The sequence below is a fragment of the Paraburkholderia sp. BL27I4N3 genome, assembly GCF_003386115.1.
Classification (GTDB): domain Bacteria; phylum Pseudomonadota; class Gammaproteobacteria; order Burkholderiales; family Burkholderiaceae; genus Paraburkholderia.
Genome location: NZ_QREJ01000001.1, coordinates 1,150,659 through 1,208,329, shown reverse-complemented (window position 1 = coordinate 1,208,329; position 57,671 = coordinate 1,150,659). Strand labels below are relative to the sequence as shown.

Below are 57,671 nucleotides of genomic sequence, written 5' to 3'. Positions count from 1 at the left end.
GGATTTGATGTGGAAGGGAAAGGACCGCCGTGAACCATCGCGTGGCAGACTTCTACACCTGTCGGGAAACCATTCGCGAGGATTCGACCGGCCTTGCGCTCAAGCACTGGCAGCAGCCGCTGTGCATCGGTATAGTCAGCGGCGTCGATCTGAAGAGTGACCGTGAGCTGCCCTTCCACGTGTTCGGCGACCGAAAGCAATTCCTCGAAGTCGCGGGCACGAATCACAACAGATGCCGGGCCAAACATTTCTGTTTCGAGCTCAGGTGCAGCCAACAGCCGCTGTGCATCAGTCAAATACAACGCGGCCTGCGCGGCATTCGGCAGTTCGCCCGCCAACACGCCCTCTGCCACTTTTGTGACACCTTGGACCGCGTTGACCTTCTCCGATTCGCTGATGAAAGCTTTGAAGATTCCGGATGTCAACATTGTCTGGGCCGGCTTGGTCGCAAGCGCGTCACCGGCCGCCTTCACGAAACGGTCGAGGTCCGGGCCGTCAATTGCGAGGACGAGCCCCGGGTTCGTGCAAAATTGTCCAGCACCTAAGGTCAGCGAATCTGCGAAAGCCTTACCGATCGCTTCAGCGCGGCTAGCGAGCGCACCCGGAAAAAGGAACACCGGATTGATACTGCTCATTTCGGCGTAGACGGGAATCGGCTCGGGTCGAGCATTTGCGATCCGGACTAGCGCGAGGCCACCTTGACGGGAACCCGTGAAGCCAACCGCCTTGATAATTGGATGGGCGACCAACGCTTCGCCGAGGTTGCGACCAGCTCCGAAAAGCAGTGAGAACACGCCCTCTGGCAAGCCCTGCTCCTTGACCGCTTTCAGGATTGCACGACCTACCAGCTCTGACGTTCCAAGATGCGCCCCGTGTGCCTTCACAATAACCGGTGCACCTGCTGCAAATGCCGACGCAGTGTCACCTCCGGCAACCGAGAAGGCCAGCGGAAAGTTACTCGCGCCGAACACCGCGACCGGTCCGACTGGTACTTTCGCAAGGCGAATGTCCGCACGTGGCAGCGGCTGCCGCTCTGGCTGAGCATGATCAATCGTCGAACTGAGAAAGTGCCCGTCCCGCGCAACCTTCGCAAAAAGACGCAGCTGACCGACAGTCCGGCCGCGCTCGCCCTGCAGACGCAGAACCGGAAGGCCCGTCTCCGCGTGTGCCCGCTCAATCAACTCATCGCCGATGCCGACGATGTTGTCAGCGATTGATTCCAGAAACGCCGCACGTGTCTCAAGCGGGACATTCCGGAAAACGTCAAAAGCTTGCGCAGCCAGAAAAGCCGCGCGCTCGACCTCCGCGGCCCCGCCCATACCAAAGGACGGCTCCGGGATCTCGGAGTCGGTGGCAGGATTGAATGCATGCTGGCTGCCTTCGTTGCCACGCACCGCGGAAAAGCCTATAAGCATTTCGCCAGTAATGGTCATGTCGATGTCCTTCAAAAAGGGGTGAAATGGCGCGGGCTACGACGAAGTAGTGGTCCCTACGCGAACGGGAAGCGGCTCCGCCAGCAGCGTCGGCGGAGCCAGTGCGTCGTCATCGGTCCCGTGAGTCCAGCAGACCGTGTTGGGAATGCCGAGCTTGACCGGATCGAACACGGGATCGAGACCCGCCTGCTTCTGCACGTAGAAGTCCTTGAGCGACAACAAAGCGGGCTTTGCCAGAAGTACAAGGCAAAACATGTTGATCCAGGCGAGGCTCGCATAGCCAAAGTCGCCAATTGCCCAGATGAGTGCGGAAGGCTCGATTGCACCGTGCAGGACCGTCACGCAGGTCACGACACGCAGCACGAACACCGCCCATTTCCTGCGTCCACCGAGCAGATAGGACAGGTTCGTTTCCGCGATGTAGTAGAAAGCGATCAGCGTCGTGAAAGCGAATGACGCAATCGATGTCGCGACAAAAGGTGCTCCAAACCCGTGGAAAACCGAGTTCACAGCCGCCTGCGCAAACGCAGGACCTGCCTCGATGCCCGGAAGATGGACTGTTAAAGGAGCGCCGGAATCTCCCATCACGTTGTATTGCCCCGTGATGACGATCATGATGCCTGTAGCCATGCAGACGAACAGGGTATCAATGTAAATGGAAAAACACTGAACAAGCCCCTGTTTAACCGGATGGGAAACGTCAGCGGCTGCGGATCCGAAGGTGCCTTCGCCCACGCCGGCTACATTCGCGAACAGCGCGCGTCTCACTCCCCATGTGATGGCTGAGCCCACGATGCCGCCATATACTGCATTGAACCCGAATGCGCTTGAGAGGATAAGGTGCAACGCGCCGGGCAGCCGGTCAAAATTAGCGATGACGATGCCGACAGCCATCAGGATGTAGGCCCCTGCCATAAACGGCACCATATATTCGACAAAGTGAATCAGGCGAGCACGTCGTCCGAATATGATGAAGGCAAGCAGACAAACAAGAATACTTCCCGTGTAAACCGGGGGAATACCAAATGCTGACTTGAACCCAAGGCCGATATTATTGGACTGGATTCCAGGCGCGAATAACGCGTACAGACACATTGCGGCGAAGGCCGCCAAGCAGGCTAGCGACTTCAGGCCCAATCCACGCTCGATGTAGTAGGGGATGCCGCCGGAATAGACGCCATTCACCTTCGACTTGTAGATCTGCGCGAGAGTGGACTCCACGTAGGCCGTTGCACCGCCAAGCATCGCCATCGTCGCCATCCAGAAGAGCGCGCCGGGACCGCCCGCTGCGATGGCCGTCGCAACTCCTGCGATACTGCCGACACCCACACGGCTCGACAGGGTTAGCGCGAGCGCCTGAAAAGAAGAGATGCCCTCCTCTCCGCTTTGCCGTTGCGTGATGAGCCGCAGCATTTCGGGTAGACCACGAATCTGAAGGCATCCTGTTTTTACAGTCAGGTAGAGTCCGAACCCGAGCACGAAAAAGACCAGCGGGCTCCAGAGATACTCATTCACTGTCGTCAGCAACTCCAACCTTGTCTCCCGATAATTTGAAATTGAACTGGCGGTGAAGCCGCAATATAACTGAGGCACCTGCTTAGGCCGCTGCCGTCTGTCGAGTCAACCGGGACTCGAAGACCCGGTCCGGCTTTCATTAAAACGGGGTCACCGCCAAGCGACCGTCTATGTCGACAGGCCGGAATAAAAGAAGGGGTGCCGCCACTCGTCTTCGACGAAAACGGCACCTACATGAGGCGATAGCGCATGGAGCCGCGCCCAACACAGTTTTCGCACGACAACATCGTCGTCGTTGACCGGAACTGTCAGGCAGCTCCGGTCAGGTGCGCTCGTTAGTAACCAAGCACCTTGAGGTCTTCCAGCGTTTTGCGCGTGATAGCGATCGTGATCTCGCGCTCTTCGCCAACCAGATCCAGGCGCGGGGGCTTTACGGTTTCGGCCGAACCCGTGATGATGTGCTCGGCGAGCTTGATGTGCTGGACCAGTTTCACCACCGTGTCGAGATGGAACAGCGGCGTCAGGGCGGCATACAGTTTCCGAGCCGTCGCGAAATCACCTTTGACAGCCAGCTTTAGAAGAGTGACCGATTCCTTGGGCAGCGCGTTCGCCATGCCCGAGACCCACACTTTCACGCCTAGGGCAGCGCTTTCAAGAATCAGATCGTCCACACCGCACACTACTGCGAGACGTCCGTCAAAACGGCTGATGAGGTCGGTAACGCGGGTGGTCTCGTAGGACTCCTCCTTGATTGCCACGATGGTAGGTTCTTCGAGCAACTGCTCGACGACATCAGGCGTCAGGTCGACCCCGTAACCGCGCGGATTGTTGTACAGCAGGATCTCGAGACTGGATGCCTTAGCGACCGTCTTGTAAAACGCGACCGTTTCACGGACATCTGACTTGTAAGTCAGACCCGGGAAGACCATCAAGCCATCAATGCCGATTTTCTCAGCTTCCTTGGCATACGCCACGGCCTTCTCGGTGTTCGTTTCTGCGAGGCCGGAGATGATGGGCACACGGTCGTTGATCACCTCTTTGGCTGTACGCAGGACCGTCAACTTTTCTTCCGGTGTGAGCTGTGCGTTTTCGCCCACCATGCCCATCATGACGACGCCGCTGACGCCATTCGCGATCAGGCGATCAAGCCCCGCGCAGATAGCCTCGGTGTCGAGCGTGAAATCGGACTTCAGTTTGGTCGTGACTGCGGGGAAAACGCCTTGCCAATTGATTGCCATGATCCATTCCTTCTCTAAAGTCGAGGGCCAGTAAGGCCTCGTGCAAAGTATGTATATTGGATCCAGAAGAAACGCCAAAAAAATGACAGCGCCTGCAGCCTTCGAGAGAAGAGAATCAGTATCCTGGATCCAATATTCAGATTAGAGCACGAAATAATTCATGGTGTTCTAGATGTTTACCCTAAGCTTGCCCCCCGACGCAACATCGCTTGTCCGGAACTGCTCTACTGCCTCTGCAAGCTCGAACGCCTGGGTCTGCAATGCGGATGCTGCTGCCGCCGACTCTTCAACGGTTTGAAAAGCGATACTGTCGATAGCACCGATGATGTCGCTGATCTTCCCGGAGGCTCCTTCGATCTCGCGCATGGTTGACACGACGTCCGTCACCACATGGCCCCACGGGATGCGGCACTAGCCGCGGCTACCGCCGTCTGATTCGCTTGCCTCGCTGCGCCAGCGGCCTGTGTTACCGTCGACGTATCTCTTCCATTGATGCTGCCGTCTGCTGCAAGCTGGCAGCCGCTGATTCTGTGCGACGCGATAGGTCGTGATTCCCTGAAGCTATTTCGTGCGCGGCGTGCCGTACCGATTCACTAGTATCGCGAATGCGACGGATCACGCTGTTTAGTTTTTCGACAAACTGATTGAACGAATGTGCAATCTGCACGACCTCGTCGTTGCCCGCTACTGGCAGACGATGCGTGAGGTCGCCAGTCCCCGAGGCTACTCGCTTCATCGCATTCCGCACTTCCCCAAGTCTGCGAAACGAACTCGACGTCCATAGGACTGCAATGCCGATGGCCGCCAGCGTCAAGGCGATCATCGCGATGACCATCGCACGAATTATGTTACGTAGCCCGACGGTCGCTTCGCTCTTGTCCAGAGCAATGACAAGGTACCGATCAGTGCCGACGACGGGCCTGATCTTGAGCAACTTTGCTGCTCCCCCTATGGTCACTGCAAACGGCGTCTGTCCATCGGAGATCCGGTTGAGCGTATCCGGGGTAGGGTCCCCGGAAACATCAGTCGCATTTTTAAAAGCAAGCGTCGTGTCCGGGTGCGCCACCAACTGTCCGTCCCGGGCAACCACGGACGCCAAACTTGAGGGGGTCGGGTGTACCGCATTCACAACGTCGCGAATTCCACTGAGCGTCACCGCACCGCTCACGACGCAACGGCTTGCCCGTCCCGCACCATCGGTGCTGCAAATGCCACGTACGACTGACCAGTCATTGACTCCAGGGATGGCCTCGTGACGATTAGCTTCCCCGCTGCCATCGCGGCTTTGTACCAAGGCCTGACAGTCGGATCGTAGTCCGGCGGCGTCTTCACCGTCGAAAAGAATGTTCTGTCTGACCAGCCAGCTGTTACAACCAGCCCGTCGTTGCGTGACATCTGCCCGAACATCCCTTGCGGATCACCGTGCTCAGCCACTGCAGCAGTCTCGCTGACGGCACGTTCCTTACCCTCTATCCACTGGCTGATGGTCGTTGTGTTGCTGCTCGCAATCGAGCTAAGATTCTCGTTGATTGCATCGATCATGTTTGTCCGGATAATTGTATAGGTCACTGCACCAGATAGCACGAGCGCCCCGACCACGGTGACGCAAGTGGTGACAAGAATTTTACTTCGCAGCGTAAGTGTAATATCGAGATCCCGGTTTCTTTGATGTTCGAGCGGCACTGAGAGTTCGCTGATTGATACTGCCCAGCTTCCCCAGTCATCAGACGCTTGTCTGACATGCCTCGTTTACTGCGCCATGACTTCAAAACGTAAACCCTCTATGCCAAATAATTTAGGATAACTAACTATTATTGGCGCAAGTAAAGCCGGAATGGATATGCTACGACAACAGACACCGCTCACCTCCGCCAATCACTGAACAGCGTTGATGGCGGCCTTTGTCGGGGAATAGGGAAGAGACAATCGACGTGCAATTTCAGCTGAACTGATACACGACAGACTCCGCTTGCGGGGTTGCAGCAATGTGCGGCAAACCTGGAGCGCTCCTGAAAACAGGTGCGCTCCGGTTTGCGAAAAAGATCGAATCGGGAACTAAAGATCGAGCGACTGATGGACTCAGCGCGTCACAACTGCCTCAACAACCGACATGATCTGCTGTGCGGCCGTCTTGACATGCTGCTCCAACAGCTTGGCCCCGAGCTTTGCGTCGCGGTTTCTGCATGCCTCAACCAACGCCATGTGCTCGTCATGAGACTGTTGGCGGATCGGCACTTGCACGGCCTGAAAACGGAAATATCGATCACAGCGGTCATGGAGCACCCGCAACATCTGAAGGGTAATGTCTCGTTGCGCGGGCAGGTAGAGCGTCTCGTGCAAACGCCAGTTTAACTGCCCCCAGACGCCGGAGTCTGCTTTGTCCATTTCCTTGACGATCCGCTCAGCCTTGCCCATTTCGGCTTCTGTAATCCGCGGAATCGCCTCGGAAAAGATCCATGGCTCCAGACGCAGCCTGATCTCGAATGTCTCCTTCACCTCGTCTTTCGACAGCTCAGCGACATATGCCCCCTTGTGCGGGACGTTAGTCAGCAGCCCCTCCGCCGTTAGCCGAGTAATAGCCTCACGGATAGGAACGCGGCTGACGCCGAGTTCCTCCGCAAGCGCCTCCTGCCGCAACACCTCGCCCGGAGCCAATTCGCCACTCAAGATTCGCTGCCGAACCGCCGTGGTGACAAGTTCAACTGTAGTCGGCCGGACGATTTTTCGCGTGCTTTCATCCACGATAACTTCACTCATCGTGGACGCCTCTTTGGTACGACGTTTAGCGGCAACCGGGGGCATGATCAGGTTCGTAAAGGATTCTGGATATAGCTCATATGCTATCACGGCAACGGCTTTCGGATACAAAATCCAATGACCGGCACCGCATCACCGCAATGCTTCACGTACCCAAACACCGTTTTTCATCACTCCGGCGATGCGCTCGCCCTGACCGGTAAGGACGCTGATGTCAGTCAGGGGATCACCGTCGACGACCAGCAGGTCAGCGAAGGCACCGGGCGACACGACGCCCAGACGGCCCTGCTGTCCGACGATCTCGGCACCCACGGCCGTGGCCTGACAGATCGTCTCGAACGCACCCAGAATGGCTGAACGGATCGTCAGTTCATCGCTTTGATACTCGTGCATATCGCCCAGAAGGTCGGTGCCAAGACCCATCTTCACGCCGTTGCGTTTGAGCAGCTCAAGTGCTTTCAGGCCCTGAATACGAACGTTCTCGTTTTTCGCGAGAGCACTCTCCGACACGCCAGCCTTTGCGCCGACCTTGCTCATCGCGTCGTAAGTAACGAGCGTCGGGACCGCAAACGCTCCCAACTCGGCCATGACCGCTGCCGCTTCGTCATCAATCAAATTGCCGTGCTCGATCGTCCGCACACCGAGCTTCACGACGCGAGAGATCGCCTTGCCTGTATAGGCATGCGCCATGACATAGGTCTGGTGGGACGTGGCTTCCTCGACGATGGCCTTGACCTCATCAACGGAAAACTGGAGGTTGCCAATCGGATCCGTTGGCGACGCAACGCCGCCCGACGCCATGATCTTAACGTGGTGCGCGCCCGCACGCATCTCTTCGCGTACAGCCTTGCGCACATCATCCACGCCGTCGACGATACGTCCGATTGCCCCGAGATTGCGGTGGCAGCCGCAGGGGTCGGGATCCGAATTGTCGAAGCGCTCGCGAAAGTCGCCGTGACCTCCCGTCTGTGACAACGCCTTACCGGCCACGAATAACCGCGGACCGGCGATCACCCCTTCCTCGACTGCACGCGAAAGCGCATAGTCGGCACCGCCGGCATCTCGCACCGTTGTGAAGCCCCGATTAAGCATACCGCTCAGGATTGGCACTGCCCGCAAGACAGCAAAAGTGTTCGGCAAACGGCCATTATTTCCAAGGTGCGCCACCGATGCAATGACGTGCGCATGGCAGTCAATCATACCAGGCATGACCGTCTTTCCCCCGACGTCAATAACCTGCGCGCCATCTATCGATACTGGTTCGCGGGTGACGTCCTTGATGACCTCGCCGTCCACGACAATCGAATAACGTGCAGTGTCATTTTCGTGATTTACGTCCAGGACGCGTGCGTTTTTCAGGATCAACATTTCGATTCCTCAACTGACTTTCGAGCGGCCCACATGCCGCGGTAAATCACTTCAGCAAAAAGCCCTTGGCGAGCGGATCACGGTCATCAACAAAGATCGTGTTGTGTCCTGTGACCCGCGCCCAGCCTTCGATACTCGGAATGATCGCGTCGAATTCACCCACTTTCGTGGCTTCTTCCGGTACTCCAGTAAAGAGTGTTCCGATAATGCTTTCGTGAACAAAACTTTCGCCGATATTGAGTCGACCCTTGCCAACCAGATGCGCCATACGGGCGGAAGTCCCGGTACCGCAAGGTGATCGGTCGATTGCCTTGTCACCGTAGAACACGGCATTGCGCGCGCTCGCGCCTTCGACCGTTGGTTCGCCCGTCCACATCACGTGACTTAGACCACGGATTTCTGCTTTTTCGGGGTGAACGAACTGATACTTCTCATTCGCTTTCTGGCGCAGGATCGGGCTCAGGCGCTGGATATCCAACGGTTTGAGCGTATGGAGGCCACCGAAGTTTTGCTGCGGTTCGATGATTGCGTAGAAATTACCGCCGTAGGCGACATCAAAGCGGATTTCGCCGAGTCCCGCAACATCGACTGTCAGGTCCGTCGAATGTAGGAATGATGGAACATTGATGAGCTGCACGGAATCGACGTTGTCTCCGTCCATCTTGTAGCGCGCAACCACTAGACCGGCTGGCGTGTCCAGATGTAGGACACCAGGTTCACGCGGACGCACCAGACCGTGCTCGATGGCTGTCGTTACTGTCCCGATGGTGCCGTGGCCACACATCGGCAAACAGCCGCTGACCTCGATAAACAGGATGGCAACGTCACAGTCGGAGCGCGTCGGCGGATAGAGAACGGTGCCCGACATCACTTCATGGCCCCGAGGTTCAAACATCAGCGATGTCCGGATCCAGTCGAACTCGCGCTCGAAATGCGCACGGCGCTCAATCATGTTCGCTCCTTCCAGCTGTGGTGCGCCCCCGGCGACGACTCGGACCGGATTGCCACACGTATGTCCATCGATGCAAAAGAATGTCGATTTCATTACCCTGCTCCATCCAAAACTACATACCAAAAGAGTGGACTCTTGAACACCCACTGTTCTTATTCACAAAGCTTACTCGCCGAGATACGCCGCCCGAACTTTCGGATCGTCGAGCATCCGCTTCGCGTCGCCAGACATCGTGACCAGCCCCGAGTCCATCACGTAGCCGCGGTTCGCCGCCTGCAACGCGAGACGCGCGTTCTGCTCGACCAGCAGCACGGTCATGCCTTCAGCCGAAATCGACCGCACCACTTCGAAGATCTTCTCGACCATGATCGGCGACAGACCCATCGACGGTTCGTCCAGCAGCAACAGCTTGGGGCGCGAGATGATCGCGCGCGCCATGGCCAGCATCTGCTGTTCGCCGCCCGAGAGCGTGCCCGCGTATTGCGTGGCGCGTTCCTTCAATCGCGGAAAGAAGCCGAACATACGATCGACGTCCGCCTTGATGGCGTCCGTGTCGTTACGCAGATAAGCGCCCATCTGCATGTTCTCGACGATCGACATGCGCGCGAAGATACCGCGCCCTTCCGGCACCATTGCCAGACCGCGCTTGAGCAGCTCGTGCGCCGGGATGCCCTTGATCGACTGGCCCATGTACTCGATGTCGCCCGCCGAATACGGCTTCAGACCCGTGATCGCCTTCATCGTCGTGGTCTTGCCCGCGCCGTTCGCGCCGATCAGCGTGACCAGTTCGCCCTGCGCCACTTCGAGGTCGATGCCCTTGACCGCCTGAATGCCGCCGTAATTGACCTGAAGGCCCTTGATTTTCAACATTGCCGTAGCCATCAGTGGACCCCCGCACCCAGATAAGCCTCGATCACCTTCGGGTCCTTCTGCACGTCATGCGGCAGCCCCTGGGCGATCACCTTGCCATAGTCGAGCACTGTCATCTGATTGCACAGGCCCATCACCAGTTTCACGTCGTGCTCGATCAGCAGGATCGTCTTGCCGTCGCTGCGGATCTTGTCGAGCAGCTTGGTCAGCTCGACCTTCTCGGTCGCGTTCATGCCGGCGGCCGGCTCATCGAGTGCGAGCAGCTTCGGATCGGTTGCCAGTGCGCGTGCGATCTCCAGACGGCGCTGGTGACCATACGACAGATTGCGCGACGTGTAGTCCGCGTACTGCGCAATGCCGACGTACTCCAGCAGTTCGACCGCGCGCTCCTTGATCTCGCGCTCTTCCTTGCGCTCGGCCGGCGTCTGGAACACCGCGCCCAGCAGGCCGTGCTTGGTACGCACGTGGCGCCCGACCATCACGTTTTCCAGCGCGGTCATGCCGCCGAACAGACGGATGTTCTGAAACGTCCGCGCAATACCCGCCTTCGCCACCTGATAGACGGCGGTCGGCGTGTATTCGGTGCCGTCGAGCTTGAACTCGCCCGAATCCGGCGTGTACAGGCCCGTGATCACATTGAAGAAGGTCGTCTTGCCGGCGCCGTTCGGGCCGATCAGGCCGTAAATCTGGCCCGCCTTGATCTGCAGACCAACGTCGGACAGCGCCTGCAGGCCGCCGAAGCGCTTGTTGACGCCTTTCACCGACAGGCGGATCTGATCGCTACCCGCGCCGTTGCCCACGTTGCTGCTTGCGTTATCGCTCATGTAATTTCTCCCCTGGGCCTCAGGCACGCACCGGCTTCTTGCCAGCGCGCTTCGCCAGTTTCGCAATCTTGTCTTCGTGCTTCGGCGACGGCCACAAGCCTTCCGAGCGGTACAGCATGATCACGACCATCGCGAGGCCGTACAGCAACTGACGGATCACTTCGGTATCGACGATTTCATGGCCGAAGATCATGTTCTGCAGCGGACCCATGGTCGAGCGCAGGAATTCCGGGAACACGGCGAGCAGCACCGCGCCGAGAATCACGCCCGGAATATGGCCCATGCCGCCCAGCACCACGCACGCCAGCACCACGACCGATTCCCAGAACGTGAACGATTCCGGCGACACGAAGCCCTGGAACGAGCCGAACATCGCGCCCGACAGGCCGCCGAACGACGCACCCATCGCGAAGGCCAGCAGCTTCACGTTACGGGTGTTGATGCCCATCGCCTTGGCGGCAATTTCGTCTTCGCGGATCGCGGCCCACGCACGGCCGATACGCGAGTGCTGCAAACGCGTACACGTCCAGATCACGAACAGCGCGCACAGCACGAACAGGTAGTAGTACATGTACACCGACGGGAACTGCAGGCCGAACAGCGAATGTGTCTGCGCGAGGCTGAAGCCGCCCACCGATACCGGATCGATCCCCGTGATCCCCTTCGGGCCGTTGGTGATGTTCACCGGACGGTCGAGGTTGTTCATGAAGATCCGCACGATTTCCCCGAAGCCCAGGGTCACGATCGCGAGGTAGTCGCCACGCAGACGCAAGGTCGGCGCGCCGAGCACAATCCCAAAGAACGCGGCAAACGACATCGCGATCGGCACGATGAGCCAGATCGGCACATGGAGCCCATTCGGCGCCAGATGCGCGATCCACTCGAACTGTGAGCTCAGGTGCGGCGAAGACAGCAGTGCAGCGGTATAGGCGCCGATCGCGTAGAACGCGATGTAGCCCAAATCCAGCAGGCCGGCGAAGCCGACCACCACATTGAGGCCAAGCGCGAGCATCACATACAGCATCGCGAAGTCGAGCACGCGGACCCAGTAGTTGCCGCCGGCCGCGCCGATGATCATCGGCGCCGCGATTACGAAGATCGCAGTGATGATGCCGACGGTCAGCGTCTTCGTCAGGTTCTTCTCGGGGATGAGCGTCGTGGACGGCTCGATCGGTTGAATTGAGGTCATGTCTGTTTTCTCCCAGGATCAGGCGCGATCCGCGACACGTTCGCCGAGCAGGCCCGACGGACGGAACACCAGCACGATGATCAGCACGATGAAGGCGAACACGTCCTGATAGTTACTGCCGAATACACCGCCCGTGAGGTTGCCGATGTAGCCCGCGCCCAGCTGTTCGATCAAGCCGAGAATCACGCCGCCCACCATCGCGCCGCCCAGGTTGCCGATGCCGCCGAGCACCGCCGCGGTAAAGGCCTTCAAACCGGGGATGAAACCCATGTAGAAGTGAGCGTTGCCGTATTCGGAGGCGATCATCACGCCGGCCAGTGCGGCGAGCGCCGAGCCGATCATGAAGGTGGCCGAGATCACGAAGTTCGGGTTCACGCCCATCAGACTCGCGACGCCCGGATTCTCGGCGATGGCGCGCATGGCGCGGCCGAGCCTGGTCTTGTGCACCAGCAGCAGCAGACCGCCCATCACGAGGAACGCCACCACGATGATCACGATTTCAGTCATCGAGATCACGGCGCCAGGCGTCGTGTCGGTGGCCTTGATCACGTTGATCGGGTCGGTGGGCAACAACTGCGGGAACGGCAGCGGGTTGCGCGACCAGATCATCATGGCCAGCGTCTGCAGCAGGATCGACACGCCGATCGCGGTGATCAGCGGGGCGAGACGCGGCGCTTTACGCAATGGCCGGTAAGCCACGCGCTCGATCGTGTAGCCGACCAGCGAGCAAACCACTGCTGCGATGATCAACGCGATGATCAGTGTCGGCACGTTGCCGAGGCCGGGGAAGTGGTTCTGCAGCACGCCTATGGCGGAGAGCGCAACCATCGCGCCCACCATCAACACATCGCCGTGAGCGAAGTTGATGATGCCCAGAATGCCGTAAACCATCGTATAGCCCAGTGCGATGATGGCATAAACGCTGCCAAGCACCAGCCCATTGAGAATCTGCTGAACGAAAATATCCACTACCTGCTCCTGAAACGCTGCACCTTTCAATGGTTTTTTTGTCGTGTGTCGGCCGCCCAGCGGCTCCCCCGACACGGATCGCGCGCGTTTAATTCGGCCCTGAAAGCCTTGACGCGATGACGAAACGGCAGGCGATTCGTCATCGGGAAAATGAGATTCTTATGTCGCGTGGAATAGGCCTGCCCACCCTTGGCGGCAGGATTCAGGCCCAGCCGCGTTACTTCGACAAGGCACGCACGTTGGCGAGCGTCTTTTCGACGATTTCAATGACCTTCTGGCGTTCTTCGCCTTCGAGCTTCAGTCGCGGTGCCTTCACGGTTTCCGAATAGCCGGCGGTGATGTTCTCGGCCAGCTTGATGTACTGAACGAGCTTCACGTGCGTATCCAGATGGAACAGGTCGATCAGTGCGCGGTACAGCTTGCGGGCCCATTCATAGTCGCCAGCAACCGCCAGATTCAGCAGTTCGACCGATTCCTTTGGAACAGCGTTAGCCATGCCAGAGACCCAGCACGTCACGCCAAGTGCAACCGACTCGAGCACCAGATCGTCGACACCGCAAACGACAGCAAGGCGGTCGCCAAAGCGGCTGGTCAAATCCGTGACACGGGTTGTGTCATACGATTCTTCCTTGAGGGCTTCGATCGTCGACTCTTCCAGCAGTTGCGCCACTATATCGGGCGTCAGGTCCACGCCATATCCGCGCGGGTTGTTATAGAGCAGGATCGCGAGTTTGGACGCCTGGGCGACGGTCTTGTAGAAGGCGATCGTTTCACGGGCGTCGGACTTGTACGTGAGACCAGGAAAAACCATTAGGCCCTGAACGCCCAGTTCTTCCGCGTCCTTCGCGTACTGGACCGCGTTTGCCGTATTGGTTTCCGCGAGACCCGCAATTACCGGCACGCGTCCGTTCACAGTGTCGACGGCAAGCTTGATTACCGTGCGCTTCTCTTCCGGCGTGAGCTGGGCGCTCTCACCGACCATACCCATCATGACGACCCCACCGACCCCGCTCTCGATGAGGCGGTTCAGACCTGCCTTGATCGCTTCGTGATCCAGCGAACCATCATCTTTCAGCTTCGTCGTGACAGCAGGGAACACACCTTTCCAGTTAACTAGCATGGTTATATCTCTCCAAAAAATGATAATCAGAAACGGGATTTCCCGCGGGTCGATTGAGGTCGCAAGTGCCTCGTTAAGTCCGGAAGCGACTGATCGAATACGGCTCGAGACCGATTCCGGGTGTCCGATTGGCAAGGAGGTCGGCGACAAGCGCACCCGTCGTTGCCGATTGCGTGAGCCCAAGATGACCGTGGCCAAACGCATAGATGACGGATGGCGTGCGCGGCGACCTGCCGATGACGGGCAACGAATCCGGCGTGGCCGGGCGGTGCCCCATCCACTTCACAGCGCCCTGATCATTGATGCCGGGCAGGAACCGCTTTCCGAGCGTAAGCAGTGCGTCACTACGTTTGTAGTTCGGTGGCGCCTTCAGGCCGGCGAACTCGGCGGCACCGCCAATGCGCACCCCAATATCAAGTGGAGTAGCGACGAATTTGCGTTCGGCAAAGATCACTTCGCGCGACAGACTGATGCCATGCGCAGGAAGCGTCGTGTTGTAACCACGCTCACTGTCCAACAGGACGCGGTCGCCGATGGATCCGGCAAGCGATGCGGACCATGCACCCGTCGCTACTACGAGGCGGCGCCCCTTTACTCGGTCGCCTGTCTCGGTCACTGCTGCTGGCGCAAGCGCGTCAGCGAGATCCAGTGCCTTCACGGTGCCGACGAAAAACGTGGCGCCGAGCTGCTTCACTCGCTCTCGCAACTGCGTCACGAGACGCTTCGGGTCACCGATGTGTGACCAGTCATCGAGAAACACGCCATGTCGGAAAACCGGCGCAAGGGAGGGTTCGCAATCGCGAACCTCGTCAGCAGACATGGCGTGCCAGCGCACGCCCAGATCCCGTTTAAATTCCCATTCATGCTGATCCACGGCGAAGGCCTCGTCGGTCTCATAGACCGTCAATGCCCCACGGCGATAAAAACTGTCCATCGCACCGATGTCCTCGAACATCGGAACGATGTCGCTATAAACACGATTATTCAGGCTAGCCAAAGCCAGCGAGATTTCGCGGAAGCGGTCCTTGTTGGCCGAACGTTGAAACTCCATGAACCATGGCAAGGCGGTCGGCACATGTTTCCAGTCAAGTGCCAACGGCCCCAAAGGATCGAACAACCACTTCAGCGCCTTCATGTACAACCCGCTCACTGAAATTGGGGTGCTCTCAGTCACCGCGATACCGCCGGCGTTTCCATGCGACGTGCGGTCGCCTTCGAAGTCACGGTCGATGACGGTGACGGTGGCGCCATCGCGCAGCGCAGACCAAGCACATGCGAGACCAACGATTCCACTACCGATAACCACAACGTCGGTGGTTGTCCGAGAGTTTTGAGCTTGCTGAGTCATTTCCGTGAGTCGAGGTATTGGCTGGGTGGACGGCAGACCTGCCGTCCACGGTGGCAGCAATTACTTGGATCCGAGTACCGTCATCGGCTTCCACTGGCCGTTTTCGCACTTGTAGACGGTGATGATTGCGTCGCGCAAATCACCGTACTGGTCGTACGCAAAATGGTCGCTGGTGACACCCTTCATGTCGGTCTTCGCCAGCACCGGCAGATAGACGGCCGGGTCAGACGAATTGGCCTTCTGCATCGCCTGCATCATCGCCATGGCGCCGTCGTACGTATACGGCGCATAGGTCGTCGGTTCAGAACCAAACTTGGCTTTGTAGCGCTGCGTGAAGCCAGCGCCACCCGGCATCTTGTCCAGCGGCAGTCCCGCGAGCGAGACGATCGTGCCGTCCGCGGCCGGTCCCGCAATCTTGATGAAGTCTTCCGTCTTCGACATTTCACCCGAGGCAAACGTGGCCTTCATTGCCAGCGAGCGCGCCTGCTTAACCATTGGTGCGGACTGCGCATCAGCTCCTGCGTAGTAGATGAAATCAGGGTTTTTCGACTTGATGCCGGTCAGGATCGCCTTGAAATCGACCGCCTTGTCGGACGTGAACTGATGGTCAATGATGCTGCCGCCGGAAGCCTTCACCGCGGTCTCGAACTGCTCCGCAAGACCCTGGCCGTATGCCGTGCGGTCATCGATGATTGCAATCCGCTTCGCATGGAGCGTATCGACCACGTACTTGCCCATCACACTGCCCTGCTGCGTATCCGACGTCATCATCCGGAACGTAGTCTTGAAGCCCTGACGCGTATAGGCCGGGGCGGTTGCCGTCGAAATCTGCGGAATGCCTGCGTGCGAATAGATCGCCGAAGCGGGGATTGTCACACCGGAGTTGAAGTGACCGAGCATACCTTTGATGCCATCATCGACCAGCTTCTGGGCGACGACCGTGCCCGTCTTCGGGTCCGCCTGGTCGTCGAGCGCCTCCAGCACGAATTTCGTTTCCTTGCCGTCGATCTTGGGCTTCGTGGCATTGAAGTCGTCAATGGCGAGCTGCACGCCCGATTCAAAGTCCTTGCCGTACTGCGCCTGCGCGCCCGTCATCGGAGCAGCCAAACCCAGCTTGACCGTTTGCGTTTCGGCGGCCTGTGCGGCTCCGAGGGACAGGACGAGGAATCCTGAAGCAGCGGCTGCAAAAGCGGTGGTGCGAACTTTCATATCAGTCTCCTTACTACCCATGAAAACCGCCTAAGCCAGCGCAAAAACATTATCTTGGATCCAATATCCAAACGTTTCACGTATGATGCGCCGCTTCAGCGGGTCTGTCAAATGCGTTCGAAAAAATTGGCGGAGCGCGGTTACTGCCGCCCCGCCCCAAGTCCTACACCTGTTCCATGAAATCAGGATCCTCAAGCCCACGCAGCCTTTGAACCTGATCTTCGAGCGGCGAAACCGCCAATTGTGCAAACACCAGCGCCAGCCCGATATCGGCATCGTCATACAAGCCAGCTTTACCAAGCAGATTCATCGTGCCCAGCGTGACGCCGTTTTTGCGCACCGGAATGTTCAGCACGCTTTCACATCCAATCGACCACAGCACCTCATACTCCGAAAACACCCCCTTGATGTCTTCGCGCGTTGAACCCACAAAGACTTCACCGCGTCGAAGAACATGATCCGACCAGCGACTTTGCGTCACCCGCTTGAGTCCGCCTATTGGATTAATGTCCAGCCGATTGCTATGCAGACGTCCTAGGCGGCTCGACGCCTCGTCATACGCCAACACAGTAAAGAGCTGCTGCCCGAATACCTCCGTGAGGGAACGCTCGAACTGGGCCCACACGAGGTCGGTGTTGCCAACTTCCTGCAGCATCCTGGCTACACGCTCGACTGCCCCAGAGATGAGTACATGCTTCGTGCTTGTCACAAAGACCCCTTATTTCGCGGTTCGGAACGCTGCACTCTGCGTTTCGGGATTTATGGAGCCGTACTCAGCCTCGGATATTTCTTCAAGGGTTTTCCCTTTCGTCGAGACGCCCAGAATAATCACGGCGAGAGCACCGATTACCAAGATGACGGTCGTCATGCCGAACACACCGGCGAAACCCCATATCGGGTAGATATAACCCACTAGCATCGGCGAACAGATTGCGCCAATCCGGCCAAACGCCGATGCCGTTCCCATCCCAGTTGCGCGAAGATGCGTCGGGAACACTTCAGGTGTGTAGGCGTACTCACCCGCGTTCACCCCATTCATCGCGAAGGACATGAAGATCGAAGCAAGGACGATCGACGTGTCGCTGCCCGCATTGGCAAGCCAAATACCTGCGACGCAAGCCAATGCCATGTATGTAACGATCGTTGTCTTGCGTCCCAGCTTCTCGCAGAAGTAGGCCGATGAGTAGTAGCCTGGAATCTGCGCGAGGTAGATCAGGATCGAGACGGAGAAACTCTTCGTGATGGTCATGCCATGCTGAACGAGCAAGCCAGGGATCCAGACAAAGAATGCGTACGAGCAGAACGTCACCGACAGCCACAAACACCATGTCATCAGCGTTGTCTTGGCGAGCGGCGGTTTCCAGAGCAGCCGCAGGTTTCCGAAGAAAGAACCCGACTGCTCGTAACTAGCCGCACCGCCAGCCACTGGCACCACCGGAGGCAATTTCACTCCCGAGCGCTCGATCTGACGTTCGATGTCCGCTACAACTGCTTCAGCTTCCGCATGACGGCCGTGGAGTTCCAGCCAGCGCGGCGATTCATGCAGCGAACGCCGCCACCAGAGTAGTACAACGACGGGGACAGACACGATGACCAGTGCGATGCGCCAGCCTTCAGGGCTGAGCGGGATCACGAAATAACCGATTAGTGCCGCAGCCACGAACCCGAACGAGAAGAAACCGGCCAGCGCACCGGTGAAAGCACCCCGATAACGATTGCTGACAAATTCAACCAGGAACGGTGCAATGATTGCGCCTTCAGCGCCCATACCGATACCCGCTATCGCCCGCAGCAGCGCAAAGGTATGCCAGTCGTTCACGAATGCGTTAGCGAATGTCAGTACGCAGAAAAATGTCAGCGCCCACATCATCACAACGCGGCGACCGAAGCGATCCCCCAGAAGGCCGGCGAACAGCGCACCGACCAGAAAACCGACATATGTACTGCTGCCAAGAAGGCCCGTCTCGAAGCTCGTCAGGTGCCACTTGGTACGAGCAACGGGCAGGATAAACGCAATGATAGCTGCGTCAATGGCTTCGAACATGAAGCCCAACCCGCCCATGACGAGCAGCTTGAAGTGGAAACGGCTGAACGGAAGGCGTTCGAGCCGGGCTGCAATCGGTGACATTTGGTTGCTCCCGAAATTAGGGATCGATAGGTCCGGAATTTCTCCGGGATCGGCGTGTGATAACAATATCCTGTATCCAAAATCCAGAGTCAAGCGCGGGTAAACCTTTGCGCGCCCTTCCGTCTGCCCGGAAGGAGGCAGACGGATTCGGGACCTGAAAGCGTTAAAACGTATGCCGGATGCCCACACGGACGGCGATCTGATTATTTGTGGACGACGGTGTGAGGAAAGCCAACGCCGCGACGGCTTGCTTACCTGTCGAATCAACACCCGATGCGCGTAGCCAGGAAGTTGTCGCATACAGCAGCGTGCGTTTCGAAAGGCTGTACTGCGTGCCAACATTGAGCTGGAAATATTTCGCCGTTTCAGCTTTCGTGTAGTCGTACGACGCGCCTACTAACGCGGCCGGCGTGACATTGTAAGTAGCGAGCGCTTCGTAGTTGTTGAAGGTTGCGGTGCCCGAGAATGGCGTCGACGAGGTACGCACCACATCGTCAAATCGGGTATTGGTGTAGGTGAAGCCGAGCAATGCCGCGCCGATGCGATAGTTGACGCCTGCCCCCGCGACCTGTAAAGCATGGGCCGACGTGTACCCGCTGAAGATCGGATTCGTGATGGGGTTTACGAACGTTCCGCCTGTCACAGGGTTTGCCGTCGCATCATAGATGGATGTCGCGGGGTTATCGATTCGCGAAAACACTGCACTGGCGCTGAGCGCGCTGTTCGCGTAACTGAGACTGACCGACTCCTTTTTGCCGTTAGAGAAGTCCCCTGCCACTCCACCGAGGCTGAAAAGCCCCGACAGCGTGAAACCGGCGTACGTTGGCGAGATGTACTTGATCGAATTACTCAACGAGTAGTCGCCCCAGACGTTATCCACGTCCGCTGCGTGCGTAGCCAGAATTCCATTGAACCGGCCAGAGGCCGAAAGACCAATCAGTGAATCGAGCACCAGATCGTACTGGCGGCCCATCAACATGGTACCGAAGGGCGAGGCAAGGCCGACGTAGGCCTGACGGCCGAAAAGGCGGCCGCCGTTGTTCATCGTGCCCTTGTTGATATCGAAACCGTTCTCGAGGCGAGCAACGGTGCTGTATCCACCGCCCAGATCCTCCTTGATCAGGAAGCCCCATTTGCTGCTGCCTAGTGCGCCGTTTGAGGCCTGAATGTTGTAATGGCCACCCTGGTTGTTTGTATAAGTGATCCCATCGTCCACTGCGCCGTACAACGTGACGGAACTCTGCGCATGGCACACTACCGCGGTGGACATGATCGCCGCCGCCATACCTGCCTTTTTCATCTTAACCCCCTCTTTAATAAGTAATACTACGGATTTCAAATGGAATTTTCTGCCAGAATTTCTTTATAGACCTTCGCTCTTGCGGCTTATGAGTGGGCCGACAAGGCGCCGCCCGTCATCGACAACGCACGGTGCCTTGAGTCGTGGTGAAACAGGCACGCTTGGTTCCTACTGTTTTTCGTGGCGGCATGGCAGACGAAACAGGCGTTCGCGATCCTCACCACCAACCGGCTTATTTGACCGTCATGGCAGCTTCTGAGGCACCCGGTTGCCGTGCTACGGCAAAGAATGAAATTCCGGCACAGATGGCAATATAGACGGCGACTGAAAGCCAGTTTCCGCCTGACTGGCGCAGCAACCACGTCGCGATGAGGGGAGCCGTACCGCCGGCAAGTGCGGCACCGATCTGGGAGCCGAGTGTGATTCCGGTGAATCGAACCTGGATTGAGAAGATCCTCGCCATGATCGTGCCTAGTGTCGCTACGATCGGCGCCCAGATGAGCCCGACAGAAACGACGGTCGCCAGCGTAATCGACCACTTCTGCCCCACATCGAGCAGCATGAAATAGGGACCAGCAAACACAGCCATCAGCACTGTCCCGCCGAGGTAGACGACGCGACTGCCGACGCGGTCTGCGAGCCAACCCATAAACGGAACAGCGATACAGGTAACCATGGCAGCGAGCGTGATCGCGTTGAGCACGGTGACGCGACTATAGGTGAGCGTACCCGTGGCATAACTCACCACGAAGGTTGTGAAAACATAGAAGGGAGCTGTTTCGACAATTTTGGCACCCGTCGCTACAAGCACACCTTTCCAGTGATGTCGCAAGGTTTCGACGATGGGTGCGCGTTCGACCCTACCCGTTCGCTTGACCTCGGCGAACTCCGGAGTCTCGCCAATGCCACGGCGTATCCACAGCCCGAGAAAAACGAGGCCTGCACTCATGATAAAAGGCACGCGCCAGCCCCACGCCAGAAAATCCGAGTCTGGCAGGAGGCTCATCAGTGACATCGCCAGAGTCGCCAGCAACATGCCGAGTGGGACACCCAGTTGCGGGACGCACGCGTAAAGAGCCTTCCGGTGTTCCGGCGCGTACTCGTAGGCCAGCAGCAGCGCCCCACCCCATTCCCCGGAGATACCAACGCCTTGAACGACCCGTAGCAGGACAAGCAGAGCGGGCGCCCAGAATCCGATCATGTTGTATGTCGGCAGACATCCGATTAACACTGTTCCGCCCCCCATGAGGGAGAGCGTCAGAACGAGTGTTTTCTTTCTGCCAATCCGGTCACCAATATGTGCAAGGAAAACCCCGCCGAACGGCCGGACAAAGAAAGTAAGCGAAAACGAAAGGTAGGAAAGAAGTAGTCCAACGATCGGGTCAAAGTTAGGAAAGAACAATCTGTTGAAAACGAGCGCTGCGACCGTTCCATAAAGGAAGTAGTCGAACCACTCGATAGCACTGCCAGCAAGGCTCGCAGCAAGAACACGTATATGAAGCGTCTTGCGCGGTGCGGTTGCGGTGTCCATAAAGCTCTCCAGAATATTCTAGGCACGCCCTGATTTCGACGCCAATATCCTGGATCCAATATAATAGGTCAAGGAGTTCCGCAGCTTTTCCGTTAATGTTGCAAGGCTCGGGCGTGCGCCTATGGCGGGAACCGCCGAAATATGCTGGATGCAGTCAAGGGACCGCGGCTAGTCGTGGATGAGCGCCTTGACGTCGGCGTAGAGCTGGGTACTGACCTCGACGCCATTTGCTTCGCTGCGAACTCTGGCCTCGAATCGCCGCTGCGAAGGCAGCCGCGCGCCTTGCCCGGCAATAGCGTCGAACATCGCTTCTGCGTACTTGTCGCCTCCTGCACGGTTCCCGGCTGCGAACACGTCTGGATTGAATGCGAGAACGAGCTCACCATGGCAGGGCGTGGCCCCCACACCTTCGTCGAATTTCTGCGATTCGAGGCTGGTCATGTCCCCAAGCAGAGGGCCGGCAAGCAGCTCGACCATCGCCGACAGGGCAGACCCTTTATGGCCGCCGAAGGTGAGCATTGCGCCCTTCATTGCGGCAGCCGGATCCGTCGTTGGCTGCCCTGCCTCGTCAACGGCCCAGCCGAGCGGGATTTCCTTCCCTGTCCTTCTATGCAATTCAATGTCACCACGGGCAATCGCACTTGTCGCGAAATCGAACACGAACGGAAACTTGCCCGGTCGAGGCCACGCAAACGCGATCGGATTGGTCCCAAACACCGGCTTTGTGCCGCCCGCCGGTGCGACCCAACTATGACTGGGAGTCATCGCTATCGCGGCAAACCCCTCGCTCGCGATAGCCTCAACCTCCGGCCAGAGAGCGGAAAAATGAAAGCAGTTGTTGATCGAGAGTGCCGCGATGCCCACCTCCCGTGCCTTTTCAACGAGAACCTTGCTGCCGAGTTCAAAGGCCAGCTGTGAGTATCCAAACCCGGCATCCACGCGAACGATCGCGGGCGAGAGTTCAGTGACCTGTGGTCTCGCATCGCCTACGAGCTTGCCCTCCCGAAGAGACCTGACACAGACGAGCAGACGATAAATTCCGTGGGAATGGCACTCATCCCGTTGTCCGGCTGTAATCACGCGAGCGATGGCGCGAGCGTGATCTTCTGCCATGCCATTGGACGTAAGCACACGCATGGACAACGTACTCACCTCTTCGAGAGACAGACAAACCTTTTCCATTGAAAAGCCTTATTTGGATACAATATTCAATTTGCAAGGATAGTCGGTGTGGTTGTCGCCGTCAAACGGAAGCACTTTGCAAGTGCCAAGGACCAGAGTATGAACACAGTATGGATTGTCGACGGAACCTATTTGAGAACCGCCCTACGAGAACGCACGTGCGTCCAGCTAATAGCGAATATGGAACGGGAGTTGGTAGCAGCACAAGGCGCACCCATGAAATGCTCACTATATTTCGATCTTTCGAGCGACATCGATAAGGATATGGCAAGCGCTTTCATCAATGGTTTGCGATCGAACATTCTGCGCACGCCATTCGGCGTGCGTCTGATACCGCTGCCTGCGGCGGCAAACGAAGATGCCTACCACGACACTCATAGACTGCTTGCAGTTGAGGCGGCAGTCGAGTCCATACGACTGGCGTCAGGAGATGACTGTGATCGCCTTGTCCTCACCTCAGCAGATGCGGCGTTGGAACCGGCAATTTCAACGGTCCGACGCCAGTTTTCTAGAGAATTCTGGCTCAATGGTGCGCGCAGTCACCGTGCACCGGTACTGGAAGCATTCGCGGACCGAATAATATGGTTCGACACTTGAGATAGTTTGCTCTGCACACAAGGCGTCCGCAGGAAAACTGCGCGCAATTCCCGTAGGGATGCGGTTCAACGAACCGGACCGAATCTGCGGGCCAACTACTCACTGTTCGACCGCGACACCGGCCGTCCAGTCTGCGTGGGTGGGCAATAGTAAAAGTTGCAAACGCGTGACGGACGGCGGCATCACCGCGTGGGCTGTCCTACACCGGACGGCTGTGCGTTCGGTCAGAACTTCTGCAAGCCCTACGCCACTGCAACAGCCGGCCAATCGAACTCGCGTGTTTGTCGCGTCGGCACTTATTTCAGCCTAGCGCAGCCAGCGCGCTTACCAATACAGCCTGCTTGAATAATTTCGGCCGCCTCGGCAGCGACGAAAACGGGCTCAGCACATGGCTATACGCGACGGTTTTGCTGATGCCGTTGACCAGCAGCATGAACATGATTTCGGGATCCTGCTGCGGCACCTCACCCGTGTCAATCGCGTCAGCAAGCAACGGCACAAACACGTCATGAAACGGGCTAACCACCCTTTCAATCAGGACGTCAAGGCGCTCCCCGGTTTCCGTTGCGGCCGTCGAAAAGAACATGCCTACATCCGGTGTCAGAAACACTTGGTCGATCAGGATCGACACCGCTCTTTCGACGCGCGCTCGCGGCCTCAACTCGAACATTGCCCGCAGCGCGGTGGTCTTTGCGATCATCGGCGCTGCTTCTTCAGCGATCTGCTCCACCACAGCGATCCACAATGCTTCCTTCGAACCGAAATGATGCGCAACAAGCGCGGGGTCGACGCCCGACGCCCTAGCAATTTCGCGCACGCTAGTTGCCTCGTAGCCGCTCTTCGCAAACGCCCTGCGCGCGCTGTGAAGCAACGCATCAGCGCCGCCCGCTTCGCTGCCGGCCGGGCGACCGCGAGCCCGACGCGGCATGGCGGTCGTCGTGAGAGGCTCGACGTTGTCGTTCGGATGTTTCATCAGCAACGGTGATCGTGTTCAAGGAAAGTCTGGAAGTCTAACCGGTGTGCAGCCGCCCATAACAGCGGCGCCACGTTTGACATGAACTCATTCACGTCGTAGTATCGCATTTATTCATCACTCGTAGAATTATTTGGCAATGAGTCAGGCCACTCGGATCGTCATCGTCGGCGGCGGCATTGCTGGACTTCTGCTCGCGACCAGGCTGGGCAACACGCTTGGGCGTAGTGGTCGCGCCAAGGTCACGTTGATCGACAAAAGCGCAACGCATATCTGGAAACCCATGCTGCACACCATCGCGGCCGGTACACGCGATGTCCAGCAGCAGCAGGTCATCTATCTTGCCCACGCCCGGGATCACGGCTTCGACTATCAGCCCGGCGAAATGGAAGGCTTGGACCGCTGTGCGCGCCTCGTCGAGCTGACCGAACTCCGAGCGCCGTCGGGCGAAGTCGTCATCGGTGCACGCACGATCGAATACGATGTGCTGATCCTTGCGCTGGGCAGTCGCGCTAACGATTTCGGCACACCTGGCGTACTTGAGCATTGCCATTTCATCGATAGCCAGGCGCAAGCTGAAGTTTTCAATGAAGCCTTGCGCATTAGCATATTCCGGAGTGTCGTGACGAATGACCGGTTGCGTGTGTCGATAGTCGGCGCAGGGGCGACCGGGGTCGAACTGGCTGCGGAATTGAGCCGTTTGCTTGAAGTGGCCGCGAGTTATGGCGACCCAGGCATCCGCTCACGCCTAAACCTCACGCTGTATGAAAGCGCACAGCGCGTACTGGCGGCATTTCCTCCTGCGGTGTCGGAATCCAGCGAAGCGCAGTTGCGGCATATCGGCTTCACAGTACGAACGGGCACGCGCGTGACCGCAGCCGAGCCGGATGGGCTCCGGCTCGGCGACGGCAGCAAGCAGTCGGCGGATTTGATGGTATGGGCGGCGGGCGTCAAGGCGCCTGATTTCCTGGGCAAAGTGGATGGGATCGCGGCGAATCGTTCCAATCAGATCAGCGTCAGACCAACACTACAGGCGCTGGGCGACGACAAAATATTCGTTCTCGGCGATTGCTCGACGCTGACACTCGTTGGCAATGAGCGCCCTCTCGCACCAACCGCACAGGTCGCCACGCAACAGGCACAGTTTCTCGCGAAGCACTTGCCGGACTGGCTTGCTGGAGGCTCGTTACCCGAGTTTGCGTTTCGCGACTTCGGCGCGCTCGTATCGCTGAGCGACTACAACGCTTTCGGGACACTCGGCCAGTTCGGGTTCTTCCGTGGCGGGTTTATCAAAGGCCGATTCGCGCAACTGAGCCACGCCATGCTCTACCGGCAACATCAGCAAGCGTTGCACGGTTTCGGCAAAGCCACGCTGCTGTGGGCAGCAGAGCAGATCAACAGCTGCGTGCAGCCGAAGATCCGACTGAGCTGAGGGCCACACCACTTTTGACAGGAGTACCGGCATGGATCAGTACGTGACGGACAACATCGCGTGGCAGCGTACTGTCGGCCAACTTGATGCCGGTTGCGCAGATCAATTTGCGGATCACGTCAAGGGGATAGTCAGTTCACAGGGATCTAAACGTGTGTCGAATATCAATCGATCTGTTTCGGTAGCCCTGCTTGATCGAATCAGTCCGCGGACGGCAACTGTCTCGTGGAGCGATCCCCAAGGCTGCAAATACGGTGAGCAGGTCTGGCGCCTTGCTGCAGCCAAACGATCGGGGATATGCGCATTGAGCGGACAACCAATCGCCACGGGCGATACGATCTACCGCCCCACAAAGGTTGATCCACCTCCGGCCAATGCCGCTGCCATGATGCTTGCGATCGCAATTGACCGTGCCTTCGCTGATCGATGCTGCACTTTGAAGGAAGACGGCGAATCCGCCTCATTGGATGAATTTGGTCAGTTCGCAAGCCAGACCCATGCATACGAGCGCGCTGAGTGAGCGAGCACTCTTGCGGACGGTGTACCGATGCCTGGCTCCCATTTTATATATAGAAATCCTAGACGGGGGAGCAAGCAAATAGCTAACGACGCGCAGCTGCATCCATCAGACGTCCCTGAGGCAGTGCACGACTACCTCCTGACCAGATAGCATCGCAGTGCATAGGCCAAAACAAGGCGCACCGACTGGCCCAGGATTCGATCCAGAAACGACCGTTTGACTGTACGTTCGTACATGAGCGCGGCAGCAACCAAGCAAAGGAGCCTTTCCCAGTGCGCCCGCTGTGTCCCGCGCCTCCAAGGAACTGGAATCCCGCCTGAGCACCCGACTGCTCAACCGGACAACGCGGCGCGTCTTCCTCACGGAGGCCGGCAGACACTATCTGCAACACTGCGAACAGACTCTTGCGCATGTCGATCTGGCTGAGGCCGAAGCAACCGGCGCACATATCGTCGCCGATTTGCGCGTCGGCGACTGAAATACGTTCCTTCAACGCAGCAATCTGGCTTTTAATGGTGGCGCGTTTGCTTGGTGGCTCCGACGTTAGGCCTTATATCTGGTTTCTGTTCGTCAGGTGTGGTTTGCTACGCGCTTCTTTCGGACCCCGCCTCACGACGACGCCCGTGCGCTTCACTAATCCTTTGCCATCATCAGGCTGGGTAAGGGACTTGCACCCTAGCTCTTGAGCATGCTCGACACAAAAGACAAAGGCCCTGTCCACCGAAATGGACAGGGCCTTTTTTCTTTACTGCGCCACCCTTCGACACATGGGTAGAAACGTGGGTACTGCATGTTCCGCCTTAGAAAGCACCTTAAAATCAAGCACTTGCAGATCACATTGGCGGAGACGGAGGGATTCGAACCCTCGATCCAGGTTTTGGCCCAGATGCTCCCTTAGCAGGGGAGTGCCTTCGACCTCTCGGCCACGTCTCCCAAACTTTCAGTCGCGCAGGGAGTCAGCGCGACGAAGCCAAGATAATAGCGGGCCGAACCGCGAAGGTCAATGTCTGGCGGACAGTTTTTGTGCCAGTTTCGTCACTGACGACGCAATTTATTCACCTGGGCCACCGCGGCCGCGCAAAACAAACGGGGCGCTCTTGCACGCCCCGCCTATTCAAAACTACTTACGCCTGATCCAGCTCGAACGCTTTATGCAGCGCGCGCACAGCGAGCTCCATATACTTCTCGTCGATCAGCACCGAGATCTTGATTTCGGAGGTCGAGATCATCTGGATGTTGATGCCCTCTTCCGACAGCGTGCGGAACATCGTGCTCGCGATACCCACATGCGAGCGCATGCCGACGCCCACCACCGAGACCTTCGACACCTTCGGATCGCCCAGCACCTGCTCGGCCTGCACGTGACCCTTCACCTGGTTCGTGAGGATGTCCATGGCGCGTTGATAGTCGCCACGGCCGACCGTGAACGTGAACGCCGTTTTGCCTTCCACGCTCTGGTTCTGGATGATCATGTCGACGTCGATATTCGCGTCCGCCACCGGGCCGAGAATCTGATACGCGATGCCCGGCTTGTCGGGCACACCCATCACGGCGATACGAGCTTCGTCGCGCTGAAACGCGATGCCCGAGATGACTGCTTTTTCCATGGTCTCGTCTTCTTCAAAAGTAATCAGGGTGCCCGACTTCATTTCAGCGTCGAGCGGTATCAGCGGATCGGTCAGGCTCGACAACACACGTGTCTTCACCTGATATTTGCCGGCGAATTCCACCGAGCGGATCTGCAGCACCTTCGAACCCAGGCTTGCCATTTCCAGCATTTCTTCGAACGTCACGCGATCGAGCCGGCGCGCCTCTTCCACCACGCGCGGGTCGGTCGTGTAGACCCCGTCGACGTCGGTGTAGATCAGGCATTCATCGGCTTTCAACGCGGCCGCGACCGCGACCGCCGACGTATCCGAACCGCCGCGGCCGAGCGTGGTGATGTTGCCGTCAGGATCGATGCCCTGGAAGCCGGTGATCACCACCACCTTGCCCGCGTCGAGATCGCGCAGCACGCGCTCGCCGTCGATTTCGCTAATGCGCGCTTTCGTGAACGCGCTATCCGTTTTGACCGGCACTTGCCAGCCGGCGTAGCTGACCGCGTCGACGCCGGCTTCCTGCAGCGCGATGGCGAGCAGACCCGAGCTGACCTGCTCGCCCGTGGCGGCAATCATGTCGAGTTCGCGCGGGCTCGGCTGACCCGTGATTTCCTTCGCGAGACCGAGTAAGCGGTTGGTTTCGCCGGACATCGCCGACGGCACGACGACCATCTTGTGGCCAGCCTTGTGCCATTTCGCGACGCGCTTGGCGACGTTCTTGATGCGCTCGACCGAGCCCATCGAGGTGCCGCCGTATTTGTGTACGATGAGTGCCATTGTCGTTCTGAACTGGAGGAGAAACCGCGCTGGCGCGCTGGAGACGACCGCACAAAAGCACAGAAGCGCAACGTCTTGTGAACGACGGCAGAGTGTGTGGCGGCGTAAATGCAGCACGCGTGCAGCACGCGCGGATTTGCCCGGGAATGATCGCTGATGGCTTACCGGAAACGACGGATCACGATCGCAAACCGACTAATTCAACAAAAGCGAAGGCGAAATCGGGTCGGGCAAACAAGTTAACGTACCCGATCGAGCGCAAAAAGACAAGCCGGAAAGGCCATCGGATCACGCTGAATATGCGCTGCAAAGGCCTGTTTCATGCGGATTTGCGCCCTATTTCCGGATTCGCCGCATGGACAATCGAGGTGTCCGACCGGCCGGTCAGGCGATCAGCAGATCCACGCGCCAGACGATCCTGACGCGCGATTCGGCCTCGTCGATCGGCTGCGGCAACGTAGCGCGATTGATCCCGAGCCCGGGCACGAACAGCAGTTCATCGCCGATGTAAAGCAGCGGCACATCGCGCTTCCATGCGGGAATGCCGCGCTCCTGGAACAGATTCTTCAACGTGCGGCTCGGTGCGCCGGGCGCGTCGCTCGTGCGCATGCGTTCGCCGCCGCTGCGCGGACGCGCGCTCAACACCGCACGCTGCAAAACGCTCACGGGAATCGTCGCGTCGGCATCACCAACCGCGGCGTGGGCGAATACAAACGTGCCGCGCCATTGCGGCAATCGCCAGATCGACTCGCCCTGCCACGCGAGCTCGCTGACCGCGCGCGCGACGAGCGCGGTTTCGTCGGCGGGCTCGCTACTGTCTCCCGGTTCCCAATAGATCACGCCGCGATAGCTGCGCAACGCATGTCCCGCGTGATCGATACGCAGACCATGGCCCTCGCCCGCCGCGCCGATCTCACGCAACTGACGCAGCGCATCGCCAAGACGCGCGTTCGATGCGGCGACGAAGCCCAATGTGCGCATCCAGTAACGCAGAAGATTGAGCGCGCGGTCGTCGTCAAGCGCGAGCAATGCATCGTGCGATAGCGCGCGCCCTTCGTCGCGTGACGCTTCTTCCATATCGATGCGCGCAAGCGTATCGAGCAAACGCTGCGCCGACGCCGCATGCGCCGCCGTGCGCGCAAGCGCGTCGCGAAAGCCCGGAAAGTGCACGGCCAGCGCGGGCGTCACTTCGTGGCGCAACGCATTGCGGGCGTAGCGTGTATCGGCATTCGATTCATCGTCGATCCAACGCAACGCACGCTCGCCAGCGTATTGCTCGAGCTGTGCGCGCAACAGGTGAAGCAAAGGCCGCACGCGCGTTGCCGACGCATTCGCCGGCAAATACTCGGGCGCCATCGCGGCAAGACCGGCGAGACCAGCGCCGCGCAGCAATTGCAACAACACGGTCTCAGCCTGATCGTCCGCATGCTGTGCGAGCCACAGCGTGGCGACGCCGCGCGACGCGCACATCTCGTCCAGCGCGCGATAACGCGCATCGCGTGCGGCGGCTTCGACGCTTACGCCCGCATCACGCGACACCTCGACGCGCTCTGCCGCGAACTCGACGCCACGCTCCAGCGCAAACGCCTCGCAGTGCGCGAGCCATGCATCGGCATGCGCGCTCAGTCCATGATGCACATGCAGCGCGATGCAACGCGACGCGCCCGCGACACGCGCCGCGGCATCGAGCAGCACACTCGAATCCACCCCGCCGCTGAAGGCAATCGCAATACGCGCGCTAGCGGGAAGCGCAGACAAAGAAAAGCCGACCGCCTCGAGAACGAGGCGGTCGGCGGGTGTTTCGGCGGTGGAAGTCACGTCGCTAGCGCATCAAGCGCTGAAGGACGAAAGAAAACGCGCGCGGGCTTAGGCACCCGGCGTCGTTTCCTTGAATTTGCCGTACGACATCAACCGTTCGAAACGGCGTTGACGCAGGTCGTTGATGCTCATGCCCTGGAACTGGCGCAGCGAATCGGCGAGCGCACGCCGCAGCATCGCGGCCATGCCTTTCGGATCGCGATGCGCGCCGCCCAGCGGCTCGTTCACGATCTTGTCGATCAGGCCGAGCGCCTTCAGACGATGCGCGGTCAAGCCGAGCGCTTCCGCCGCTTCCGGCGCTTTCGCGGCGCTCTTCCACAGAATCGACGCGCAGCCTTCCGGCGAGATCACCGAATAGGTCGAGAATTGCAGCATCAGCACGCTGTCGCCGACTGCAATGGCCAACGCGCCGCCCGAACCGCCCTCGCCGATGATCGTCGCGATCAACGGCGTCTTCAGTTCGGCCATGACGTAAAGATTGCGGCCGATCGCTTCCGACTGCCCGCGCTCTTCCGCGCCGATGCCCGGATACGCGCCCGGCGTGTCGATGAACGTGAAAATCGGCAAGCCGAATTTTTCGGCGAGACGCATCAAACGTTCGGCCTTGCGATAGCCTTCCGGACGCGGCATGCCGAAGTTGCGCAGCGCGCGCTCCTTGGTATCGCGGCCCTTCTGATGGCCGATCACCATACACGCCTGGCCGTTGAAACGCGCGAGGCCGCCGACGATCGACAGGTCGTCCGCATAGTTGCGGTCGCCGTGCAATTCGTGGAAGTCGGTGAACAACTCGCTCACGTAGTCGAACGTGTACGGGCGTTGCGGATGACGGGCGATTTGCGAAACCTGCCACGGCGTGAGGTTCGCGTACAGATCTTTGGTGAGCTGTTGACTCTTCTTGGACAGCCGCTCGATCTCTTCCGAAATATCGACGGCCGAATCGTCCTGCACGAAGCGCAATTCTTCGATCTTCGCTTCGAGTTCAGCGATCGGCTGTTCGAAATCCAGAAACGTGGTCTTCATTGTTTGTAATCCTTGGACTTACCGGCAGCGCGTATTCTAACCGCGCGCGCCGATGTCAAAACCATCTCGCAACTATCAATTTTTAACCTTTGATAGCTTTTGAAATAGTCCCGTTTCTTCTTTTTCAGTAGTCGACCGGCAACGGGTCAAGACTACGCCACATATACCAGGTGGCGACGGTGCGCCACGGCTCCCAGTTGGCGGCGACTTCGCGCGCTTCGCTGCGTGTGACCGGTTCGCCACTGAAGTAGTTGACGCTGATCGCACGAATCAGGCCCAGGTCGTCGAGCGGCAGGACGTCGGGGCGCGACAGGTTGAAGATCAGGAACATCTCCGCGGTCCAGCGACCGATGCCGCGAATCTGCGTGAGTTCGGCGATCACGGCCTCGTCTTCCATCGACGTCCATTTGCCGACGTGCAGCGCGCCCGAAACGAAATGCTGCGCGAGATCGAGCACGTATTCGGCTTTGCGCCTGGACAGCCCGCACGTGGTCAGCTTTTCCAGACCGAGCTTGATGAACTGCTGCGGCACGAGCTTGGGACACGCGGCCTCGACCTTCGCCCAGGCGGCCTGCGCGGACGCGACCGAAATCTGCTGCCCGACCACCGAACGCGCGAGCGTGACGAACGGATCGCCGCGACTCAGCAGATGCACCGGGCCGAACTTCGGAATCAGTTTCTTCAGAATGCGATCGCGCTTGACGAGGTCGGCACACGCCTTGTCCCAATAGGCCGGACGCGTGACTTCAGGCGTGAGGCCAGCGATCTGCACCGGCACCGCGGCTTCGCTCGCGCTCGCCGCTTCGCCGCCCGCGGTTGCGGACGCGCGCGTCTTGCGCACCACTTCGCCTTCGTGCCCCTCGACCTTGATGCGGGCGAGTTCCTGCACGTCACCGGCCAGTTCCGCCGACAAGGCGCCGTTGCTCTTCGCACGCTGCGGCTTCGCGCGCTTCGCGACAGGAGCGTGCGAAGACGCGCCGTTGAGCGCACGCTGCACGGTGGTCTTTTTCGCTGCGCCCGCTGCGGTCTTGGCCACCACCCCGGCGGCTTTCGACGATGCTTTCCTTACCGCGCCGCTGCCCGTGCGAGCCGACGTGCGTGTCGACTTTGCCGCGGCTGGCGCGTTTGTTTGAGACGCGGCTCGTTTAGCCGGCGTCTTCGTGGCCGTTGCCATCCTGCCTCCTGCCTGGCGAGTCGATCAAAGGGTAAGTCGGGGTGCGCTCACACGCGCCGCCACTCGGTCAACCCGCCGGGTTTGTCTTCAAGTGCAACGCCGGCCTCGAGCAATTCGGCCCGGATCCGGTCTGCTGCCGCATAGTCCTTCGCCTGTTTGGCGGCCACGCGCGCCGCGATCTTCGCTTCGATCGCGGCGGGCTCGAGCGCGCCCTCAGCTGCAGCCCCCGCTGCCTGCTGCAGGTATGCACGCGGCTCGCGGCCAAGCAGTCCGATCACCGCGCCCAGCGAGCGCAATTGACGGGCCAGCGCGGGGTCGCGCGTGCGATTCACTTCTGTTGCCAACTCGAACAACACCGACACTGCAACCGGTGTGTTGAAGTCGTCATTCATTGCTGCCTGGAAACGAAGCGCATGCGCCTCATTCCAGTCGAGCTCGGCGGCGTCCGGCGTGACGTCTTTCAGCGCGGTGTACAAACGCGCAAGAGCGTTGCGGGCGTCGTCGATATGCACGTCGCTGTAATTCAACGGCGAGCGGTAATGCGCGCGTGCGATAAAGAAACGCACGACCTCGGCATCGTACTGCGCCAATACTTCGCGGATCGTAAAGAAGTTGTTCAACGACTTCGACATCTTCTCATTGTCGATCTGTACGTAGCCGTTGTGCATCCAGAAATTGACGAAGGTTTGACCGGTAGCGGCTTCACTTTGCGCTATTTCGTTTTCATGGTGCGGAAACTGCAGGTCTTGCCCGCCGCCGTGAATGTCGAAATGTTCGCCGAGCAATGTGCAGCCCATTGCTGAGCATTCGATATGCCAGCCTGGACGGCCGCGCCCATACTTCGAATCCCAGCCTGTATCCGCAGGCTCTTCCGGCTTGGCCTGTTTCCACAAGACGAAATCGAGCGGGTCCTGCTTCGCGTCGTTCGCCGCGACGCGTTCGCCCGCGCGCAGATCTTCGAGCGACTTGCCCGACAGCTTGCCGTAGTTCGCGAACTTGCGCACCGCATAGTTCACGTCGCCGTCGCCTGCCTGATAGGCGTAGCCGTTCGCTTCGAGCTGCTCAATCATGCCGAGCATCTGCGGAATGAAATCCGTGGCGCGCGGTTCGATGTCAGGCCGCTGGATGCCGAGCGCGTCCGCGTCTTCGTGCAATGCGTTGATGAAGCGATCGGTCAGCGCCTTGATGGTCTCGCCGTTCTCCACTGCGCGCCGGATGATCTTGTCATCAATATCCGTGATATTGCGCACGTAGGTCACGTCGTAGCCGAGCGTGCGCAACCAGCGCTGCACGATGTCGAACACGACCATCACCCGCGCATGACCGACGTGACAATAGTCGTACACGGTCATCCCGCAGACGTACATTCGCACGACGCCTTCTTGCAGCGGCACGAAAGTTTGCTTGTCACGCGCGAGCGTGTTGTAGATGCGCAGTGATTCCATAGAGAACGGTGCGTGGGCCGAAAGAAATCCGCAATGTGTTTCATGCGCGGCGTGCCCCGCCAGTCAAGAACCGGACGGCGGGCGCGTCGCATACAGCAAAACCGGTGCACCTGGTGCGGCGGTCAGGCTGCGATCAAGGCGGAGACGACCACGAGTGGCGAAAAGACAGTTTGCGGTTCGACGGAACGCGCAGACCTTTTGTTAGAATGGGTCGGAGTATAACATCCAGACCTGAGCCTATGAAACCTTCAAGCGGCCGCGCGCGCAGCGCTGCGACCCTCGCCGCGACAGCCTTCGGTGGCGCCACGCGGGCGCTCACCTTGCGCGTCACCGTGGCGCTTGCCCTTGCGGCCATGCCGGCCGCGGCCGCCTTTGCGCAGAAGACCGCCACGCTGCCGCAGGGCCCCGCCGTGCGCGACAACACGCCGGAAATCGACGCATCGATCGCGCAGAAAAACTGGGCCGCCTCGCTGACCCAGCTCGACGCGCGCATCGCCTCGAATCCGCGCGACGCGCAAGCGAAGTTCAAGCGCGGCACGGTGCTCGCCCACCTGAATCGCGACGACGAAGCTATCGTCGCGTTCACCGAACTCACGCAGACCTACCCTGAGTTGCCCGAGCCCTACAACAACCTCGCCGCGCTTTACGCGAAGCATGGTCAATACGCCGAAGCGCGTGTCGCGCTCGAAACGGCGACCAAGGTCAACCCGGGCTACGGCCTCGCCTACGAGAATCTCGGCGACCTTTACCTGCGCATGGCCAATGAGGCTTATCGCCACGCGCAGAGCCTGGGCAAGGTGAGCCCCACCACCACGCAGCGGCTCGCGGACATTCAGAAAGTCATCTCGCCGGTCAAGACCGCGGCCCGGGCGAAACAGGCCGTTAGCACCGAAGACGACTACACCGCCCGCGCCACCTCGAACATGACGCAAACGCCGAGCTTCCAGTACGGCGGTGCGAACGGCTCGCTCGCCATGCCGCCCTACATGGCGCCGTCGAAGTAAAGCCATCACGTTTCGCGCAATACGTTTTTTCCAACCCTGAGGATCTTCATGAAATGGTTGATGTTGGCGCTCGGCAGCGCCGCCCTGATCGCAAACGCTCCCGCATTTGCCCAGTCCGGTTCGCAAGCCGCGCATCCGTCCGTCCTCTTCAAGACATCGGAAGGCGACATCCGCGTCGAGTTGTATCCTGAGAAAGCGCCCAAGACGGTCGCCAACTTCCTCGACTATGTGAAGTCCGGCCAGTACAGCGGCACGATTTTCCATCGCGTGATTCGTGGTTTCATGATTCAGGGCGGCGGCTACACGCAGAGCTTCGCGGAGAAGCCGACGCGCGCGCCAATTCCGCTCGAAAGCCGTAACGGTCTGAAGAACATGACGGGCACGCTCGCCATGGCGCGCACCAGCGACCCGAATTCGGCCACCGCGCAATTCTTCATCAACACGGTGGACAATGCCGGCCTCGACTATCCGAATCCGGACGGCAACGGCTATGCGGTGTTCGGCAAAGTCACGGGCGGCATGGACGTCGTGAAGAAGATCGAAGGTACGCCCACCACCTCGCGCGGCCCGATGAGCGACGTGCCGCAAAAGCCGGTCGTGATCGAGTCGGCCACGGTCGTCGGCAAGTAATTGCAGGACCAGGACGCGCGCCGCAGTCAGGCGCGCGCACGAGAAAAGCGTCAGCGCTCAATCCACGCCCCGGCGCGGCTCAACGTCAACTCATGACGACTCGCCGCGCCTTTTACCCACCCTGTTCATCAAAGGATTCCATCATGGTTGAACTGCATACGAACCACGGCGTCATCAAACTCGAACTGGACGCTGAAAAGGCGCCGAAGTCGGTTGAGAACTTCCTCAATTACGTGAAGGCCGGCCACTACGACAACACGGTGTTCCACCGCGTGATCGACGGCTTCATGATCCAGGGCGGCGGCTTCGAACCCGGCATGAAACAGAAGCCGACGGGCGAGCCGATCACGAATGAAGCGAACAACGGTCTGAAGAACGTGAACGGCTCGGTCGCCATGGCGCGCACGAACGACCCGCACTCGGCCACGGCGCAATTCTTCATCAATGTGAACGACAACGACTTCCTGAACCACTCGTCGCCGACGCCGCAAGGCTGGGGCTACGCCGTGTTCGGCAAGGTGGTCGAGGGCCTCGACATCGTCGAGAAAATCAAGAAGGTCAAGACGGGTTCGAAGGGCTTCCATCAGGACGTGCCGGCGGACGACGTGGTGATCGAAAAGGCTGTGATCGTCGACTAAGTCGTAGCGAGCATCGATTCGTTCGAACTGATATCAGGCACCTTCAATGCTGCAAGAAACGCCGCTGCGAAGCGTCGCCGCGGGCGTGCCTGGCGAGGGCAAACGCCCGCACGCCGCACGCCCGTTTTTTTTCCTCTCCGATATTCATCTGAGCGAGGCGATCCCGCATACGGTCGCCGCGTTCGAGCATTTCATCCGCTTCACGGCCGAGCAGGCCGATTCGGTGTTCATACTTGGCGATCTGTTCGAGTACTGGATCGGCGACGATATGCTCGCCGAGCCGTTCGTCGCGCGCATGGCGGCGCTGCTGCATACGTTGTCGGAGCGCGGCATCGCGCTCTACATCATGCACGGCAACCGCGATTTTCTGCTGGGCAAGCGCTTCATGAAAGCGGCTGGCGCGATCTGGCTGCCGGATCCGTTCGTGATCACCGCGTTCGGCACGCGTATCGCGCTCGCGCATGGCGATGGCTTGTGCACCGCGGATCGCGGCTATCAAGTGTTCCGGCGTTTTGCGCGCAACCGTTTTGCGCAGATGCTGTTTCTCGCGTGGCCGTTGCGCTGGCGTCAGAAGCTCGCCGAAAACATGCGCTCGAAAAGCGAGCAAGGCCGCGTGCGGCCGGTTTCGCCGAAATACGACGTGACGGCGGCAGCCGTCGCCGCGTTATTCAAGTCGTCGAAAACGGCGACCCTCATTCATGGGCACACGCACCGGCCGGCGCGGCACCGCGAGCCGGGCGGCACGCGCTGGGTCCTGCCGGATTGGGATCTCGACCACGGCGAGCGCCGTGGTGGGTATTTGCGTATCGACGCTGAAGGGATTCGGGCGTTGCCGTTGGGTTGAGCGTGGCGGAAGTTGATCGCACCCGTGCCGACTGGTCACGTGCGCAAGGTAGTTCCGCGCTGTTCCACGCCACGCGTGCCAGCGTTGTGGCTGCTCGCGCTCTGCGCCGCATGCAGCGTTGCTGTTAGCAGCCGGCCAATGGCGCCAGCGTAGGCGGCGCGTGCGAAAAACTTCACCGCTCCGCCGCCACCGCTTCCACTTTCCCTGCAATCGCGGCCGACAACCGCCGCAAATCGAGCAACGCTGCATCGGCCCCTTGCAATCCTTCGAGACTCGTACCCAGCCGCTCCAGCGCATCGACGATTTCGTCGATGCGCTTGGCTTGCGTCGCCGCGTGATCGATCAGCCCATGAATCGCCAGCGACACCGGATCGTCGGCGTTCGGCGTGATGCCGTATGCGCAGAAGCCGCTGCTTGCGGCGGAGCGTTTGCCCTCGCGCGCGGCGCCGCCGGCATCGGCATTAGCCGCTTCCGGAGCCACAGTGGCCGCCGCCGGCACGATGATCCGCGCCGGGTTACCCACCGCCGTGCCACGTGCCGGCACGGGCTTGGTCACCACCGCGTTCGATCCGATCTTCGCGTCCGCGCCGATCGTGAAACCGCCGAGCACCTTCGCGCCCGCGCCGACGATCACACCGCGCTCGAGCGTTGGGTGCCGCTTCGCGCCGCGCGTGAGCGACGTGCCGCCGAGCGTGACGCCCTGATAGATCGTGCAGTCGTCGCCGATCTGCGCGGTCTCGCCGATCACCACGCCCATGCCGTGATCGATGAACACGCGCCGCCCGAGCGTCGCGCCCGGATGAATTTCGATGCCGGTCATGAAGCGCGCCATCTGCGAGACGAAGCGTGCTAGCCAACGGCGTTTGGCTCGCCAGCACGCATGCGCGAGCCGGTGCAGCACGAGCGCGTGCAGGCCGGGATAACACGTGAGGACTTCCCATGCGCTGCGGGCGGCGGGATCGCGCTCGCGGATCGTGGCGATGTCTTCGCGAAGTCTCGTGAACATGGCAGGGACTGTGTTGTGGGAGAAAGAGCCGCACGCGAGAGCTGACGCGCACGACGGCGTGGCTCGCCGCATAGCACGGCGGCAGTTTTGCTTAGAACGTTTTGAGGATTGTAGGGGGATTGCGGAAAACCTGCCGGAAGCCCACGCTGCCGGCGGGGTCGTCGCCGGCTAACGGGGAGGTATTCAGTTCGGGTATGACACGCGGACTTCAGGACGCGTCGTCCTTGGGCTTGCTCTTCAACAGAATGTGTTTGGCGATGCCGCGCACGATGTTCACTTCCTCGCGCTCGAGACCCGAGCGCGCAAACAGGCGGCGCAGGCGCGACATCAGCTTCTTCGGATTGGCGGGATCGAGAAAATCGAGCGCGACGAGCGCGCTTTCCAGATGCGTGAACATGCTCTCGATGTCGTCGCTCGCGGCGCGCGCGCCGAGGGGCTCGCCCTCCTCCGCCGCCTGCGGCGCGGCCGCGCCGCCGTCGGCCGACAGATACATCGTGCGCAGTTCATACGCCAACACCTGCACGGCCTGCGCGAGGTTGAGCGAGCTATAGGCAGGATTGGCGGGAATATGCGCCAGCGCGCTGCATCGCTCGACGTCCTCGTTCGACAAACCCGTGCGCTCGTTGCCGAACACCAGCGCGATCTCGCCATGCATCGCCTGTTCGCGCGCGATGCTGGCGGCGGCACGCGGCGTCCATTGCGGCGGCCCATATTCGCGCAGCCGCGCGGTCAGCGCGATCGACCAGTGCACGCCGCTCAGGGCGTCGGCGAGGGTCGGCACGACGTGCGCGGACGCCAGCACGTCGTCGGCCCCGCTCGCCATGGCGATGGCTTCCGGATCGCTCTGCACGTGCGGCACGCGCGGCGACACCAGCACGAGCCGCGAGAAACCCATGGTTTTCAGCGCGCGCGCCGCGGCGCCGACATTGCCCGGATGACTCGGCTCGACCAGCACGAAGCGCGTCGAGGTGAAGCCGCCGCGCAGTTCGGCTACGGCGGGATCGGAGGAATGGTGGGTATGGTCCACGATGGAATTCGGCTGGCTAAAGACGCGTATGGTAGCGCCAACGCCGCGGCCGGTCTGAAACGAACACAGGTATGAAGGCAGATGTGCATGCAGATGTGCGCGGCGAAGCGCTCGCGAATGCCGGACCGAGCCTTGCAGAACGCGGGCAATCGACCGCCGCCCCGCAAACGCTGCCGCGGCGTCCGGACTCAGGTAAAATGCCGGAATTCGCGTCCGCTTTGCCGTCTGGCACTGCATGAACGCCTCGTTCTTATCCAATTCGTCTCCGTCGGCGGAATGCGCACCGGTTGTACCGGGCGAGCGTTCCGTGCTGTTTCCGCGCCTCTTAGAGGGCGCCCAATTAGCGCAGGTTAGCGCTTATTTTCCGGCCAGCAGCCGCGCTGCCCCGGCACAAGGATCCAGTCTCATGCATCCCATGCTCAATATCGCTGTGAAGGCCGCGCGCCGCGCGTCACAGATCATCACCCGCGCGTCGCTCGATCTCGATCTCGTCCAGGTCAGCAAGAAACAGCACAACGATTTCGTCACGGAGGTCGACAAAGCGTCTGAAGCGGCGATCATCGACACGCTCAAGACCGCCTACCCCGATCACGCCATCCTCGCCGAAGAATCCGGCAAGTCGGATAACGAATCCGAATACCAGTGGATCATCGATCCGCTCGACGGCACCACCAATTTCATCCACGGTTTTCCGTACTACTGCGTGTCGATCGCGCTCGCGCACAAGGGCATCGTGACGCAGGCCGTGGTCTACGACCCGACCCGCAACGACCTGTTCACCGCCTCGCGCGGCCGTGGCGCGTTCCTCAACGATCGCCGCATCCGCGTGGCCAAGCGCGACCGTCTGGCCGATGGCCTGATCGGCACCGGCTTCCCGTTCCGCGAAAGGGACGGCCTGGAAGCGTACGGCCGCCAGTTCGCTGAAATGACCGAAGCGTGCGCCGGCCTGCGCCGTCCGGGCGCCGCCGCGCTCGATCTGGCAAACGTCGCCGCCGGCCGCATGGACGGCTTCTTCGAGCAAGGCCTGAATGCGTGGGACGTCGCCGCCGGCAGCCTGCTGATCACGGAAGCGGGTGGCCTGGTCGGCAACTACACGGGCGATTCGGATTTCCTGCACGTCGGCGAAATCGTCGCGGGCAACGCGAAGGTCTACGCGCAGATGATCCCGATCCTGTCGCGCTACAGCCGCACGCGTCAGCAAGCGGCATAAGCCCTGCGAGGGCGGCGCCGGCAAGCGGAACATGAAAAAGCGGCTTCGGCCGCTTTTTCGTTGGCGCGCCTGCATGCAGCGGGCGTTCGTGCTACAAAGCGGGAGGCCGCGCCGGCCTACGTCATTGCCGGCTGCGTTTCGCGCGTTTTTCGCTGCGCCCCGCTTTGCGCCTGACCTCTCGCGCAGCTTCCAATCCGCTTCATGAAAAAAGGCTTCTACACAATCATCGCGGCGCAGTTTGTTTCGTCGCTGGCGGACAATGCACTGTTGATCGCGGCCATCGCGCTGCTCTCCGTGATTCGCTCGGCTGCCTGGGTCACGCCGCTGCTGCAGATTTTCTTCACCGTTTCGTACGTGCTGCTCGCGCCATTCGTCGGCGCTTTTGCCGACTCGATGCAAAAGCGGCACGTCATGTTCATCTCCAACGCGTTGAAGGCGAGCGGCTGCCTGATGATGATCGCGGGCGTTCATCCGATGATTGCCTACGGCGTGGTCGGCTTCGGCGCGGCCGCGTATTCGCCGGCCAAGTACGGCATCCTCACCGAACTGCTGCCCGCGGAAAAACTCGTCAAGGCGAACGCGTGGCTCGAATCGGCCACCGTGCTATCGACCATCGTCGGCACGATGGTGGGCGGCGCGCTGATCAGCAGCTTCGCCGACAAATTCGTCGCGCATGCGCATCTGCCGCTGATCCGCTCCTCCGCCGATCTCGCCATGTTCGCGACGATGGTGACCTATGCGATCGCCGCCGCGATCAACATCTTCATTCCCGACACTGGCGCGCGTTATGAAAGCCGCCTGAGCGAACCGAAGAAACTGGTCGGCGATTTCTATCATTGCTTCAACGTGCTGTGGGCCGACAAACTCGCGCAGATCGCGCTGTGGGTGACGACTCTGATGTGGGGCGGCGCGGTCACGCTGCAATTGCTGGTGCTCAAATGGGCCAACGTGAATCTCGGGCTGTCGCTCTCGAAGGCGGCGGTCATGCAGGGCGTCACGGGTCTCGGCATCGCAGTCGGCGCGGCGGCGGCCGCTGCGCTGATTCCGTTGCGCAAGTCGCTGCGCGTGTTGCCGGTCGGCATTCTGACCGGCGCGGTGGCGATCGCCATGGCCTTCTACAACAAGGACCTGTTCCCGCCGGGTTCAGGCATTCGCATCGGCACGTACGTCATGCCGTTTTACATTCTGCTCGCCTATCCGCTGATGATTCTGCTCGGCGCGCTGTCGGGGTTTTTCATCGTGCCAATGAACGCGATCCTTCAGCATCGCGGCGCGACGCTGCTGTCCGCGGGGCATTCGATCGCCGTGCAGAATTTCAACCAGAACCTCGCGGTGCTGCTGATGCTCGGCGTGTACGCGCTGCTGCTCACGGCGAAGATGCCGGCACAGTGGATCATCGTTGTGTTCGGCACGTTCATCACCTTCATGATGTGGCTGGCCAGGCGGCGCAGCGCGGTGAACGAACGCACGGTGGATATACGGGCCATGGTGGAAGAATGAAGCCTTCACGCGGCTGAGGCGCGGCGCAGTGCGGCTCGCGTCGGCTGCTCGCCGCGGCGTAGGGCCGGAATGCGGATTTGCAGCGCAGATTGGCCATCCGGCCAGGGTCCGCCCGCCGTCCCGTCAGGTTAAACTCACGCCCTGAACAGCTAACGCAAGAAGATACCGAGGATGGGCATTCAAACCGCAGCGGCCAACGACGTCGCACAGCATACGCCGATGATGCAGCAATACCTCCGCATTAAAGCGGATCATCCCGGCACGCTGGTGTTCTACCGGATGGGCGACTTCTACGAGCTTTTTTTCGAAGATGCGGAAAAAGCCGCACGTCTGCTCGATCTGACACTCACGCAGCGTGGCGCGTCGGCGGGCAATCCGATCAAAATGGCCGGCGTGCCGCATCACGCGGTCGAACAATATCTCGCCAAGCTCGTGAAGCTCGGCGAATCCGTCGCGATTTGCGAGCAGATCGGCGACCCGGCTACATCGAAGGGTCCAGTCGAGCGCAAAGTGGTGCGCGTGGTCACGCCGGGCACGCTCACGGATGCAGCGCTGCTGTCCGATAAGAGCGACGTCTATCTGCTGGCCATGTGCGTCGCGCATAACCGACGCGGCGTCGCGACCAGCGTGGGCCTTGCATGGCTGAATCTGGCGAGCGGCGCGTTGCGCCTCGCCGAAGTCGCACCGGACCAGGTGGCGGCCGCGCTCGAACGCATTCGTCCCGCGGAAATTCTGGTTGCCGACACACCAACCGACTCGGCAAGCTGGACGCCGCCGGTCAATGCGGGCGCCCTCACCCGCGTGCCGGTCTGGCACTTCGACGTCACATCGGGCACGCAGCGCTTGTGCGATCAGCTGGAAGTGGCGGGCCTCGACGGCTTCGGCGCGCATTCGCTGACCTGCGCATGCGGTGCGGCCGGCGCGCTGCTGTTGTATGCCGCGGCCACGCAAGGTCAGCAGTTGCGCCACGTGCGCAGCCTGAAGGTCGAATACGAATCCGAATATATCGGCCTCGACCCCGCCACGCGGCGCAACCTCGAACTCACGGAAACACTGCGCGGCACGGAATCGCCTACGCTGTGTTCGCTGCTCGACACCTGCTGCACGACCATGGGCAGCCGCCTGCTGCGTCACTGGCTGCATCATCCGCCACGCGAATCGGCGGTGGCGCAGGCGCGTCAGCAGGCGATCGGCGCCTTGCTCGACGCGCCGCCGGGCGCAAGCGTCGATTCGTTGCGCGGCGCATTGCGGCAGATCTCGGACATCGAGCGCATCACCGGGCGTCTCGCGCTGCTGTCCGCGCGGCCCCGCGATCTGTCGAGCCTGCGCGATACCTTCATTGCGTTGCCCGAGTTGCGCACGCAGCTCGCGGCCGTTGCGCCGAATGCGGATTCGCTGGCGCGCATCGACGCGTCGCTGGAACCGCCGCAAGCCTGCGTCGAACTGCTCAGGCGCGCGGTCGCGCAGGAACCGTCGGCCATGGTGCGCGACGGCGGCGTGATCGCTCGTGGCTACGATGCGGAACTCGACGAGCTGCGCGATATTTCGGAGAACTGCGGGCAGTTCCTGATCGACCTCGAGACCCGCGAGCGCGCACGCACGGGCATCGGCAATCTGCGCGTCGAATACAACAAGGTGCACGGCTTCTACATCGAAGTCACGCGCGGCCAAACCGACAAGGTGCCCGACGACTATCGCCGCCGTCAGACGCTGAAGAACGCCGAACGCTACATCACGCCGGAACTGAAAACATTCGAGGACAAGGCGCTCTCCGCGCAGGAACGGGCGCTCGCCCGCGAACGCTCGCTCTACGACGCGCTGCTGCAGGCGCTGCTGCCCTTCATCCCGGATTGCCAGCGGGTCGCTTCGGCGCTTGCCGAACTCGATCTGCTGGCGGCCTTCGGCGAGCGCGCCCGCGCGCTCGATTGGGTCGCGCCCACGTTCTCGGCCAACGCCGGCATCGAAATCAAACAGGGGCGGCATCCGGTGGTCGAGGCGCAGGTCGAGCAGTTCATCGCCAACGACTGCTCGCTCATGCCCGAGCGCAAACTGCTGCTGATCACCGGCCCGAACATGGGCGGTAAATCGACCTTCATGCGGCAGACCGCGCTGATCGCGCTGCTCGCTTATGTGGGCAGTTATGTGCCCGCTCGGCGCGCCGCCTTCGGGCCGATCGACCGCATCTTCACGCGCATCGGCGCAGCGGACGATCTCGCCGGCGGGCGCTCGACCTTCATGGTCGAGATGACCGAAGCCGCCGCGATCCTGAACGACGCCACGCCGCAAAGTCTCGTGCTGATGGACGAGATCGGCCGCGGCACGTCCACGTTCGACGGCCTCGCGCTGGCGTGGGCCATTGCGCGGCATCTGCTCGCGCACAACGGTTGCCATACGCTGTTCGCCACGCACTACTTCGAATTGACGCAGTTGCCGGCGGAGTTTCCGCAGGCGGCCAACGTGCATTTGTCGGCGGTCGAGCATGGGCACGGCATCGTGTTCCTGCACGCGGTCAACGAAGGTCCGGCGAATCAGAGCTACGGCCTGCAGGTCGCGCAACTCGCCGGCGTGCCGAATGCGGTGATTCGCGCGGCGCGCAAGCATCTCGCGCATCTGGAACAGCAGTCGGCCGCGCAGCCCGCGCCGCAACTCGACCTGTTCGCCGCGCCCATGCCGATGCTGCTCGAAGACGCGGACGACGAGCGCGATGCGAAGACGGGACCGGCGGCGTCGCCCGCCATGCAGGAACTCGTCGAGCGGCTGCGCGGCATCGATCCGAACGATCTGCGGCCGCGGGAAGCACTCGATCTGCTGTACGAATTGCATGAACTGGCCGCCGCGCCGGATGCGGATCATTGACTCACACAAGCCCCCGCGGCGTCCGCGCAAACTTCGCGCGGCGCTGACCCTCGCCCTCACACTCACGGGTGGCGGCGTGCCGCTTGCGGGATTGTTCGCGGGGTTGTCGGGTTTCACGCCGGTGGCCTACGCCGGCACGCCGCGCTATACCTTCGCGGTCATCGCCAACACGATGCAAAGCGTCGCCGACGAAGCGCCCACGCAGCGGTTGATCGAAGCGATCAGCCGCGAGCGCGATGTGTCGTTCATCGTGTACGACGGCAATCTCAAGGGCGCGAAAGAAGCATGCCGCGATGCGCTTTATGAGCGCCGCCACGCGCTGCTCGAAACGTCACGGCCGGCCCTTTTCTTCATTCCCGGCCAGCACGACTGGGCCGATTGCGGCATCGGCGAAGCCGGCGGTTTTGATCCGACCGAACGGCTCGACCAGTTGCGCCAAACGCTTTTTGCCGACGCCACCTCGATGGGTCAGAACCCGATCGCATTGACGCGTGAAAGCGAAGTCTCGCGCTTTCGCCCCTATCGCGAGAACGTGCGCTGGCAAGTGGGCGATACGGTGTTCGTCGGCCTGAATGCGCCGAGTCCGAACAATCATTATCTGACTGCGGGCGGCCGCAATGGCGAATTCGAAGATCGCGTGATCGCCAATGCATTCTGGCTGGAACATGCCGGCGAATATGCGAAACGCCGCGACGCGCGGGCGCTTGTCGTGTTCATTCAAGGCGATCCGGACCCTGAGCGTTACGAACGGCCCGACCGTTTCGCGTGGCTGCGCTTTGCACGCAACACCCGCCGCGACGGTTTTCTGGAATTGAAACGCAGCCTCGTGAAACTCGCGCAGATTTTCCGGGGGCCAGTGCTAGTGATTCATTGCGACGACGAACGAGCAAGCGCCGGCTTCGTGATCGATCAGCCGCTACGCAATGACAAGGGAATGCTGGTGACGAATCTCACGCGTGTCGCGCTCGCGCCGCATGATCGACTCAACCAGTGGATTCAGGTGGATGCGGATCTCGGCAGGAAACCGCCGTTCCGCGTAAGTGTGCGCGATGTGCCCAGGCAAATGCCGATGCCCACCGCGCAACCCGTGCTGCCGCACGATGAACCGGCTGCTTCGATGCCGGCTGTACCGGCGCTCGGACCCGCGTCGGAATTGCCGCCACTGCTGCCGACGCCCGGAGACTCGCAACCGGATCAGCAACCGCGCATACCGGCGGATCAGGGTGGCGGCGGTTACGGGCCGGCCACGTCGACGCCGCCCGCCTCCGCCGCTCAACCGCACACGCCGGGCGCTTCTTCAAGCGTGCCCGGCATGCCTGCAAGCTCAGTGCAGCGTGGGCCCTGACTTGCCTTCTTCTTCGTCGTCCTCGTCTTCGTCGAGGACTTCGAGGCCGTCGGCGCCATGCGCGTGTTCGTGCTGGATTTCGTCTTCGGTAGCAGGACGCACGTCTTTCACTGTCAGCGCGAAACGCAGTGCCATGCCGGCGAGCGGATGGTTGCCGTCGAGCACGACTTTGTCTTCGGCAACGTCGGTCACCACGTAGACGAGCGAGTCGAGGTCCTCGTCGCCTTCTTCCGGCGTGCCTTCAAATTGCATGCCGACTTCGAGCGGTTCCGGGAAGCGATTGCGCGGCTCGATCTTCACGAGATCAGGGTCGTACTCACCGAACGCGTCTTGCGGCTCGAGCTGGATCTGGGTCTCGAAACCGGCCTCGTGGCCGTCGAGCTCTTCCTCGATCTTGGGGAACGTGCCATCATAGCCGCCGTGCAGATAGACCATCGGCTCGTCGCTTTCTTCAATCAGATTGCCCTGCGCATCCGACAGCTTGTAAGCGACCGACACGACGGTGTTCTTTGCGATTTTCATTCGATTCTCCAGAATACAACTCACATTATACGATGCCCAAGCGGCCCACTGACCACCCGGCCGACGCAGCTTCGGCACGGAATTCGTCGCCGGCTTCAAAGCCGGCTGTTCCGGTTCTCCCGCCTTCGCCAGACACGCCAACACCGCTGCTCGGTAATCTGACGCCGTCGCAATTCATGCGCCGCTACTGGCAGAAAAAGCCGCTGCTGATTCGCCAGGCGATCCCGAACGTCGCGGCGCCATTGTCGCGCGACGAATTTTTCGAGCTGGCCGATCAGGACGAAGTCGAAGCACGCCTGATCACCCATTTCCGCAATAAATGGCAGCTCGAGCACGGGCCGTTCGCGCCCGACGAACTGCCTTCGGTGAAGCAGCGCGCCTGGACACTGCTTGTGCAAGGCGTCGATCTCCACGACGATCGCGCCCGCGCCCTGCTCGACCGTTTCCGCTTCGTGCCGGACGCTCGTCTCGACGACCTGATGATTTCCTACGCAAGCGATGGCGGCGGCGTAGGGCCGCACTTCGATTCCTACGATGTGTTTCTTTTGCAAGTAAAAGGCAAGCGCCGTTGGCGAATTAGCGCGCAGAAAGATCTGACGCTGCAACCCGGTTTGCCTTTGAAAGTTTTACAGAACTTCCAGCCCGAAGAGGAGTGGCTGCTCGAACCGGGCGACATGCTGTATCTGCCGCCGCACATCGCGCACGACGGCATTGCCGAGGGCGAATGCATGACCTGTTCGATCGGGTTTCGCGCCCCTTCGGCGAGCGAACTGACCGCGCAATTCCTCTACCATCTGGCCGAGCGCGGCGAGTCGGCGGGTCAGCCGGGCGCGCTTTATCGCGATCCTCAACAACCTGCCGTGGGGCGTCCGGCCGAGCTCCCCGCGGCGCTGGTCGAGAGGGTTGGCGCAATCCTTGCTGGCATCAAATGGAATGAGCAGGATATTGCGTCGTTCCTTGGCACGTATCTCAGCGAACCCAAGCCGAGTGTCGTCTTCGATCCGCCGCAAAGGCCGCTTAATGAAGCCCGTTTCATCAGTCAGGCATCGAAGTCAGGCATTCGGCTGGACCGCAAGACTAATTTGTTGTACAACCGCCGTTTTTTCTTCGTAAATGGAGAGGAAACCTCATTTGATGGCGCAAAAAAATGGTTGTTTGACCTCGCAAATCACCGCTGCATGAGTGCGAAACGCTTTGTAACACTCTCACACGATTCGTCGGTGACAGCACGGCTACACGAGTGGTATTGTGCGGGCTGGATACAAGTGGGCGAGCTTGCGTAACTCTGCCTGCCTGCTATACCGTACAGTGAAATTTTGTATGAGAAAGACAACGTATTGACCCCGGATTTATGGATTGTCAGTACGAAAGTGCATATAATTTCCGCCCAAGCCGTAGGGAAGATTCGAGCTCGTCAAAAGAGCTTCTCCACCAGCGGCCCAGGTCGGTGTTGGAGCACATTACCGGTTTTATTTTGCGCTGTTGCTTACCTTTAAACCATAAAAGGACGTGATCATGAAGAAATCCCTCCTCGTAGCATCCCTGTTGGCAGCTGTGGCACTGGCTGCATGCAACAAGAGCAACGACCAGGCCGCTGCCCCGGCTAGCGACGCAGCTGCTGCTTCGGCACCGGCTGCCGCAGCTTCGGATTCGGCTGCTGCTGCTTCGGGTGCTGCTGCTGCTGCGAGCGACGCTGCTGCTTCGGCTACGACCGCTGCTTCGGACGCAGGCGCTGCTGCTTCGGACGCTGCTGCTTCGGCTGCTGCTCCGGCTTCGGGCGCAAGCCAGTAAGCTGTCGCATAGGGTTCGCCTCTGGGCGAAAACTGCATCGGGAAATCATCGCGGTTTCCCGGGCAGTAAAGCAAAACGCCACGGATTCACATCCGTGGCGTTTTGTCATTCAAGCGCCGCTTTTTATAACGGCGTTCATTGATTTTAATCAGGCTGATCAGCCTGTTGCGCCGGCGTGGCGCTCTCTTCAAAAAACTCGCGCACCACCTCGATCTCGCGTGTGCGTTTGAATGGCGGCAGACTCTGCCAGATACGGCGCCCATACGGTTTGTCGACGAGTCGTGTGTCGCAGATCATCAGCACGCCACGATCGGTCTCAGCGCGAATCAGACGGCCCGCGCCCTGCTTCAGCGTGATGACCGCCTGCGGCAACTGATGCACGGCGAATGGACTCAAGCCTTTCTTGGTCAGTGCGTCGAGCCGTGCAGACAACACCGGATCGTCGGGCGGCGCAAACGGCAGCTTGTCGATCACCACCAGCGACAATGCGTCGCCGCGCACATCCACGCCTTCCCAGAAGCTCTGGCTGCCCACCAGGATCGCGTTGCCGTACGACCGGAATCGGTCCAGCAGTTCGGTGCGGCTCGCATCGCCCTGCACGAGCAGCGGATAGTCCCAGCCGCGCGCTTCGATCGTGTCGCGCAGCTTCGCCGAGATGCGGTCCACCGCGCGCAGCGTCGTGCACAACATGAAGACGCCGCCGCCCGATGCTTCAATCGCCGGCAGCGCGGCGTCGAATACGGCGTCGGTGAACATTGGCGAAGACGGCTGCGGCAAACTGCGCGGCACGTACAGCAGGCCCTGCGTCGGATAGTCGAACGGACTGGGCAGCGTCATCGAACGCTTCGCGTTCAGACCCATTTGCGCGGCGTAGTGCGTGAAATCGCCGCGCACCGACAGCGTGGCCGACGTGAAGATCCACGCGCGCGGCACACCGGCGCGCTGTTTCGCGAAGATCGGCGCGACCGACAACGGCGTTTCGTGCAACTGCACGGTGTGCGAGAAGACTTCGATCCAGCGCACCTTTTCGTTGGGATCGGCGCGCTCGGTTTTGCCGTCGGCAGAGGCGCCGTCAGCGGCTTCGCGCTCGGTCTGCGTGGGTGGCGTGGTCCAGCCCGCCAGCACGCCCTGCAACTCGCGTGCGCGGCGCAGACACGCGCCGATCGATTCCGCTCGCTCGGCCTGACTCGCGAGCGCCGACGCCAATGCATCGAGTTCGGTTTCAAGCGTTTCGAGTGCAGGGAACAACGGATGATCGTCCGGCAACTGGCCGATCGACAAGCGCACCGAGTCTTCCTTGAAGGCCAGCCGCACATCGCGCGCGGCGCGCTCGAGCGTGGCGCCGAGCTTGACCCAGTCGACCGTTTCACGCGCATGGCCTAAACCTTCGGCCACCGAATCGCGGGCGAGCTCGAGAAACTGCGTGGTAGACAGCGTCTCGCCGAAGAACAGCGTCGCCGTCTCGGGCAGTTGATGCGCTTCGTCGAAGATGATCGTGTTGGCGGTGGGCAGCAATTCAGCCATGCCCGTATCGCGCAACATGATGTCGGCGAAAAACAGATGGTGATTCACCACCACGATATCCGCCTGCTGCGCCTCGCGGCGCGCCTGCATTACAAAGCAGTCCTTGTAATGCGGACATTCCTGGCTGAGACAGTTTTCGCGCGTGGACGTGACCATTGACCACACCGCAGCCGTTTCCGGCACACTCGCCAGTTCGGCCTTGTCACCAGTGCGAGTGATCTTGGCGAAGCGCACGATATCCTGCAGATACGAGGTTTCCTGACGCGAGGGCAGACGGCCGTTATCCGCGGTGCGCTGCAGATAGTAGTGGCACAGGTAATTCGCGCGCCCCTTGAGCATGGCGACCGATACCGGCACCGCGAGCGCATCGCGCACGGTCGGAATGTCGCGCTGAAAGAGCTGATCCTGCAAATGCTTCGTGCCGGTGGAGACGATCACCTTGCCGCCCCACAGCATGGCCGGCACCAGGTACGCATAGGTCTTGCCGGTGCCGGTCCCGGCTTCGACGATCAGCGTGTTCTCGCTGCCGTCGAGGCCTTCCGATCCGGCGTTCTCAGCGGCCTCGGCGGCGGCATCGGCACCTGCCCCCTGCAGACGCCGCGCCGGCCGCTTCTGCGCCTCGAACATGGCCGGCTCGGGCATTGCGCGGCCCGATGCTTCCATGGCGGCGGCCACGGCGCGCGACATTTCGATCTGCGACGCGCGCGAGCGGTAGCCGTCGATCTGACGGGCCAGCAAACCGTTGGCGGCGAAGATCTCGTCCAGTTCGGCGACGCGGCGTGGATTCAGCGACGCGCTCAGTGCGGACGCGGCGGGACGCGGCGCCGGTGTAACGGCTCCTGATGCGTCGTCGCCCGGCGTGGCACGGGATGAAGTTTCAAGCGGTGAATTCAAGGCAAGCGTTTCCTGCAAAGTCCGGCTCGCGCGGCGCGCGCCCGGCGCCTGCCAGGCCGCGAACTCAGGCGCGTGCGTCCGGTTCGAGCTGCAATTGCAGCAAGATGATGGTGTCCTTGACTTTGAGTTTGCGCTTTTTCAGGCGCTGCAACTCGAAGTCGTCGATGCCGGGCTCATCCGACATTCGGTCGATCAAGCGATCGAGCCCACTATGCTCCGATTCCAGCTGCAGAATACGGTCGCGAAGTGTGTCCGCGTTGATGACGTGATGTTGATCGCGCATGCTCGCCTCCTCTCGTCTACGGCGGGGGCCGCGTGTGCGGCCCGATGCCTGAGGTTGCTGTCCGGCTTAAAACGCATAACGGCGGCTACGGCCCTGCCACTCAGCTCAGGGCCCCTCAGCACGCTTACTGCTGCTGCTCCTGCTGCTGCTTTTGCCGCTCTTCCTGTTGCTGCTGTTTCAACGCGTCCTGACGCTTCTGCTCGGCTTTCTCGGCCGCCTGCTTCTGACGCGTCTCCACCTCGGCCTTGTGCTGCGCGGCGTCCGCCTGCTTCTTCTCGAAGCTCTGCTGCTTCTGCACGCGCTCCTGCGCCTTCTGCGCACCTTGCGCACGCGCCTCGTCGAGCTTGCGCTGGAAATCGCCCTGCTTCTGATCGTACGCCTGCTGGTTGGCCGCCGCCTGCGACGGGCTGATGCCGCGCTGCGCCTGATCCAGCGCGTGCTGACGCAGTTTGTCCTGATAGGCCTGCGCATTCGCGCTGCGCTGCGGCGCCTCGGCGGCGCGCTGCGCCTGATCGATCTGATGCTGTTTCTGCTTGTCTTCGTACGCCTGCGCGTTGCGTGCGTCGTCGGCGGCACGCTGCGGCGCGCTCGCTTCGTCCTGCGCACGCTTGATCGCGGCCTGTTCGTCACGCACGCGAGCGCGCTGCGTGCGCTGTTCGCCGTCGAGCGCGAGTTGTTCCTTGCGAATGTCGGCCTGCACCGAGCGCATGCTGTCGCGTGCCTTGTTCAGGCAATAGTTGACGAAGAACTTCCTGTAGCAGTCGTGTTCCGCGACGCCGTAGCGGTAGTTGTTCTCCTCGGTGCGCTGATCGAGGGCTTTCTGGCGCGCGTTGAAATCACTATCCGACGCTACCGCATTGCCGGCGCTGTCCGTGCCGTCGGCGTTCGTGGCGCCGTTGACCGTCGTGGCTTGCGCGGCCGACGCGGCGGCCGGCGTCAAAGCGCCTGCGGGCCGCGCGGCGCTGCTGCTCGCCGGCGTCGCGGACTGAGCCATGGCAGGCGTGGACGCGCCCAATGCGACGGCCAGCACACACGACGCGCAAGACGCGAAAAACACCCCACGGGAGGCGAACGCGGACCTGAACGCGGAACGCGGCGCCGATGCGAGCGAAGAGCGCGAAGAGAGCGAAGAACGTGGCAAACCCGGTGCCAGACCCGGCGGGAAAGACGGCGGCAGTTGTGACAAGCGAGAGACCAAGCGGGAGCCCAGGCAGTTGAGTGACAAGGAGATCGGCAACGTCGTAGAGGGTCAACGGAACATGCCCGAAATTCTATCACCCTGCGGTTGAGCCCTTTTGCATTTATGGCAAAATGCCCCGCTCCAGCAACCTGGTCGCAGCGCGCACGCCCGGCGTGCCCCGACGTGCCTCATGCGGCCCTCGCGTGCCGCCCACGTTCGGTCAGCGCGCGGCCTCCGAACTGAGTCCGCAGGAACACCAAGACCTTATGACGGAAACCGTAGCACTCAAGATCGTACAGCGCATCGCCGCCGAACTGTCCGTCCAGCCGCGCCAGGTCGCGGCCGCGGTGCAACTTCTCGACGAAGGAGCGACTGTTCCGTTCATCGCCCGCTACCGTAAGGAAGTGACCGACAATCTCGACGACACGCAACTGCGCAACCTCGAGGAACGCCTGCTGTATCTGCGCGAACTGGAAGACCGGCGCGCCGCGATCATTGCCAGCATCGACGAACAGGGCAAGCTCACCGACGAGCTGCGCATCGCGATCGAAGGCGCGGACAGCAAGCAGGTGCTGGAAGACCTGTACCTCCCATATAAGCCGAAGCGCCGCACGCGCGCGCAGATTGCCCGCGAAGCCGGCCTGCAGCCGCTTGCCGACGCGCTGCTGGGCAATCCCCTGCTCGACCCGCAAACCGAAGCCGCCGCCTACGTGGACGCGGAGAAAGGCATCGCCGACGTCAAGGCCGCGCTCGACGGCGCGCGCGACATCCTCTCGGAACAGTTCGGCGAAACGGCCGACCTGCTCGGCAAGCTGCGCGACTACATGTTCAACCAGGGCGTGGTGTCGTCGAAAGTGGTGGAAGGCAAGGAACACGCGGAAGAAGAAAAATTCCGCGACTACTACGACTACGCGGAAACCATCCGCACGGTGCCGTCGCATCGCGCGCTGGCGCTGTTCCGCGGCCGCAATGCGGGCGTGCTGATGGTCAAGCTGGGTCTGGGCGAAGAACTCGACGCGCAGGTGCCGCATCCGGGCGAAGCGCTGATCGCGCGCCACTTCGGCATCGCGAATCAGAACCGTCCGGCCGACAAGTGGCTCTCCGACGTGTGCCGCTGGTGCTGGCGCGTGAAGGTGCAGCCGCATATCGAAAACGAGCTGCTGACCAATCTGCGCGACGAAGCCGAGCACGAAGCAATTCGTGTGTTCGCGCGCAATCTGAAGGACTTGCTGCTGGCTGCGCCCGCCGGCCCGAAGGCTGTGATCGGCCTCGATCCGGGTATGCGCACTGGCGTGAAGGTGGCGGTGGTCGATCGGACCGGCAAGGTGCTCGCCACCGACGTAATCTATCCGCACGAGCCGCGCCGCGACTGGGACGGCTCGATCGCGAAACTCGCGCGCATCTGCGCGCAGACGCAGGCTGAACTGATCAGCATCGGCAACGGCACCGCGTCGCGTGAAACGGACAAGCTCGCGAGCGAACTGATCGCGCGTCATCCGGAATTCAAGCTGCAGAAGATCGTCGTGTCCGAAGCGGGCGCGTCGGTGTATTCGGCCTCCGAACTCGCGGCGAAGGAATTCCCCGACATGGACGTATCGCTGCGCGGCGCGGTGTCGATTGCGCGCCGTCTGCAAGACCCGCTCGCCGAGTTGGTGAAGATCGAGCCGAAGGCGATCGGCGTCGGCCAGTATCAGCACGATGTGAATCAGCGTGAACTGGCCCGTTCGCTCGACGCGGTGGTCGAGGACTGCGTGAACGCCGTCGGCGTGGATGCGAATACGGCGTCGGTTGCCCTGCTCGCCCGCGTCTCGGGTTTGAATGCCACGCTGGCGCGCAATATCGTCGACTATCGCGATGCAAACGGTCCGTTCCCATCGCGTGAGCATCTGCGCAAGGTGCCGCGCCTGGGCGACAAGACGTTCGAGCAGGCCGCCGGTTTTCTGCGTATCAACAACGGAGAGAATCCGCTCGACCGCTCGTCGGTTCACCCGGAAGCGTATCCGGTCGTTGAACGCATGCTCGCGAAAATCAGCAAGCACGTGGGTGAAGTGCTGGGCAATCGCGACGCATTGCGTGGCCTCTCCCCCGCGGAATTCGTCGACGATCGTTTCGGTTTGCCGACCGTGCGCGACATTCTGCTCGAACTCGAAAAGCCGGGCCGCGATCCGCGTCCCGAGTTCAAGACCGCGACGTTCCGCGAAGGCGTCGAAAAGGTCAGCGATCTCACGTCGGGCATGGTGCTGGAAGGTGTCGTGACAAACGTGGCGGCATTCGGCGCGTTTATCGACATCGGCGTGCATCAGGATGGTCTGGTGCACGTGTCGGCCATGTCGACGAAGTTCATCAAGGACCCGCATGAAGTGGTCAAGGCCGGCCAGATCGTCAAGGTGAAGGTTCTTGAAGTCGACGTGAAGCGCCAGCGTATCGCTTTGACGATGCGCATGGACGATGAGGTCGGCGTGGCGGCCGCACGCAGCGGTGGCGGCGCCCAGCAGGATCGCGGCGGCGCGGGTCGTTCGGGCGGCGGTGGACGCGGCGCGCAGCAACAGCGCTCGCGTGAGCCGGAAGCGGGTGGCGCGATGGCGGCTGCGTTCGCCAAGCTCAAGCAGAAGTAATTTTTTGCCGCGTTGGAGGCGCGTGATTCGCTCACGCGCTTGATGAGCTTGATGAGCACCGCGCGGTGCCGAACAGCCACTCGCTCGATCAAGCTGCAAGCAAAAAGCCCACACACGTGGGCTTTTTTTTCGCGCCTCGATACGCGAGGCGCCTGAAAATCAGCGGCAGCCTTCAGATCTCGATCTTGGTCCCCAACTCCACCACCCGATTAGCCGGAATGCTAAAGAAGTCCGTCGGCTTCGCGGCATTCTGATGCATCCACGCGAACACACGTTCGCGCCACACCGACATGCCCGGCAGTTGCGTCGGCACCACCGTTTCGCGCGCAAGGAAGAACGAGGTGTCCATCATCTCGAAGGTCATGTCACGGGTGCGGCCGACTTCGAGCAGCACCGCCTTCACGTCCGGCGTTTCGTTAAAGCCGTAGGCCGCCTTGACGAGATACAGGCCTCCGTCGATGTCCTTGACCGTCACGCGCTCCGAGTCGTTCACGTACGGAATATCGCGCGTCACGAAGGTCAGGAAAATGGTGCGCTCATGCAGCACCTTGTTGTGCTTCAGATTGTGCAACAGACTCACCGGCACGAGCGAATCGCTGCCGGTCAGATAGATCGCCGTGCCCGACACGCGATGCGGCGGATGCGCGAGCAAGCCCTGCAGGAACGGCATGAGCGGAATACCGTCCGCGGCCGTGCGTTCCTTGACGATCATGCGGCCCTTGAACCAGGTCATCAGCAGGAAGAACAGCAATGCGCCGATACCGAGCGGCAACCACCCGCCTTCCTCCACCTTCAGCAGATTCGCGCCGAAAAATCCTAGATCGACCGTCATGAACACGCCGATGATCAGCGCCACCAGCAGCTTGTTCCAGTTCCACACGTTCACCATCACGACGCAGGCGAGGATCGTGGTGATCACCATGGTGGCCGTCACCGCGATACCGTACGCGGCCGCGAGATTGTCCGAGCTCTTGAAGGCAATCACGATGCACAGGATGATGAACAGCAGCATCCAGTTCACCACCGGCACATAGATCTGGCCGATCGCCAGTTCCGACGTGTGCAGGATCTTCATGCGCGGCACGTAGCCGAGCTGGATCGCCTGGCTAGTCAGCGAATAAGCGCCGGAAATCACGGCCTGCGAGGCGATCACGGTCGCGACGGTCGAGAGCACGACGAGCGGCAGCAATGCCCAGTCCGGCGCGAGCAGGAAGAACGGATTCTCGATGGCCTTCGGATCGTGCATCAGCAGTGCGCCCTGACCGAAGTAGTTCAGCACCAGCGAAGGCATGACCAGGAAATACCACGCCATGCGGATCGGCTTCGCACCGAAATGGCCCATGTCGGCGTACAGCGCTTCGGCGCCGGTCAGCACCAGCACGACCGAGCCGAGCACCACGTAGGCCTGCAGCACATGCGCGGCCATGAAGGTGTACGCGTAATACGGGTTCAGTGCGCGGATCACGTTCGGCGACTGCAGGATATGCCACAGGCCGAGCACCGCGAGCACCGCAAACCACACCACCATGATCGGACCGAACAGGCGGCCGACCATCGCCGTGCCGTGCCGCTGAATCCAGAACAGCAGCACGAGGATCACCATGGTGAGCGGCAGCACCAGATGCGACAGATGCGGCGCGGCAACTTCCAGACCCTCGACTGCCGAGATCACCGAGATGGCCGGCGTGATCACCGCATCGCCATAGAACATGCAGGCACCGAATATGCCGAGCATCACCAGCACGCCGGCCATTTTCGACTTCTCGTCGAGCGAGCGCAGCGCCAGTGCCATCAGCGCGAGCACGCCGCCCTCGCCGTTATTGTCCGCGCGCATCACGAACAACACGTACTTGACGCCGACCACGATCACGATCGCCCAGAACAGCAGCGAGATCACACCCAGGATTGATTGATCGGTCAGCGGAATGCCGTGAGAGGGGCTGAAGGCTTCTTTCAGCGAGTACAACGGGCTCGTGCCGATATCGCCGAACACCACTCCGATCGCAGCGAGAGCGAGGGAAGGCAGAGGCTGTTTGTGCACGTGATTGTTATCTGTCATAAACGCGAGGAAATCCGTTCCCTGAGCGGAAAAACGACCGCCATTCTAAACTGCCGGCATGGCGCCGCCCGGCTTGTTGTGGATACGCCACGTGATGGTCCGCGCAGTGTAGCACTGCGATATGGGCGCGTCTGCTGCGCGAGCCGCATTGCCGGCATCGGAGTTGCGCGGTTTGCGAAGCACACACGCACGGCCCGCACATAAAAAAACGGAGCCCACTGGGCTCCGTTTTGCGAAACTGCGCAGGGTACGGCGCGACGAAGATGCAACACGTTCGGCGCCGAAGTGCGCATCACTTCTCCGACGACTCCTGCGCTTGCTGCATGCCGCGTTTGATCCACGCGCCGAGATTATGCGGGCGCACCGTGTCCCATTCCTCGAACGGCTGATGGATCCACGGATTGGTGGGCAAATACTGGACGTGATAGTCGGGCTTCACCTTCGAGCAGCCCTTGT

At 60.8% G+C, this 57,671-nt stretch carries 50 protein-coding genes, 1 tRNA gene and 2 pseudogenes (2 of these 53 cut by a window edge); 17 read left to right on the top strand and 36 right to left on the bottom strand.

All coding sequences use genetic code 11. The features are described from left to right. The 21 genes from B0G71_RS05485 to B0G71_RS05385 all read right to left on the bottom strand — a co-directional run. On the bottom strand, window positions 1-1,433 hold the 5' portion of the coding sequence (locus tag B0G71_RS05485; RefSeq protein WP_116148350.1) for an aldehyde dehydrogenase (NADP(+)). It extends 184 nt beyond the left edge of the window; the window shows 1,433 of its 1,617 coding nt (coding positions 1-1,433); it begins with the start codon at window positions 1,431-1,433; its stop codon lies off the left edge, out of view. A 36-nt stretch (window positions 1,434-1,469) separates the two neighbouring features. After that, on the bottom strand, window positions 1,470-2,966 hold the full coding sequence (locus tag B0G71_RS05480; protein ID WP_116140230.1) for a sodium:alanine symporter family protein: 1,497 nt from the start codon (window positions 2,964-2,966) through the stop codon (window positions 1,470-1,472). Window positions 2,967-3,283: 317 nt separating this feature from the next. Then, entirely contained in the window at window positions 3,284-4,186 is a 903-nt protein-coding gene (locus B0G71_RS05475) for a dihydrodipicolinate synthase family protein (protein WP_116140228.1), read from the bottom strand. A 168-nt stretch (window positions 4,187-4,354) separates the two neighbouring features. Then, a complete protein-coding gene (locus B0G71_RS05470) occupies window positions 4,355-4,552 on the bottom strand; it encodes a hypothetical protein (protein ID WP_147308652.1) in 198 nt (65 codons plus the stop codon). A 100-nt stretch (window positions 4,553-4,652) separates the two neighbouring features. Beyond that, entirely contained in the window at window positions 4,653-5,354 is a 702-nt protein-coding gene (locus tag B0G71_RS05465; RefSeq protein ID WP_147308651.1) for a methyl-accepting chemotaxis protein, read from the bottom strand. After that, window positions 5,351-5,869 carry a hypothetical protein gene (locus tag B0G71_RS05460; RefSeq protein WP_116140222.1) on the bottom strand — a complete coding sequence of 173 codons (519 nt, stop codon included), beginning with the start codon at window positions 5,867-5,869 and terminating at the stop codon, window positions 5,351-5,353. Before B0G71_RS05460 ends, B0G71_RS05465 begins: the two co-directional genes overlap by 4 nt. Before the next feature lie 396 nt (window positions 5,870-6,265). After that, on the bottom strand, window positions 6,266-6,943 hold the full coding sequence (locus B0G71_RS05455) for a GntR family transcriptional regulator (RefSeq protein ID WP_258875489.1): 678 nt from the start codon (window positions 6,941-6,943) through the stop codon (window positions 6,266-6,268). Window positions 6,944-7,075: 132 nt separating this feature from the next. Then, window positions 7,076-8,311, bottom strand: coding sequence for an amidohydrolase family protein (locus B0G71_RS05450; protein WP_116140218.1), 1,236 nt, complete (start codon window positions 8,309-8,311; stop codon window positions 7,076-7,078). 46 nt (window positions 8,312-8,357) lie between these two features. Beyond that, window positions 8,358-9,356: a 4-hydroxyproline epimerase gene (locus B0G71_RS05445; RefSeq protein ID WP_116140216.1), complete on the bottom strand. Its 999-nt coding sequence runs from the start codon at window positions 9,354-9,356 to the stop codon at window positions 8,358-8,360. 72 nt (window positions 9,357-9,428) lie between these two features. Next, complete coding sequence (locus B0G71_RS05440; protein WP_116140214.1) at window positions 9,429-10,145, bottom strand: ABC transporter ATP-binding protein; 717 nt, start codon at window positions 10,143-10,145, stop codon at window positions 9,429-9,431. Beyond that, the gene (locus tag B0G71_RS05435) at window positions 10,145-10,957 is read right to left on the bottom strand and encodes an ABC transporter ATP-binding protein (RefSeq protein WP_116140212.1); all 813 of its coding nucleotides are present in this window, start codon (window positions 10,955-10,957) and stop codon (window positions 10,145-10,147) included. Before B0G71_RS05435 ends, B0G71_RS05440 begins: the two co-directional genes overlap by 1 nt. A 19-nt stretch (window positions 10,958-10,976) precedes the next feature. Beyond that, window positions 10,977-12,146, bottom strand: a complete 1,170-nt coding sequence (locus B0G71_RS05430) for an ABC transporter permease subunit (protein WP_116140210.1) — start codon at window positions 12,144-12,146, stop codon at window positions 10,977-10,979. Window positions 12,147-12,164: 18 nt separating this feature from the next. Continuing rightward, window positions 12,165-13,115, bottom strand: a complete 951-nt coding sequence (locus tag B0G71_RS05425) for a branched-chain amino acid ABC transporter permease (RefSeq protein ID WP_116140208.1) — start codon at window positions 13,113-13,115, stop codon at window positions 12,165-12,167. A 217-nt stretch (window positions 13,116-13,332) separates the two neighbouring features. Continuing rightward, window positions 13,333-14,235 carry a dihydrodipicolinate synthase family protein gene (locus tag B0G71_RS05420; protein ID WP_116140206.1) on the bottom strand — a complete coding sequence of 301 codons (903 nt, stop codon included), beginning with the start codon at window positions 14,233-14,235 and terminating at the stop codon, window positions 13,333-13,335. A 73-nt stretch (window positions 14,236-14,308) separates the two neighbouring features. After that, the gene (locus B0G71_RS05415; protein WP_116140204.1) at window positions 14,309-15,583 is read right to left on the bottom strand and encodes an FAD-binding oxidoreductase; all 1,275 of its coding nucleotides are present in this window, start codon (window positions 15,581-15,583) and stop codon (window positions 14,309-14,311) included. 60 nt (window positions 15,584-15,643) lie between these two features. Then, window positions 15,644-16,792 (bottom strand): branched-chain amino acid ABC transporter substrate-binding protein, encoded by a 1,149-nt coding sequence (locus B0G71_RS05410; RefSeq protein WP_116140202.1) that lies wholly within the window; start codon window positions 16,790-16,792, stop codon window positions 15,644-15,646. A 163-nt stretch (window positions 16,793-16,955) separates the two neighbouring features. Continuing rightward, on the bottom strand, window positions 16,956-17,447 hold the full coding sequence (locus B0G71_RS05405) for a GAF domain-containing protein (protein WP_258875488.1): 492 nt from the start codon (window positions 17,445-17,447) through the stop codon (window positions 16,956-16,958). 63 nt (window positions 17,448-17,510) lie between these two features. After that, a complete protein-coding gene (locus B0G71_RS05400) occupies window positions 17,511-18,920 on the bottom strand; it encodes an MFS transporter (RefSeq protein WP_116140200.1) in 1,410 nt (469 codons plus the stop codon). Window positions 18,921-19,083: 163 nt separating this feature from the next. After that, complete coding sequence (locus B0G71_RS05395; RefSeq protein WP_116140198.1) at window positions 19,084-20,220, bottom strand: porin; 1,137 nt, start codon at window positions 20,218-20,220, stop codon at window positions 19,084-19,086. A 232-nt stretch (window positions 20,221-20,452) separates the two neighbouring features. Then, on the bottom strand, window positions 20,453-21,751 hold the full coding sequence (locus tag B0G71_RS05390; RefSeq protein WP_116140196.1) for an MFS transporter: 1,299 nt from the start codon (window positions 21,749-21,751) through the stop codon (window positions 20,453-20,455). A gap of 168 nt (window positions 21,752-21,919) precedes the next feature. Beyond that, window positions 21,920-22,933, bottom strand: a complete 1,014-nt coding sequence (locus tag B0G71_RS05385; RefSeq protein ID WP_116140194.1) for an Ldh family oxidoreductase — start codon at window positions 22,931-22,933, stop codon at window positions 21,920-21,922. A 99-nt stretch (window positions 22,934-23,032) separates the two neighbouring features. Between B0G71_RS05385 and B0G71_RS05380 the strand changes: the two genes are divergently transcribed. Both B0G71_RS05380 and B0G71_RS41810 read left to right on the top strand, forming a co-directional pair. Continuing rightward, window positions 23,033-23,530: an NYN domain-containing protein gene (locus tag B0G71_RS05380; RefSeq protein ID WP_147308650.1), complete on the top strand. Its 498-nt coding sequence runs from the start codon at window positions 23,033-23,035 to the stop codon at window positions 23,528-23,530. Between the two features lie 19 nt (window positions 23,531-23,549). Then, a pseudogene (locus tag B0G71_RS41810) lies at window positions 23,550-23,776 on the top strand (phage capsid protein); the annotation flags it as partial. 55 nt (window positions 23,777-23,831) lie between these two features. Here the strand turns inward: B0G71_RS41810 and B0G71_RS05370 are convergent. Further along, entirely contained in the window at window positions 23,832-24,503 is a 672-nt protein-coding gene (locus tag B0G71_RS05370) for a TetR/AcrR family transcriptional regulator (RefSeq protein WP_116140190.1), read from the bottom strand. 139 nt (window positions 24,504-24,642) lie between these two features. On the opposite strand from B0G71_RS05370, the gene B0G71_RS05365 reads away from it, so the two are divergent. The 3 genes and pseudogenes from B0G71_RS05365 to B0G71_RS41805 all read left to right on the top strand — a co-directional run. Beyond that, window positions 24,643-25,935 (top strand): NAD(P)/FAD-dependent oxidoreductase, encoded by a 1,293-nt coding sequence (locus B0G71_RS05365; protein WP_116140188.1) that lies wholly within the window; start codon window positions 24,643-24,645, stop codon window positions 25,933-25,935. A 31-nt stretch (window positions 25,936-25,966) separates the two neighbouring features. Continuing rightward, window positions 25,967-26,455, top strand: a complete 489-nt coding sequence (locus B0G71_RS05360; RefSeq protein WP_258875487.1) for a DUF3331 domain-containing protein — start codon at window positions 25,967-25,969, stop codon at window positions 26,453-26,455. Window positions 26,456-26,726: 271 nt separating this feature from the next. Beyond that, window positions 26,727-26,903, top strand: a pseudogene (locus tag B0G71_RS41805) (LysR family transcriptional regulator); the annotation flags it as partial. 391 nt (window positions 26,904-27,294) lie between these two features. Here the strand turns inward: B0G71_RS41805 and B0G71_RS05350 are convergent. The 6 genes from B0G71_RS05350 to cysS all read right to left on the bottom strand — a co-directional run bounded on the left by B0G71_RS05350 (window position 27,295) and on the right by cysS (window position 34,287). Continuing rightward, window positions 27,295-27,388 (bottom strand) — tRNA-Ser (locus B0G71_RS05350). A 191-nt stretch (window positions 27,389-27,579) separates the two neighbouring features. Continuing rightward, entirely contained in the window at window positions 27,580-28,830 is a 1,251-nt protein-coding gene (locus B0G71_RS05345; protein WP_106279546.1) for an aspartate kinase, read from the bottom strand. Between the two features lie 384 nt (window positions 28,831-29,214). Further along, entirely contained in the window at window positions 29,215-30,648 is a 1,434-nt protein-coding gene (gene tilS / locus B0G71_RS05340; RefSeq protein ID WP_116140184.1) for a tRNA lysidine(34) synthetase TilS, read from the bottom strand. A 48-nt stretch (window positions 30,649-30,696) separates the two neighbouring features. Continuing rightward, the gene (locus tag B0G71_RS05335) at window positions 30,697-31,668 is read right to left on the bottom strand and encodes an acetyl-CoA carboxylase carboxyltransferase subunit alpha (protein WP_074283028.1); all 972 of its coding nucleotides are present in this window, start codon (window positions 31,666-31,668) and stop codon (window positions 30,697-30,699) included. Between the two features lie 124 nt (window positions 31,669-31,792). After that, window positions 31,793-32,842 carry a DNA-3-methyladenine glycosylase gene (locus tag B0G71_RS05330; protein ID WP_116140182.1) on the bottom strand — a complete coding sequence of 350 codons (1,050 nt, stop codon included), beginning with the start codon at window positions 32,840-32,842 and terminating at the stop codon, window positions 31,793-31,795. 47 nt (window positions 32,843-32,889) lie between these two features. After that, window positions 32,890-34,287 (bottom strand): cysteine--tRNA ligase, encoded by a 1,398-nt coding sequence (gene cysS, locus B0G71_RS05325; protein ID WP_116140180.1) that lies wholly within the window; start codon window positions 34,285-34,287, stop codon window positions 32,890-32,892. 239 nt (window positions 34,288-34,526) lie between these two features. On the opposite strand from cysS, the gene B0G71_RS05320 reads away from it, so the two are divergent. The 4 genes from B0G71_RS05320 to B0G71_RS05305 all read left to right on the top strand — a co-directional run bounded on the left by B0G71_RS05320 (window position 34,527) and on the right by B0G71_RS05305 (window position 37,403). Continuing rightward, the gene (locus B0G71_RS05320; protein ID WP_116140178.1) at window positions 34,527-35,291 is read left to right on the top strand and encodes a tetratricopeptide repeat protein; all 765 of its coding nucleotides are present in this window, start codon (window positions 34,527-34,529) and stop codon (window positions 35,289-35,291) included. Between the two features lie 48 nt (window positions 35,292-35,339). Beyond that, window positions 35,340-35,921, top strand: a complete 582-nt coding sequence (locus B0G71_RS05315) for a peptidylprolyl isomerase (RefSeq protein WP_106279534.1) — start codon at window positions 35,340-35,342, stop codon at window positions 35,919-35,921. 143 nt (window positions 35,922-36,064) lie between these two features. After that, window positions 36,065-36,559, top strand: a complete 495-nt coding sequence (locus B0G71_RS05310) for a peptidylprolyl isomerase (RefSeq protein WP_012433504.1) — start codon at window positions 36,065-36,067, stop codon at window positions 36,557-36,559. 46 nt (window positions 36,560-36,605) lie between these two features. Further along, on the top strand, window positions 36,606-37,403 hold the full coding sequence (locus tag B0G71_RS05305) for a UDP-2,3-diacylglucosamine diphosphatase (RefSeq protein WP_116140176.1): 798 nt from the start codon (window positions 36,606-36,608) through the stop codon (window positions 37,401-37,403). A gap of 172 nt (window positions 37,404-37,575) precedes the next feature. On the opposite strand, the gene cysE is transcribed toward B0G71_RS05305, so the two are convergent. Both cysE and B0G71_RS05295 read right to left on the bottom strand, forming a co-directional pair. Beyond that, the gene (gene cysE / locus B0G71_RS05300; RefSeq protein ID WP_116140175.1) at window positions 37,576-38,409 is read right to left on the bottom strand and encodes a serine O-acetyltransferase; all 834 of its coding nucleotides are present in this window, start codon (window positions 38,407-38,409) and stop codon (window positions 37,576-37,578) included. A gap of 208 nt (window positions 38,410-38,617) precedes the next feature. Then, complete coding sequence (locus tag B0G71_RS05295; protein WP_116148346.1) at window positions 38,618-39,436, bottom strand: RNA methyltransferase; 819 nt, start codon at window positions 39,434-39,436, stop codon at window positions 38,618-38,620. Between the two features lie 406 nt (window positions 39,437-39,842). Between B0G71_RS05295 and B0G71_RS05290 the strand changes: the two genes are divergently transcribed. The 4 genes from B0G71_RS05290 to B0G71_RS05275 all read left to right on the top strand — a co-directional run bounded on the left by B0G71_RS05290 (window position 39,843) and on the right by B0G71_RS05275 (window position 46,347). Beyond that, entirely contained in the window at window positions 39,843-40,646 is an 804-nt protein-coding gene (locus B0G71_RS05290) for an inositol monophosphatase family protein (protein ID WP_106279526.1), read from the top strand. A 201-nt stretch (window positions 40,647-40,847) separates the two neighbouring features. Continuing rightward, window positions 40,848-42,146 carry a lysophospholipid transporter LplT gene (gene lplT / locus B0G71_RS05285; RefSeq protein WP_116140173.1) on the top strand — a complete coding sequence of 433 codons (1,299 nt, stop codon included), beginning with the start codon at window positions 40,848-40,850 and terminating at the stop codon, window positions 42,144-42,146. Window positions 42,147-42,317: 171 nt separating this feature from the next. Beyond that, window positions 42,318-45,002 (top strand): DNA mismatch repair protein MutS, encoded by a 2,685-nt coding sequence (gene mutS, locus B0G71_RS05280; RefSeq protein WP_116140171.1) that lies wholly within the window; start codon window positions 42,318-42,320, stop codon window positions 45,000-45,002. Next, window positions 44,989-46,347, top strand: a complete 1,359-nt coding sequence (locus B0G71_RS05275; RefSeq protein ID WP_116148344.1) for a hypothetical protein — start codon at window positions 44,989-44,991, stop codon at window positions 46,345-46,347. Before mutS ends, B0G71_RS05275 begins: the two co-directional genes overlap by 14 nt. On the opposite strand, the gene B0G71_RS05270 is transcribed toward B0G71_RS05275, so the two are convergent. After that, complete coding sequence (locus B0G71_RS05270; protein WP_012433513.1) at window positions 46,327-46,869, bottom strand: peptidylprolyl isomerase; 543 nt, start codon at window positions 46,867-46,869, stop codon at window positions 46,327-46,329. The two genes, B0G71_RS05275 and B0G71_RS05270, sit on opposite strands and share 21 nt — an antisense overlap. Window positions 46,870-46,901: 32 nt before the next feature. Between B0G71_RS05270 and B0G71_RS05265 the strand changes: the two genes are divergently transcribed. Together B0G71_RS05265 and B0G71_RS05255 are read left to right on the top strand one after the other, a co-directional pair. Beyond that, window positions 46,902-48,152, top strand: coding sequence for a cupin domain-containing protein (locus B0G71_RS05265; protein ID WP_116140169.1), 1,251 nt, complete (start codon window positions 46,902-46,904; stop codon window positions 48,150-48,152). A 232-nt stretch (window positions 48,153-48,384) separates the two neighbouring features. Then, window positions 48,385-48,660 (top strand): hypothetical protein, encoded by a 276-nt coding sequence (locus B0G71_RS05255; protein ID WP_083772052.1) that lies wholly within the window; start codon window positions 48,385-48,387, stop codon window positions 48,658-48,660. Between the two features lie 144 nt (window positions 48,661-48,804). On the opposite strand, the gene B0G71_RS05250 is transcribed toward B0G71_RS05255, so the two are convergent. From B0G71_RS05250 to B0G71_RS05240, 3 genes are all read right to left on the bottom strand, one after another. After that, window positions 48,805-51,078: an ATP-dependent DNA helicase gene (locus B0G71_RS05250; protein WP_116148342.1), complete on the bottom strand. Its 2,274-nt coding sequence runs from the start codon at window positions 51,076-51,078 to the stop codon at window positions 48,805-48,807. 64 nt (window positions 51,079-51,142) lie between these two features. Continuing rightward, window positions 51,143-51,361 (bottom strand): DUF465 domain-containing protein, encoded by a 219-nt coding sequence (locus B0G71_RS05245; RefSeq protein ID WP_007181361.1) that lies wholly within the window; start codon window positions 51,359-51,361, stop codon window positions 51,143-51,145. A gap of 124 nt (window positions 51,362-51,485) precedes the next feature. After that, complete coding sequence (locus tag B0G71_RS05240) at window positions 51,486-52,418, bottom strand: hypothetical protein (RefSeq protein WP_116140167.1); 933 nt, start codon at window positions 52,416-52,418, stop codon at window positions 51,486-51,488. On the opposite strand from B0G71_RS05240, the gene B0G71_RS41245 reads away from it, so the two are divergent. Then, window positions 52,354-52,650, top strand: a complete 297-nt coding sequence (locus B0G71_RS41245) for a hypothetical protein (protein ID WP_181916716.1) — start codon at window positions 52,354-52,356, stop codon at window positions 52,648-52,650. The genes B0G71_RS05240 and B0G71_RS41245 overlap by 65 nt on opposite strands. Before the next feature lie 157 nt (window positions 52,651-52,807). Then, window positions 52,808-55,156, top strand: coding sequence for a Tex family protein (locus B0G71_RS05235; RefSeq protein WP_116140165.1), 2,349 nt, complete (start codon window positions 52,808-52,810; stop codon window positions 55,154-55,156). A 172-nt stretch (window positions 55,157-55,328) separates the two neighbouring features. On the opposite strand, the gene B0G71_RS05230 is transcribed toward B0G71_RS05235, so the two are convergent. Both B0G71_RS05230 and B0G71_RS05225 read right to left on the bottom strand, forming a co-directional pair. Then, window positions 55,329-57,215, bottom strand: a complete 1,887-nt coding sequence (locus B0G71_RS05230) for a potassium transporter Kup (protein WP_106279511.1) — start codon at window positions 57,213-57,215, stop codon at window positions 55,329-55,331. A 292-nt stretch (window positions 57,216-57,507) separates the two neighbouring features. Next, window positions 57,508-57,671, bottom strand: the 3' end of a protein-coding gene (locus tag B0G71_RS05225) for a phosphoribosyltransferase (RefSeq protein ID WP_012433519.1). The gene runs 427 nt beyond the window's last position; 164 of the gene's 591 nt are visible here — the last part of the coding sequence; its start codon lies beyond the right edge, outside the window; its stop codon occupies window positions 57,508-57,510.

Excerpts from the sequence above, each read along its gene's own strand:
- B0G71_RS05420 (WP_116140206.1), bottom strand. The coding sequence starts at position 14,235 with ATGCTAGTTAACTGGAAAGGTGTGTTCCCTGCTGTCACGACGAAGCTG.
- lplT (WP_116140173.1), top strand. The coding sequence starts at position 40,848 with ATGAAAAAAGGCTTCTACACAATCATCGCGGCGCAGTTTGTTTCGTCG.
- cysE (WP_116140175.1), bottom strand. The coding sequence starts at position 38,409 with ATGTTCACGAGACTTCGCGAAGACATCGCCACGATCCGCGAGCGCGAT.
- B0G71_RS05390 (WP_116140196.1), bottom strand. The coding sequence starts at position 21,751 with ATGGACACCGCAACCGCACCGCGCAAGACGCTTCATATACGTGTTCTT.
- B0G71_RS05370 (WP_116140190.1), bottom strand. The coding sequence starts at position 24,503 with ATGAAACATCCGAACGACAACGTCGAGCCTCTCACGACGACCGCCATG.
- B0G71_RS05445 (WP_116140216.1), bottom strand. The coding sequence starts at position 9,356 with ATGAAATCGACATTCTTTTGCATCGATGGACATACGTGTGGCAATCCG.
- B0G71_RS05365 (WP_116140188.1), top strand. The coding sequence starts at position 24,643 with ATGAGTCAGGCCACTCGGATCGTCATCGTCGGCGGCGGCATTGCTGGA.
- B0G71_RS05275 (WP_116148344.1), top strand. The coding sequence starts at position 44,989 with ATGCGGATCATTGACTCACACAAGCCCCCGCGGCGTCCGCGCAAACTT.
- B0G71_RS05430 (WP_116140210.1), bottom strand. The coding sequence starts at position 12,146 with ATGACCTCAATTCAACCGATCGAGCCGTCCACGACGCTCATCCCCGAG.
- B0G71_RS05305 (WP_116140176.1), top strand. The coding sequence starts at position 36,606 with ATGCTGCAAGAAACGCCGCTGCGAAGCGTCGCCGCGGGCGTGCCTGGC.
- B0G71_RS05335 (WP_074283028.1), bottom strand. The coding sequence starts at position 31,668 with ATGAAGACCACGTTTCTGGATTTCGAACAGCCGATCGCTGAACTCGAA.
- B0G71_RS05435 (WP_116140212.1), bottom strand. The coding sequence starts at position 10,957 with ATGAGCGATAACGCAAGCAGCAACGTGGGCAACGGCGCGGGTAGCGAT.
- B0G71_RS05265 (WP_116140169.1), top strand. The coding sequence starts at position 46,902 with ATGCCCAAGCGGCCCACTGACCACCCGGCCGACGCAGCTTCGGCACGG.
- B0G71_RS05360 (WP_258875487.1), top strand. The coding sequence starts at position 25,967 with ATGGATCAGTACGTGACGGACAACATCGCGTGGCAGCGTACTGTCGGC.
- B0G71_RS05475 (WP_116140228.1), bottom strand. The coding sequence starts at position 4,186 with ATGGCAATCAATTGGCAAGGCGTTTTCCCCGCAGTCACGACCAAACTG.
- B0G71_RS05405 (WP_258875488.1), bottom strand. The coding sequence starts at position 17,447 with ATGCTGCAGGAAGTTGGCAACACCGACCTCGTGTGGGCCCAGTTCGAG.
- cysS (WP_116140180.1), bottom strand. The coding sequence starts at position 34,287 with ATGGAATCACTGCGCATCTACAACACGCTCGCGCGTGACAAGCAAACT.
- B0G71_RS05235 (WP_116140165.1), top strand. The coding sequence starts at position 52,808 with ATGACGGAAACCGTAGCACTCAAGATCGTACAGCGCATCGCCGCCGAA.
- B0G71_RS05290 (WP_106279526.1), top strand. The coding sequence starts at position 39,843 with ATGCATCCCATGCTCAATATCGCTGTGAAGGCCGCGCGCCGCGCGTCA.
- B0G71_RS41245 (WP_181916716.1), top strand. The coding sequence starts at position 52,354 with ATGGCAGGCGTGGACGCGCCCAATGCGACGGCCAGCACACACGACGCG.
- B0G71_RS05450 (WP_116140218.1), bottom strand. The coding sequence starts at position 8,311 with ATGTTGATCCTGAAAAACGCACGCGTCCTGGACGTAAATCACGAAAAT.
- B0G71_RS05440 (WP_116140214.1), bottom strand. The coding sequence starts at position 10,145 with ATGGCTACGGCAATGTTGAAAATCAAGGGCCTTCAGGTCAATTACGGC.
- B0G71_RS05410 (WP_116140202.1), bottom strand. The coding sequence starts at position 16,792 with ATGAAAGTTCGCACCACCGCTTTTGCAGCCGCTGCTTCAGGATTCCTC.
- B0G71_RS05415 (WP_116140204.1), bottom strand. The coding sequence starts at position 15,583 with ATGACTCAGCAAGCTCAAAACTCTCGGACAACCACCGACGTTGTGGTT.
- B0G71_RS05385 (WP_116140194.1), bottom strand. The coding sequence starts at position 22,933 with ATGGAAAAGGTTTGTCTGTCTCTCGAAGAGGTGAGTACGTTGTCCATG.
- B0G71_RS05330 (WP_116140182.1), bottom strand. The coding sequence starts at position 32,842 with ATGGCAACGGCCACGAAGACGCCGGCTAAACGAGCCGCGTCTCAAACA.
- mutS (WP_116140171.1), top strand. The coding sequence starts at position 42,318 with ATGGGCATTCAAACCGCAGCGGCCAACGACGTCGCACAGCATACGCCG.
- B0G71_RS05470 (WP_147308652.1), bottom strand. The coding sequence starts at position 4,552 with ATGCGCGAGATCGAAGGAGCCTCCGGGAAGATCAGCGACATCATCGGT.
- B0G71_RS05270 (WP_012433513.1), bottom strand. The coding sequence starts at position 46,869 with ATGAAAATCGCAAAGAACACCGTCGTGTCGGTCGCTTACAAGCTGTCG.
- B0G71_RS05310 (WP_012433504.1), top strand. The coding sequence starts at position 36,065 with ATGGTTGAACTGCATACGAACCACGGCGTCATCAAACTCGAACTGGAC.
- B0G71_RS05345 (WP_106279546.1), bottom strand. The coding sequence starts at position 28,830 with ATGGCACTCATCGTACACAAATACGGCGGCACCTCGATGGGCTCGGTC.
- B0G71_RS05455 (WP_258875489.1), bottom strand. The coding sequence starts at position 6,943 with ATGAGTGAAGTTATCGTGGATGAAAGCACGCGAAAAATCGTCCGGCCG.
- B0G71_RS05320 (WP_116140178.1), top strand. The coding sequence starts at position 34,527 with ATGAAACCTTCAAGCGGCCGCGCGCGCAGCGCTGCGACCCTCGCCGCG.
- B0G71_RS05395 (WP_116140198.1), bottom strand. The coding sequence starts at position 20,220 with ATGAAAAAGGCAGGTATGGCGGCGGCGATCATGTCCACCGCGGTAGTG.
- B0G71_RS05230 (WP_106279511.1), bottom strand. The coding sequence starts at position 57,215 with ATGACAGATAACAATCACGTGCACAAACAGCCTCTGCCTTCCCTCGCT.
- B0G71_RS05380 (WP_147308650.1), top strand. The coding sequence starts at position 23,033 with ATGAACACAGTATGGATTGTCGACGGAACCTATTTGAGAACCGCCCTA.
- B0G71_RS05245 (WP_007181361.1), bottom strand. The coding sequence starts at position 51,361 with ATGCGCGATCAACATCACGTCATCAACGCGGACACACTTCGCGACCGT.
- B0G71_RS05400 (WP_116140200.1), bottom strand. The coding sequence starts at position 18,920 with ATGTCACCGATTGCAGCCCGGCTCGAACGCCTTCCGTTCAGCCGTTTC.
- B0G71_RS05255 (WP_083772052.1), top strand. The coding sequence starts at position 48,385 with ATGAAGAAATCCCTCCTCGTAGCATCCCTGTTGGCAGCTGTGGCACTG.
- B0G71_RS05315 (WP_106279534.1), top strand. The coding sequence starts at position 35,340 with ATGAAATGGTTGATGTTGGCGCTCGGCAGCGCCGCCCTGATCGCAAAC.